At 37.8% G+C, this 57671-nt stretch carries 44 protein-coding genes and 5 tRNA genes (1 of these 49 running past the window's edge); 9 read left to right on the top strand and 40 right to left on the bottom strand.

Going from position 1 to position 57671, the window contains the following annotated elements; genetic code table 11:
• The 15 genes from AB6735_RS00005 to AB6735_RS00075 all read right to left on the bottom strand — a co-directional run.
• The coding region (locus AB6735_RS00005; protein WP_370993751.1) for a sugar phosphate nucleotidyltransferase at positions 1 to 473 on the bottom strand (473 nt) is incomplete at its 3' end.
• A 160-nt stretch (positions 474 to 633) separates the two neighbouring features.
• On the bottom strand, positions 634 to 2043 hold the full coding sequence (locus AB6735_RS00010) for a UDP-glucose 6-dehydrogenase (protein ID WP_370993752.1): 1410 nt from the start codon (positions 2041 to 2043) through the stop codon (positions 634 to 636).
• A gap of 100 nt (positions 2044 to 2143) precedes the next feature.
• Positions 2144 to 3130 (bottom strand): UDP-glucuronic acid decarboxylase family protein, encoded by a 987-nt coding sequence (locus tag AB6735_RS00015; protein WP_370993753.1) that lies wholly within the window; start codon positions 3128 to 3130, stop codon positions 2144 to 2146.
• A gap of 13 nt (positions 3131 to 3143) precedes the next feature.
• Positions 3144 to 4073: a GDP-L-fucose synthase family protein gene (locus AB6735_RS00020; protein ID WP_370993754.1), complete on the bottom strand. Its 930-nt coding sequence runs from the start codon at positions 4071 to 4073 to the stop codon at positions 3144 to 3146.
• A gap of 8 nt (positions 4074 to 4081) precedes the next feature.
• Positions 4082 to 5197: a GDP-mannose 4,6-dehydratase gene (gene gmd / locus AB6735_RS00025; RefSeq protein ID WP_370993755.1), complete on the bottom strand. Its 1116-nt coding sequence runs from the start codon at positions 5195 to 5197 to the stop codon at positions 4082 to 4084.
• Positions 5198 to 5347: 150 nt separating this feature from the next.
• Positions 5348 to 6613: a WcaI family glycosyltransferase gene (locus AB6735_RS00030; protein WP_370993756.1), complete on the bottom strand. Its 1266-nt coding sequence runs from the start codon at positions 6611 to 6613 to the stop codon at positions 5348 to 5350.
• Positions 6614 to 6664: 51 nt separating this feature from the next.
• Positions 6665 to 7234 carry a WcaF family extracellular polysaccharide biosynthesis acetyltransferase gene (locus AB6735_RS00035; RefSeq protein WP_370993757.1) on the bottom strand — a complete coding sequence of 190 codons (570 nt, stop codon included), beginning with the start codon at positions 7232 to 7234 and terminating at the stop codon, positions 6665 to 6667.
• A 58-nt stretch (positions 7235 to 7292) separates the two neighbouring features.
• Positions 7293 to 8498, bottom strand: a complete 1206-nt coding sequence (locus tag AB6735_RS00040; RefSeq protein ID WP_370993758.1) for a glycosyltransferase — start codon at positions 8496 to 8498, stop codon at positions 7293 to 7295.
• A gap of 215 nt (positions 8499 to 8713) precedes the next feature.
• Positions 8714 to 9742 carry a glycosyltransferase family 4 protein gene (locus AB6735_RS00045; RefSeq protein WP_370993759.1) on the bottom strand — a complete coding sequence of 343 codons (1029 nt, stop codon included), beginning with the start codon at positions 9740 to 9742 and terminating at the stop codon, positions 8714 to 8716.
• Positions 9717 to 10676, bottom strand: coding sequence for a GDP-mannose 4,6-dehydratase (locus AB6735_RS00050; RefSeq protein WP_370993760.1), 960 nt, complete (start codon positions 10674 to 10676; stop codon positions 9717 to 9719). The genes AB6735_RS00045 and AB6735_RS00050 overlap by 26 nt, the downstream gene beginning before the upstream one ends.
• Before the next feature lie 49 nt (positions 10677 to 10725).
• Positions 10726 to 12078 carry a hypothetical protein gene (locus AB6735_RS00055; protein WP_370993761.1) on the bottom strand — a complete coding sequence of 451 codons (1353 nt, stop codon included), beginning with the start codon at positions 12076 to 12078 and terminating at the stop codon, positions 10726 to 10728.
• A gap of 24 nt (positions 12079 to 12102) precedes the next feature.
• Positions 12103 to 13350, bottom strand: coding sequence for a glycosyltransferase family 4 protein (locus AB6735_RS00060; protein ID WP_370993762.1), 1248 nt, complete (start codon positions 13348 to 13350; stop codon positions 12103 to 12105).
• Between the two features lie 36 nt (positions 13351 to 13386).
• Positions 13387 to 14487: a glycosyltransferase gene (locus AB6735_RS00065; protein ID WP_370993763.1), complete on the bottom strand. Its 1101-nt coding sequence runs from the start codon at positions 14485 to 14487 to the stop codon at positions 13387 to 13389.
• Positions 14488 to 14702: 215 nt separating this feature from the next.
• Positions 14703 to 17111, bottom strand: coding sequence for a GumC family protein (locus AB6735_RS00070; RefSeq protein ID WP_370993764.1), 2409 nt, complete (start codon positions 17109 to 17111; stop codon positions 14703 to 14705).
• A 24-nt stretch (positions 17112 to 17135) separates the two neighbouring features.
• Positions 17136 to 17918, bottom strand: coding sequence for a polysaccharide biosynthesis/export family protein (locus tag AB6735_RS00075; RefSeq protein WP_370993765.1), 783 nt, complete (start codon positions 17916 to 17918; stop codon positions 17136 to 17138).
• Positions 17919 to 18249: 331 nt separating this feature from the next.
• On the opposite strand from AB6735_RS00075, the gene AB6735_RS00080 reads away from it, so the two are divergent.
• From AB6735_RS00080 to AB6735_RS00115, 8 genes are all read left to right on the top strand, one after another.
• A complete protein-coding gene (locus AB6735_RS00080) occupies positions 18250 to 21651 on the top strand; it encodes a hypothetical protein (protein ID WP_370993766.1) in 3402 nt (1133 codons plus the stop codon).
• A gap of 171 nt (positions 21652 to 21822) precedes the next feature.
• On the top strand, positions 21823 to 22896 hold the full coding sequence (locus AB6735_RS00085; protein WP_370993767.1) for an acyltransferase family protein: 1074 nt from the start codon (positions 21823 to 21825) through the stop codon (positions 22894 to 22896).
• Between the two features lie 296 nt (positions 22897 to 23192).
• Positions 23193 to 24491: a lipopolysaccharide biosynthesis protein gene (locus AB6735_RS00090; protein ID WP_370993768.1), complete on the top strand. Its 1299-nt coding sequence runs from the start codon at positions 23193 to 23195 to the stop codon at positions 24489 to 24491.
• Positions 24481 to 25554, top strand: a complete 1074-nt coding sequence (locus AB6735_RS00095) for an acyltransferase family protein (protein WP_370993769.1) — start codon at positions 24481 to 24483, stop codon at positions 25552 to 25554. Before AB6735_RS00090 ends, AB6735_RS00095 begins: the two co-directional genes overlap by 11 nt.
• A 68-nt stretch (positions 25555 to 25622) precedes the next feature.
• Positions 25623 to 26165, top strand: a complete 543-nt coding sequence (locus AB6735_RS00100; RefSeq protein ID WP_370993770.1) for a DapH/DapD/GlmU-related protein — start codon at positions 25623 to 25625, stop codon at positions 26163 to 26165.
• 55 nt (positions 26166 to 26220) lie between these two features.
• Positions 26221 to 27363, top strand: a complete 1143-nt coding sequence (locus tag AB6735_RS00105) for a hypothetical protein (RefSeq protein ID WP_370993771.1) — start codon at positions 26221 to 26223, stop codon at positions 27361 to 27363.
• 23 nt (positions 27364 to 27386) lie between these two features.
• Positions 27387 to 28322, top strand: a complete 936-nt coding sequence (locus AB6735_RS00110) for an NAD-dependent epimerase/dehydratase family protein (protein WP_370993772.1) — start codon at positions 27387 to 27389, stop codon at positions 28320 to 28322.
• Between the two features lie 6 nt (positions 28323 to 28328).
• Positions 28329 to 28775 carry a DapH/DapD/GlmU-related protein gene (locus AB6735_RS00115; protein ID WP_370993773.1) on the top strand — a complete coding sequence of 149 codons (447 nt, stop codon included), beginning with the start codon at positions 28329 to 28331 and terminating at the stop codon, positions 28773 to 28775.
• A 35-nt stretch (positions 28776 to 28810) separates the two neighbouring features.
• Here AB6735_RS00115 and AB6735_RS00120 read toward each other — a convergent pair whose 3' ends face one another.
• From AB6735_RS00120 to AB6735_RS00235, 24 genes are all read right to left on the bottom strand, one after another.
• The gene (locus AB6735_RS00120; RefSeq protein WP_076374980.1) at positions 28811 to 29122 is read right to left on the bottom strand and encodes a DUF3467 domain-containing protein; all 312 of its coding nucleotides are present in this window, start codon (positions 29120 to 29122) and stop codon (positions 28811 to 28813) included.
• 227 nt (positions 29123 to 29349) lie between these two features.
• Positions 29350 to 33639 (bottom strand): DNA-directed RNA polymerase subunit beta', encoded by a 4290-nt coding sequence (gene rpoC / locus AB6735_RS00125; protein ID WP_370993774.1) that lies wholly within the window; start codon positions 33637 to 33639, stop codon positions 29350 to 29352.
• Between the two features lie 153 nt (positions 33640 to 33792).
• Entirely contained in the window at positions 33793 to 37596 is a 3804-nt protein-coding gene (rpoB, locus tag AB6735_RS00130; protein WP_370993776.1) for a DNA-directed RNA polymerase subunit beta, read from the bottom strand.
• A gap of 205 nt (positions 37597 to 37801) precedes the next feature.
• Positions 37802 to 38185: a 50S ribosomal protein L7/L12 gene (gene rplL / locus AB6735_RS00135; protein WP_090473137.1), complete on the bottom strand. Its 384-nt coding sequence runs from the start codon at positions 38183 to 38185 to the stop codon at positions 37802 to 37804.
• 63 nt (positions 38186 to 38248) lie between these two features.
• Positions 38249 to 38767, bottom strand: coding sequence for a 50S ribosomal protein L10 (gene rplJ, locus AB6735_RS00140; protein WP_370993777.1), 519 nt, complete (start codon positions 38765 to 38767; stop codon positions 38249 to 38251).
• A gap of 2 nt (positions 38768 to 38769) precedes the next feature.
• Positions 38770 to 39468 (bottom strand): 50S ribosomal protein L1, encoded by a 699-nt coding sequence (rplA, locus tag AB6735_RS00145; protein WP_370993778.1) that lies wholly within the window; start codon positions 39466 to 39468, stop codon positions 38770 to 38772.
• 29 nt (positions 39469 to 39497) lie between these two features.
• Positions 39498 to 39938: a 50S ribosomal protein L11 gene (rplK, locus tag AB6735_RS00150; RefSeq protein ID WP_090473140.1), complete on the bottom strand. Its 441-nt coding sequence runs from the start codon at positions 39936 to 39938 to the stop codon at positions 39498 to 39500.
• A 193-nt stretch (positions 39939 to 40131) separates the two neighbouring features.
• Positions 40132 to 40674 (bottom strand): transcription termination/antitermination protein NusG, encoded by a 543-nt coding sequence (gene nusG / locus AB6735_RS00155; RefSeq protein ID WP_076374894.1) that lies wholly within the window; start codon positions 40672 to 40674, stop codon positions 40132 to 40134.
• 16 nt (positions 40675 to 40690) lie between these two features.
• The gene (gene secE / locus AB6735_RS00160; RefSeq protein WP_076374892.1) at positions 40691 to 40885 is read right to left on the bottom strand and encodes a preprotein translocase subunit SecE; all 195 of its coding nucleotides are present in this window, start codon (positions 40883 to 40885) and stop codon (positions 40691 to 40693) included.
• 19 nt (positions 40886 to 40904) lie between these two features.
• Positions 40905 to 40975: transfer RNA gene (locus AB6735_RS00165), tRNA-Trp, on the bottom strand.
• A gap of 78 nt (positions 40976 to 41053) precedes the next feature.
• A complete protein-coding gene (gene tuf, locus AB6735_RS00170) occupies positions 41054 to 42241 on the bottom strand; it encodes an elongation factor Tu (RefSeq protein ID WP_090473141.1) in 1188 nt (395 codons plus the stop codon).
• Between the two features lie 69 nt (positions 42242 to 42310).
• Positions 42311 to 42382, bottom strand: a tRNA-Thr gene (locus AB6735_RS00175).
• A gap of 101 nt (positions 42383 to 42483) precedes the next feature.
• Positions 42484 to 42556, bottom strand: a tRNA-Gly gene (locus tag AB6735_RS00180).
• 78 nt (positions 42557 to 42634) lie between these two features.
• Positions 42635 to 42715 (bottom strand) — tRNA-Tyr (locus AB6735_RS00185).
• A 65-nt stretch (positions 42716 to 42780) separates the two neighbouring features.
• Positions 42781 to 42853, bottom strand: a tRNA-Thr gene (locus AB6735_RS00190).
• A gap of 240 nt (positions 42854 to 43093) precedes the next feature.
• Positions 43094 to 43441, bottom strand: coding sequence for a ribosome hibernation-promoting factor, HPF/YfiA family (gene hpf, locus AB6735_RS00195; protein WP_370993779.1), 348 nt, complete (start codon positions 43439 to 43441; stop codon positions 43094 to 43096).
• A gap of 14 nt (positions 43442 to 43455) precedes the next feature.
• Positions 43456 to 44400 carry a tyrosine-type recombinase/integrase gene (locus AB6735_RS00200; RefSeq protein WP_370993780.1) on the bottom strand — a complete coding sequence of 315 codons (945 nt, stop codon included), beginning with the start codon at positions 44398 to 44400 and terminating at the stop codon, positions 43456 to 43458.
• A 48-nt stretch (positions 44401 to 44448) separates the two neighbouring features.
• Complete coding sequence (rpsU, locus tag AB6735_RS00205; protein ID WP_076374884.1) at positions 44449 to 44640, bottom strand: 30S ribosomal protein S21; 192 nt, start codon at positions 44638 to 44640, stop codon at positions 44449 to 44451.
• 133 nt (positions 44641 to 44773) lie between these two features.
• Positions 44774 to 46264 carry a SusD/RagB family nutrient-binding outer membrane lipoprotein gene (locus AB6735_RS00210; protein ID WP_370993782.1) on the bottom strand — a complete coding sequence of 497 codons (1491 nt, stop codon included), beginning with the start codon at positions 46262 to 46264 and terminating at the stop codon, positions 44774 to 44776.
• Positions 46265 to 46279: 15 nt separating this feature from the next.
• Positions 46280 to 49465, bottom strand: coding sequence for a SusC/RagA family TonB-linked outer membrane protein (locus AB6735_RS00215; RefSeq protein WP_370993783.1), 3186 nt, complete (start codon positions 49463 to 49465; stop codon positions 46280 to 46282).
• A 394-nt stretch (positions 49466 to 49859) separates the two neighbouring features.
• On the bottom strand, positions 49860 to 50051 hold the full coding sequence (locus AB6735_RS00220) for a hypothetical protein (protein WP_370993784.1): 192 nt from the start codon (positions 50049 to 50051) through the stop codon (positions 49860 to 49862).
• 376 nt (positions 50052 to 50427) lie between these two features.
• A complete protein-coding gene (locus AB6735_RS00225; RefSeq protein ID WP_370993785.1) occupies positions 50428 to 51603 on the bottom strand; it encodes an acyl-CoA dehydrogenase in 1176 nt (391 codons plus the stop codon).
• A 595-nt stretch (positions 51604 to 52198) separates the two neighbouring features.
• The gene (locus AB6735_RS00230; RefSeq protein WP_370993786.1) at positions 52199 to 52726 is read right to left on the bottom strand and encodes an adenine phosphoribosyltransferase; all 528 of its coding nucleotides are present in this window, start codon (positions 52724 to 52726) and stop codon (positions 52199 to 52201) included.
• The gene (locus tag AB6735_RS00235) at positions 52723 to 53589 is read right to left on the bottom strand and encodes a helix-hairpin-helix domain-containing protein (protein WP_370993787.1); all 867 of its coding nucleotides are present in this window, start codon (positions 53587 to 53589) and stop codon (positions 52723 to 52725) included. The genes AB6735_RS00230 and AB6735_RS00235 overlap by 4 nt, the downstream gene beginning before the upstream one ends.
• Before the next feature lie 80 nt (positions 53590 to 53669).
• Between AB6735_RS00235 and AB6735_RS00240 the strand changes: the two genes are divergently transcribed.
• Positions 53670 to 55424: a lysophospholipid acyltransferase family protein gene (locus AB6735_RS00240; protein WP_370993788.1), complete on the top strand. Its 1755-nt coding sequence runs from the start codon at positions 53670 to 53672 to the stop codon at positions 55422 to 55424.
• A gap of 590 nt (positions 55425 to 56014) precedes the next feature.
• Here AB6735_RS00240 and AB6735_RS00245 read toward each other — a convergent pair.
• Positions 56015 to 57671: the 3' portion of a carboxypeptidase regulatory-like domain-containing protein gene (locus AB6735_RS00245; RefSeq protein WP_370993789.1), read on the bottom strand. It continues 1655 nt past the right edge of the window; the window shows 1657 of its 3312 coding nt (coding positions 1656-3312); its start codon lies off the right edge, out of view — the gene reads right to left on this strand; it ends in the stop codon at positions 56015 to 56017.

Consider the following 57671-nt stretch of genomic DNA (forward strand, 5'->3'; position numbering starts at 1 on the left):
TAACCATAACCCGTATCCGGGCGCGATGGTTTGATTCCCAGAGTGATCAGACTGTCGGTTGCAACTGCCGCTTGCAACGATTTTTCAATAGCTGTTACAAAGGCGTCCTCGTCCAGGATCTGCTGATCTGAAGGGGCCACTACGATAACCGCTTCCGGGTTCAGGCTTTCGATCTTAAAACAGCCATAAGCTACACAGGGTGCTGTATTGCGCATCACCGGCTCGGTCAGGATCTGGCCATCGGCCATATCCGGCAGCTGCTGTTTTACCAGTTTGGTGTAGTTCTCATTGGTCACTACATAAATGTTTTCTTTGGGGCATACTTTCAGAAAACGTTCGTATGTGTTTTGGATCAGCGTTTTGCCTGTGCCCAGGATATCTATAAATTGTTTGGGATGCGATGACCGGCTTATTGGCCAAAAACGGCTTCCGATGCCGCCTGCCATGATGATCGCATAATTGTTTTTATTCATCGGTGTTAAGGGGGTTAGTAGCATGTGGTATAACGAAATTACTTTATAATTATCATTTAAAGAACATTGTTGCCATTTATCAAGGCTTAAAATATATAATAAAAAAGCAGTTACGAAATTCGCAACTGCCGGGAAATATATTTTTTCAGGCGTAAACAGATCATTTTTCTAAAACATTAGTACCTATTGATCGTACCTGGAATCCTATAGCTCTTAATTTATCAGCATCAAGTAAATTCCTTCCATCAAATACCTTGGCGGGCTTCAACATGCTGTCATAAATTCTTTGCCAGTCATACCCTTTAAACTCATCCCACTCGGTTAAAACAGCAATAGCATGTGAACCTTTGCAAGCCTCATAGGGATCTTCGAATACGCTAACCCCTTTTTTATTTTCTTCTTGCTCACGGGTGCGCAGGTAATCCAGATCGGCATACACTTGCTCTTCCGGCACCTTTGGATCATAAACAGCAATATCAGCCTGTTCATGTAATAAATGATCGGCTACATAAATAGCTGCTGATTCACGGGTATCGTTTGTATCCTTTTTAAACGCCCAGCCTAAAAATGTTATTTTTTTCCCGTTAACTGTGTTATATAGGTTCTTGATGATCTGGTTTGCAAACCGTCTTTTCTGGTGATCATTCATAATAATTACCTGTTCCCAATAATCAGCTACTTCCTGCAAACCATAACTACGGGCGATATACACCAGGTTTAAAATATCTTTTTGGAAACAAGAACCACCAAACCCTACTGAAGCTTTTAAAAACTTAGGGCCAATTCTGCTGTCTGTTCCAATTGCTCTTGCAACCTCATTAATATCTGCTTCTGTTTGCTCACAAATTTCGGTAAGTGAGTTTATGGATGATACACGTTGTGCCAAAAATGCGTTAGCTGTTAGTTTTGACAATTCCGATGACCATACATTTGTAGTTAATATACGTTCTCTTGGTATCCAATTCGCATATACGTCAACTAATGCCTGTACAGCAATTTTGCCTTCAGGGGTGCTGTCACCGCCTATTAATACACGATCAGGAGCATCCAGATCTTCTATTGCCGTTCCTTCGGCCAAAAACTCAGGATTTGACAATATTTGAAACTGAACATCATTTCCTGTATGTGTAAGAATATCCTTTATAGCACTTGCTGTTCTGACAGGTAAGGTAGATTTTTCAACAATAATCTTGTTATCCTTGGCAACACTTGCAATTTGTCTTGCACAAAGCTCAATCCACTTCAAATCAGCAGCCTGCCCTTTACCTGCACCATAAGTTTTGGTTGGTGTATTAACAGATATAAATATCATTTGAGCTTCGTCTATGGCTTTGTCCACCTCGGTAGAAAAAAACAAATTACGTCCTCTTGCCTCAGCTACTACCTCGCTCAAACCAGGTTCATAAACAGGGATATTTTTTGTATCCTCATCATTCCAGGCTGCAATACGTGCCACATTCAAATCAACTACGGTAACTTGAATATGCGGGCATTTTTTAGCAATTACCGCCATGGTTGGGCCACCTACGTATCCTGCTCCAATACAGCAAATCTTCGTAATATTTTTCATGTAATTTAATTGTCAATGTTAAATGTAATACCCAGGTTCATACCCAGCTCCATTCGCTATATTACGACTGGTTTATAGTTTTTCTATAGTATAGTGTGTATTAACGTTTATTATAGTACGCAAAATCCTTGTGGTTTATTTCTTTTTCGGGCAGGGATTTAAAATAATCCAGGGTGATCTTTAAGCCCTCGCTCCGGGATACTTTGGGCTCCCAACCTAAAATAGCTTTGGCCTTGGTGATATCCGGCCGGCGTTGTTTAGGGTCATCAACCGGTAAGGGCAGGCTGATGAGCTTTTGATCTGTACCAGTCAGCTTGATGATCTCTTCACCAAATTGTTCAATAGTGATCTCATCCGGGTTACCGATGTTTACCGGTTGTGCGTAATCACTGTGCAGCAGGCGGTAAATGCCTTCAACCAGGTCGTCTACATAACAAAATGATCGGGTTTGTGAACCATCGCCAAACATGGTTAATGATTCGCCTCTTAGCGCCTGACCAATAAATGCGGGTAATACACGCCCGTCATTTAAGCGCATTCTGGGGCCATAGGTATTAAAGATCCGCACGATGCGGGTCTCCAGGCCATGAAAAGTATGATAAGCCATGGTAATGGCCTCCTGGAAACGTTTGGCCTCGTCATAAACACCTCTTGGACCTACCGGGTTTACATTACCCCAGTATTCTTCAGGCTGGGGGTTTACGTTCGGATCGCCATAAACTTCAGAGGTCGAAGCGATCAGCATCCGGGAACCTTTGGCCAGTGCCAGTCCCAGCAAGTTATGTGTACCCAATGAACCTACCTTTAAGGTCTGGATCGGGATCTTTAAATAATCAATAGGACTTGCCGGCGAAGCAAAGTGCAGTATGTAATGCAGCTCGCCGGGAACATGTACAAATTTGGATACATCATGATTATAAAACTCAAAATTCTCCAGTTTAAACAAGTGCTCAATATTACGCAGATCGCCGGTGATCAGGTTATCCATGCCAATTACATGGTAGTCTTCTTTGATGAACCTGTCGCACAGGTGCGAACCCAGAAAGCCGGCTGCTCCGGTTATTAATATCCGTTTACGAGTTGACATATTTATCCCAGACTTATTTATATTTAGAAAGAAAATCCTGATAAGCTAACTTGATACCCTCTTCTAACTCAACAGTATGTTTCCAGCCTTTACTATGCAGCTTAGATACGTCCATTAATTTTCTTGGGGTTCCATCCGGTTTCGAGGCATCAAATTTAATCTCACCTTCATAACCAATTATTTTTTTTATGAGTATGGCCAAATCCTTGATTGACAAGTCTTTACCCGTACCTATATTCACCAAACCGGCCTCGTCATAATTCTGCATCAGGTAATAACAAGCTTCAGCCAGGTCATCAGCAAATAAAAATTCGCGCATTGGTGAACCTGTACCCCAGATGGTAACATCAGATGATCCCTGTACTTTCGCCTCGTGAAAACGACGGATAAGCGCAGGCAATACATGTGAATTTTGTGGATGATAATTATCATTATAACCGTACAAGTTAGTAGGCATTACCGAGATAAAATTACACCCGTACTGATCACGGTAAGCATCGCACATTTTTATACCTGCAATCTTGGCTATGGCATAAGGTTCGTTGGTCTGTTCAAGCAATCCTGTTAGCAGATAATCTTCTTTTAAAGGCTGCGGAGCCAATTTAGGATAAATGCAACTTGAACCCAGGAACATTAGTTTTTTCACCTCATTAACATAGGATGAATGAATAACATTGTTCTGGATCTGCAAATTTTCATACAGAAAATCTGCCCGGTATGTATTATTAGCAATAATGCCACCTACTTTAGCTGCAGCCAAAAATACATAATCAGGTTTTTCAGTGTCAAAAAACTCCGTAACTGTCCGCTGATCACGAAGATCCAGCTCGGATGAATTACGGGTTATTATATTATCAAACCCTTCTTTGTGTAATTTTCGATATATAGCAGACCCCACCATGCCTTTATGGCCTGCTATATATATCCTGGAATTTTTATCCATTATATCGTTTATTCAAACTGGTTTCTAATAGCGTAGCCTGAATCCTTTAACAATTTCTCTCTTCTAAAAAGATCAACATCAGATGCTACCATTTCTTTTACAAGGCGTTGCAGATCATACTTAGGCTCCCAACCAAGTTTGGTTTTTGATTTTGTAGGATCGCCTATTAAAAGATCGACTTCGGTTGGGCGGAAATACTTTTCATCAACAGCAACTACTTCTTTACCAATTTCAATTTGGAAATCAGGATTTGCACAGCTTACTACATAACCCTTTTCTTTTGCACCTTCACCTTTAAATTCAACAACTATTCCAACCTCTGCAAAAGCCAGTCGAACAAACTCGCGCACTCTTGTGGTTACACCAGTAGCAATAACATAATCTTCAGGTGTTTCTTGTTGCAGGATCAGATACATCGCTTCAACATAATCTTTAGCATGTCCCCAATCTCGTTGTGCATCAAGGTTACCTAAAAATAATTTATCCTGTAAACCCATTGCAATCTTAGCTGTTGCTCTGGTTATTTTACGGGTTACAAATGTTTCACCACGCAAAGGGCTCTCATGGTTAAATAAAATACCATTACAAGCATAAATGCCATAAGCTTCCCTATAGTTAACTGTTATCCAGTAAGCGTACATTTTAGCAACCGCATATGGTGAGCGGGGATAAAAAGGTGTAGTTTCTGACTGTGGAACAGCCTGAACCAAACCATATAACTCAGACGTAGAAGCCTGGTAAATTTTTGTTTTTTTCTCTAACCCTAAAATACGGATAGCCTCTAATAATCGTAATGTTCCGATACCATCAGCATTAGCTGTATACTCCGGGGTATCAAAACTTACCTTCACATGAGACATTGCACCAAGGTTATAGATCTCATCTGGTTGAACTTGCTGAATGATACGTATTAAATTGGTGCTATCACTTAAATCACCATAATGTAGCATTAACCTTTGATCATCATCATGGGGGTCCTGATACAAGTGATCAATCCTATCAGTATTAAACAAAGAACTACGGCGTTTAATACCATGCACTTCGTATCCTTTAGCTAATAACAGCTCTGTTAAGTAAGCACCGTCCTGTCCGGTAATACCTGTAATGAGGGCAATTTTTTTCATAGTTTATATAGTAATGACTTAAAATACTTAAATATCAACACCAAAAAAGCCTGGTCTTTTTGACTATTTACATAATTATCAATAAAAACCCTGCAATATAGTATTAAAATCGCTATTTAATTAATATTTTCACAAAAATAAAGGATATTGTTAAACAATGTTATTGATAAAGTTTCCCATAACATTATCTATATTAAGAAACCTTAAAGCATAATCTCTGGCGTTTTTCCTTTTTAATTCCATATCTGCATTCATTTGAACTTCCTTAATGGCTTTTGCAAGCAGTTCTTCATTTTCAGGTTCAACAATATACCCTACATCATATTTATTGACAACATTATATAATGATGTGCCTTTAGAAGAGGTAACCATACAAATCCCGCCTACTGCCAAAATGGTTGTTAACTTAGATGGCATCACCAGGTCACTTGCTTCTGCTTTTTGTAAAATAAGGTGCAGATCGGCCATATTTAAAAACTCATTAAACACATCTTTTTCCTGAACTGGCAAAAACTGAACATTTTCAAGTTTTCGTTCATTGGCTGTTTTGATAAGCTTCTCTTTATAGGGGCCAGAACCACAAATTATAAATTTAACATTTTTTACATCAAGCAAAATTTCGGCAACTTTCAATATGTTATCAAGCCCTTGCTTTTCACCTATTGCACCAGAGTACAAACAAACTATATCATTTGTTTGATATCCCCACTTATTTTTTAATAAATGACGGGATGGAAGCGGAAAAAAGAGAGTTGTATCCACCCAATTTGGAAAAAACAAAACATCCTTATCAACTTTAGCTTTTATCTTACTGATCATTCCTTCGGAAATACTACTTACATAATCGGCTTTAGTCAGGATATTTTTTTCTATCTTAAATATATAATCAAACAGCTTTTTGCTTGATAGCATATTTAAATCCTGTGCCGCTTCAATCTGGAGATCCTGAATATGGTACAGTAATTTACCTCCATTAAATTTTCTGAGCATTAAACCCAGATAAGCTAAATGAAAAGGTGGTGCGATAGTAATGATCAGATCATATTTTTTTCGTGTAATAACAAGCTGAAGAACTTTCCACAACATAGATGACCAGAATGAAAAATCCTGTATTATTCTTTTTTTTCCGGTTGGATCTGCAGGCACGTATGACGGACAGCGAAATATTGTTAGCAAATTACCGCTTTGCGGATACTTGATTACCTCTTTCTTATACCAGCGGTTTTTATAAGGCGGTTGTACTTTCCAATAAGGATAATAAGGATATGTAGTGATAACAGTGCATTTACAGCCGTTTTTAGCTAACCAATCGATCATCTCACCATTGTACTTACCAATACCTGTAGGCTCCGGTGAAAAATTATGACTGATTAGGAGTATACTTTTATTACCTAAATGTTTATCTGAAGTAATCAACCTTAAAATTTTTAGTTAAATTAGATATTAATTGACGATTTTAAGAAAAAGTTAAACCCACCGATGTTTATAAAATTGGGGACCTGCACCCTTGTAAATGCTATTTGAATTTAAACTACTGGTAACTATCGAACCCGCCGCAGTAACAGTATCAATCCCAATAATTACTCCCGGACCAACAAAGCAACAAGCGCCAACCCATGAGCCATCCTCAAGTGTTATAGGACCGTTCCTGTATGGCATTGCCGGATTACGAAAATCATGATTACCACCACATAAAAACGCCCGCTGGGATACACAAACATTATTCCCTATCTTAATAGTATCAAGATTCAAAATAAAAACCTCCTCACCTATCCAAACATCATTTCCAACTTGTAACTTCCAAGGCATATGAATATTTACCCTTGGTTTAATAACTACATTGGAACCCATTTTGGCTCCATATAATTTCAGAAAAAAAACTTTTAATTTACTGGGAAAAGGGAAGGCAGTAAGAAAGAATAACATCTTTATGAGGTACCAAGTTATTTCGGTAAATTTACTCGCGCCTCTATTTAAACCAATCTTGGGATCAAAATCATTTAATCGTACTTTTGAAATTTGAAAAGATTCATTCATAGTGCACTACCGTTATTTCTATCGTAAATAGCTAAATACATTTATATAATTCGGCTATTTATTCAGGTATCGTTTTATAATTACCTTTTCTTTGCAGAGAAAGTATAGTGATTAGTTTATTTGCTGCAGTAAGTATTGTAAAATGGTTATGATAGGTTTTTAACGCATCACGCCCCATATTCATCTGCTCCTCATTTGTCATATTCAACCATTCTCTTAACATACTTAATGTTCCAGCCATGGTATCATCCTTAATTATTCCCCCTTTATCAGACTCAATTTCACGCCAAATATTTACTTGATTTGATATTAATACCGGTTTACCACAGGCAAGCGCTTCAGCCACTGCAATGCCGAAATTTTCCTGATGACTTGGTAATACAAATGCCTGACAATTGTAAAATGCCCCCCATTTTGCATCTCCTTCCAGCATTCCCGGAAAAAAAACGGATGCTTTCACTTCAGGAAAAGACTCAAGTTGTTTCTGTAAACTTTTTCCATATTGTGTATCCAAACCAGGACCAGCTATAACCAATTTTGGTATTTCTTTATTATTAGCCTTGAATTCTGTATATAATTGTTTATAGGCTTCTATCAAAAGGTCAACACCTTTTTTTTGGTGAATGCGGCTCAAAAAAAGCAAATATGGCGCTTCTCCTAATCCCGGGCATTTGGCTGAAAAAGCTGATGACATCTCCTGGTTATATACTGGTGGTGATGCTACGCCATAGCCAACATTGTATTCCTTTTTCGGCTTATACCGGCTAAAGGTTTCGCGTGCCAGTAACAATTCAGTTTCGCATGTAAACAATAGTCCGTCTGCCTTATTAACTACATTACGCTCTACCAGTTTCCAATAAACCCAATTTCGGATCGCTTTTAAACGGCGCTCCTTTGCCCGTTGAAAATAAGGATCAAGCATACCATTCGGCATTACAAAAAGCTGTATCATTTTTTCTGGCGAGCGTTTTTTTAGCTTATTGAAAACTTTAATGGCGGCGTAGCTGTGATATGTCCATAAACCATTAACAATTACCATATCAAACCTGCCCATATTTGCTTCCAGCCATGGCTTCATGTTTTTACTATAATGCCAGGGTCCCAATCCGGGGCCTACTGCATGTATTTTGAGCTGCTCCTTATTATCTAAATATGGCGAATACGGCGAATCTAAACATACTGCCTCTCTTGTTACACCCATATCCATCATAGCTAAATTCAGATTTCTGATTCCTTGAGAAGGCCCACCATTTATCGGGTTCATGCTATTTATAATATGAAGTATATTCATTTTTTATTATATTGTGTCTTTTGGGCAATTCTTATCTATTTTTAGATAACAGTGGTTTTTAAAGCCTCAATTATAGTTAACGCTTTTTTTTAAGCCTCCCGTACTAACTTGCTTTGCCTGGTTAACCTGTTGTTGCAGGTTACTAAAAATTGTTTTTATCCCTGCTACTCAGGAACTTCTTCAAAGGGTCAGTTTCCTGCATAAATTTCCTGATATAATTGAAAATACATATCAGCAATTCTATCTCCATTATACTTTAATCTATTTGTTCTGCCGTTATTAATTAGGTTTTCTCTGAATGTTTCATCATTGATCACTTTAAGTATACCGGAACGAATGTCTTCAATATCATATGGATCTACAAGACAAGCAGCATTATCTGCAACCTCGGGCATAGAAGATATTCTGCTGGTAACTACCACCCTTTCAACTGTATTGGCCTCTACTATAGGCATACCAAAACCTTCAAAGATTGAAACAAAAGCCAATATATCACACTCCTTATACTTTTCAAGCATCCTTTCATTTGATATATTATATTCATAACTGTAATCAATATCATTTTCCTTTAGGGCAGATAAATATTCATCAGATAATTTTCCAACGATGGTTAAATGGCAGTTTATACCCCGAATCGCCTCAATTAGCCTTACCAGGTTTTTATTATAACCTGTTCCTATATGCAATATAATGGGTTTTTCTTTGTTGAATACTTTTGGATAGGGTTGATAGAGGGAACTTACGGCTACCGGAATTACCCGTATAATAGAAGGGTCGACACCTGTATAACTAATGATTTCGTTTTTAGTTACTTCTGAAATAGCAGTTACAATTTTTGCTTTAGATACCGGTGCTTTCAGATATAGCCATTGGATTATTTTTTTAACTAATCCTTTTTTTCTTATCATCATTCCACAATCTAAAATAGTCAAAACTACTCGTTTTTTCCTCATCAACAAATCAAGGAAATGAATTTCACCTGTCACGTGATTTATATCATCACCTTGTCTCAGACCCGCTTCTATGGTATTTACAAATTTACTATAGTAACCATCATTATAACATTTAGATACATAAACGGTAGCGTCAATCTTATCCTTTAATCTTTTCCTGATATCTTCAAAAATAAATTCAAGGCTAAAACTAAATCCTTTACGCGGCCTTCGTTGAAAAAAATTAACCTTTATTTTTTTATTTAGTATTTCTGAGTTCTTCATCGATTAAAATTTTTAATACATCATAAAATTCCAGATCATAATTCCATCCCAATGTTTGTTTTGCCTTAGTATTATCACCATAAATATCAGGTATCTCGGTTGGCCTGAATAAATCCATATTGATAACCAGACAACTTAACGGAATATTTAAGTATTCAAACACATATTCAATTATTGACCGAAGTGAAACAGATTGATTTGAACAAATTAAATAATCATCCGGAACATCTTGCTGAAGCATTAAATACATAGCCTCAACATATTTTGGAGCCCAGCCAAAATCACGTTTGATATCAATATTGCCAACTTCTAAAGTACTTGCTTGCTTATTCTTAATGCGAATAGCTTGTAAAATTATTTTTTTTATAAAAAAGTTATCACTACGAAGAAAAGACTCGTGGTTAAATAGAAACCCACTGCAACTAAATATCCCATAAGATTCTCTGTAATTTTTGGTTATCCAGTGGGCTGCTGCTTTTGATATGCTATATGGGCTTATGGGGTTAATAATGGTGGTTTCTTTTATGGGTAATATGGCGTTTCCAAAAACTTCGCTGCTTGATGCTTGATAAAATTTACAATTAAGATCAAGCATTCTTATGCTTTCCAATAAGTTGAGAACAGAAACTACATTAAATTGAATAGTTCCAATAGGTTGTTTGAAAGAAAGAGAGACGGAGCTTTGAGCAGCTAAATTATAAACTTCATCAGGCTTATATTCTTTGATAGTTGCAATTACCTGAGAAAGATCTGTAAGATCGCACTCAACAATTTTCACCTTATCTTTTATTCCCAGATATGAAAGGCCTTTAATGTTTCCATTAGAATAACTTCTAACCAAACCAATTATTTCATAATCCTTCTTTATTAATAAATCGGCTAAATATGCACCATCTTGCCCTGTAATTCCTGTTATTAATGCAATTTTTGACATAAAAGTTATAAAAACAGTATTAATGTTCCATTATTTCAATAGCATTGTGTTATTCACTGTTAAATGAAGCCATCACAAGTCCTCCAATTAGCATTGCAAAACCTAATGCTGTTGGCTGCCCCCATTGGCCATTTGCTAATATCACTAAACCAAAACTTAAAAGCATCCAGGGTAATAAATCACCTTTTTTCAAAAAGGCAAAACTTTTTCTTAAAAGCTTAACACATAATCTTAAACGAATAAAAATTATTGTTAAACCCATAACTGCCCCCATTTCACCCATTAACCTGCCCCACTCTTCCTCTGCAATCAAAAACACCTCCCTATCTCCAACTAAAAGCTGAGCACCCACATTGGTACCCTTACCTATTCCCTGACCAAAAGGAGGCCCTTCAACGCCTGAGGTTATAGCTCTGATCATCCCACCGAAAAACCTGTCTCCTATTGTTCCTTCAATAACCCCGCCTTCACCGGCACTGGCATTCTCAAATCTTACACTTAACGCTTGTATAGCAGTTTGGATGAAACTAAGCTGACTTAATAATGCAAATAAAATAATTATAGCAAAACCAATCATGACAATTTTACCTGCAAAACTGGGCTTATTAATAGTATACAAACCTACGAATGCTATACTGATAGCTATTTCGGCAATTAAAGTTCGGCTTATTGAAAGCGGCATAGCTGTAATTAAAGCTACAGTAGCGGCAATAAGTAATACCCTGTTAATACTATTAGGATTAATCCAAAAATAAAGAACATAAGCGGCCACTAATCCAAAAAACAATCCTATACCATTAGTAAAAGAGAAAGTACCTGAAGGCCTGAAGAAGCCTAAAGCACCGCTAAATCCCGAACCTCCTGAATCGTTACCAATTCCTCTATTAACCAATGAACTTTGAGGGCTGTAAAACTGCAGTGCTATCAGAATTACCATTGGAATAGAAATCCATAAAGTTGCTTTCCCTATCTTTAGTACATCTTCACGATTAAAAACAGAGCCAATAACAAACATAAACGGGAAATAGACAACAAAAATCCTGGCTCCATAAACTGCCACTATCAAGTTCCCATGCCCTATTGATAATGCAAAAATCGTTGCCAATATGCCAATAAAAACAACCATACCTACCATATGGTTATTAAATCTAATCCCTTTTTTCCAGGCCGTATAAATTAAAAATATCGCAATAGGATCTCTAATTATCAATAATGGCGCAGACCAAAAAGGTAATACCCATTTCCGTAATGCACCTTCAAATATTAACAGAAAAAAATAGACCCAAATTCCATTTTTTAAAAGTTTTAAAGGGTCATTTTTAACAATTTTCTTTTCGTACTTAATATTACTGTTTATTGAAGATTGAACCAAATGCGTATCTTGTAAATTTAATTCTGCCATCTTTATTATTTTGATATCGATAGTTTAACATTTACTGATAAAATCAACAATAGTAGATGCGTAATTTTCCCAAGTATAATTGGCCGAATGTTTTCGGGCTTTTTCCCCCATCTGTGGAATCTCGTTACGGTTTTCCAAAAACCAGTTTAATCGGTCGGCTATAGCTTCTGGTGAACGGATTGGCACCAAAAATCCAGTTTCGCCTTCTATAATTAAATCGGACCCGCCGGTATTTGGCGTAATAATAAGCGGAAGACCTTGACTCATTGCTTCCTGCATTACTAAGGCCCTCCCCTCTGCTATGGATGGAAGACAAAATACATCACATGAACGCATTAATTCCAAAACCTGATCATGCGGCCTCCCGGCTTCATATGTAAAATCAGAAAATTGTTTTTTATAAAATTCAAGCGGCGCAAGCAATGAACCCATTACAACCAGCTCAATCGCCGGGCTATTAATCAGTTCAATTGCTTTAAATAAATCTCCAAGTCCTTTTCTCTGCGTCATTGAACCGACAAAGAGCACGCGTAAAGGTTTGTTTGTTTTTGATGTATTCTTGACAGGCAAGTTACCAGTTAATATTTTAGGTGAACCGAAAGGAGCCATAATAAGTTGTTTATTGCCGACTAATTTTTCAGGAAGTGAGTCAATTACAAACTTACTTGGGCATACAACCACATCAGCGAGTTCAAGTTCCTGAACTTTTCTATTAAGTTTTTCTTCTGAATCCTTCATCCCCCCACCCAAAGCAGGAATCCATTCAGGCAAACGATCAGCCTCTTCCATTATTAACTTCCTGTTCGTTTCCCAATAAACTATGGGTAAATCATATACGCACTTAATACCTAAATTTTTTGCTGCTTTAAATGTATTCAACGCACCATCATCATACGCATATACTGTATCAACGTTTTTGTTCCTATGAATTTTCATCAGATGTTGTGCAGCTGCATAATCAAAACTCTGATAAACAGCGTCAACACTTGCCCAACCTTTTTCGTGTCGGGTTAATAGATTCAACCCGGTTTTCGTAAAGATCATCCGACACGTTTCTCTAAACGAATGTGTCCATAATAGTTCGGGAGGAACATCAAAATATCTTCTTAATAATTCTTTTCTCACACCTTCGGGCATAAGTTTAAGAAAAAATGCATTCGGATCAATAGCAATTGCAGTACCAAATTCCGAAAGCAACTCATCGTTTACCAGTTTAACAAGTAACGCTCGTACAAAATTATTCCCTGAAGGATGAGTAATAAATACTTTCATAGATCGTCTCTAACTGATTAATTAAACGGTATTAAGTTATTGTTTATGAAAAAAATTCTTCGGGTCAGAGAGACATTTTCGCCAATTAGCTGCCATAATATTATATGAATAATTCTGTTCATAATAACTTCTTTGTCTCTCAGGATCAAACTCGCCCATTTTGATTTTTTTAACTAAATTTTTTAAACCTTCAGCAATGGCATTAATTGAAGGTTTTACTAATATAGTATCCGGGTTGTTAATGCAGCAATCTTTAATTGCGCCAACATCAGTAGCTAAAAATGGAACTCCATACGCCATTGCTTCAATTAATATCAAAGGTAAACCCTCCATCTCTGTTGAAGTAAGTACTAATGCATCATATGATGATATTAGATTAGCGGTTTCAGCACCATCAGGATATAATCCCTTAAATCTTACCTGATTGTTCAGTCCCAACTCAGTAGTTAGGTTTTTTAAAAGAGTTTCTTCAGTTCCTCCTCCCCAAATATCAAGAATTACATTTTCACGAATTAAAGCTGATGCAAAAGCCTGTAGCAATAGTGGCAGCCCCTTATTTCCTGCTAAACGTCCAAAATACGATATTTTGTAGACACCATCGTCAAATTTGGACTTCTTATGCAAAACACCTTCAACAGGTAATTCAGGAAAACAAGGAAGCCAATTTAGGCCGGAATTATTCGCCTTACCGGGAAGCAATGTATCCAGCATGGAGGGTGATTGAACCGCAATTCCATCAAACGCACTTACACTTCTTTTAAAAAGAGGATCTGAAAAAGTTCTTTCTGCCAAAAAATCCTGACCTATTTTAAAACAATTATTACTTAAAAACCGGGCAATTAAATTAGGTGAATTTGATAATCCTACACTAATAAACATATCCGGATTTAACAATCTGGCAGTAATGCATGCGTAGGATAATTGATTTACTTTTTTTAAACGTTTAAAATTTGTTGAAGTACGATGAGCTATTTTACAAAGAACCAATTCTTTATCGAATAGCTCATCGACGCCATTATCTGTTATTGCTATAATTTTAATTTCATGCTTTTCATTCAAACAAAAATCAACTAATTTTCGAAAAGCGGTTTGTGCCCCCCCCAATCCATCAACATGCCCCATTAATATCATTTTCATACAGAACCAAATTTATTCAATTTTTAATAAGGAGCGTTCCAAAATTCCTTTCATATCCTATAACATGAATTGGGAATTATTGATTAAAAGCTATTTGAACTTATTACAAATGGCATTGAAAATTATAAACTTGAGGTTTTTATTAAAAACTCTTCAAGAATGAAATTTTGATCACTATTCGGAATGCTTAAATGGAAGTCAATTGTTACCAACAACTACTCGTTCTTATTCCTTGTCCTTTTGAAAAGTCTTCCAAAGAAATTTGGCTGCATATTATTATCTTCTTCTGTATACCCATAGCCGTAACCGTAGCCGTAACCTTGTTGTCCATAACCATACCCTTGCCCATAACCATAGGTAACTCCGCGGGGCTTCAATCCATTAAATATCAAATTCATATTGGTCAAATCCCCACTCACATAAAGGTTATTAATCATTTTCAAATAAGCCTTAGGGGTATAACCATGTCTAATAATATACAAACATGTATTGGCATAATGACTAAGAAGCTTAGCATCTGTAACTAATCCAATAGGAGGCGAATCAATAATAATATAATCAAAATGCTTCTTTAGATATTCCATTAAAATATCAAGTTTACCATTCATAATCAATTCTGTAGGATTTGGAGGAATAGCGCCCGAAGAGATTATAAATAGTTGAGGGATTTCATTTACTTCCTGAACTATTTCATCTACACCTGCCAAATCAGCCATATATTCAGAAAGCCCCTTTTTTAAGGGAATATTTAACATTTGAATAATTTTTGGCTTTCTTAGGTCAAACTCCAACAAGACTACTTTTTTGTCTGCTAATGTCAATGTAACTGCTAAGTTAATTGCTATAAAGCTTTTCCCTTCTCCAGAAAATGAGGATGTAAGCAAAATGACCTTTTTATCTTTATTGATCCCTAAATAATTTAGGGATGTACGAATAGATCTAAACTGCTCAGCAATAACAGTTCTTTTACCATCTTTTATTGCAAATGTTTCTCCAGTCGGGTTGTGCACTATTTCTCCTAAAATCGGAGCATTGGTTTGGTTCTCAATATCAGTACGGAATAGTACAGATCTATTGTATTGTTCTTTAGTTAATACAATTACAGCACCTACAAATACACCTATAAACAGTCCTAATAAATAAATGTTCACTTTAATAGGGCTAACCGGGAAATTGCTGCTTTCTGCCTCATCTATCAAACGACTTTCAGCAACTGCCGATGCTACTGAAAGAGTAGTTTCCTCTTGCTTTTGTAAAAGAAATGTATAAATTGTATTTTCAATAATTTGTTTCCTGTTTATTGCAAGTAATTCCCGTTCACGGTACGGCACGGCTTTTAATACCTCACTATTTCTGTTGCCTTGTGCTTCCAAACTTTTCTCGGTCACTAATAAACTTTTGCGAAGGCTGCTAAGATTTTCCAATATGCTTGGCTTTATCCTGTCTATATCACTTTGCAAAGCTTTAACCGCAGGAGAGTTTTCTCCTGAAATACCACGTGTTTTATCTAAATCCAATTCAGCTTCATAAAGCTTTTGAAGTAATTCTAATAGCAAAGGATCTGACACCGATAGTGTAGCCGGTACGGTGCCAGGCCTGTCTCCCTTTTTTATAACATATTTTTCTATTTGGTCAAGTACTGATAATTGAATTTGAGTTTCTGCTAACTTTTGATCGGTTGATTGAACACTCCCTAAATATAATTTTCCTTGTTCAGAAAGGTCAACGATGCCTTCTTTTGATTTGTAACTCTGAATTTGATCTTCAACTTTTGATAAATCAGAATTAACAATCGCTAAGCGATTCCTTATAAACGAAAGTGTATTTGCAGCAGTTGTATTTTTATCATCAATACCTGCTTTGTTATAAACTCTGATTAAATTATTAAGAATATTCTCTGCTCGTTTTGCGCTTTGATCCGTAACAGTTAAATTTATAACTGATGAATTCTTGGATTTAGCCTCCACAATCAATCGCTTATCAATATCCTTAGCCAAACTATTAACCGGAGTTAACCGTAAATACAGACTCTCATTTCCTTTCTTTTCTTTTTCGGAAAGGGGTTGAATACTTTTATTTTTGTTTATACGAAAAATGCCATAAGGGGTATTAACAGGTACTTCCAGGGGATATTTTTTCCCCGCAAGCAAAACTGCATTTTCTGCCGGTAAATACTTGAATGGTATGATCCGGTTCTCAATAAGTTCAGGGTTTAGTGAAATAAAAATAACCGGGCTATAGGGATAAGCCAAAATATCCCTTACATTTCCTTTAATATACACCTGCGCATAAAGGCCCATATCTGTTACCACTTTTCGCATTAATGTATGCGATTTGAGTACTTCAAATTCATTCTCTAAATTCTTTTCAGAATTAGAAGAAAGACCCAAAAGCTCTAATGCGTCAGTTTTGTCTGTTGGTTTATCTTCTTTAAGTACAATTGATGCATTAGCTTTATAAATTGGCGTTTCATATCTTAGATAAAACCAACAAACTATTAAAGAAATTAAAATTGTTAATACAAAGATTGGCCAATATGGAAGATACTTAAAGGCAATAATGCTAAATATATTTTTTGAATCATCAATCCCCAACGCTCCAGAAGAATTTTCGGTAGTTTTCATTAAGTAAATTATTTTTATGATTAATTACTTGCGTAACAGGATGATTGTTAACGATAGAGCACTTATTATTATAGGTAAAAATTGTACTGTCCGATCCTTGGTTGCCGCCTTAGCCTTTTCAGGATCTACGTAAATGATATCATTATTTTTGAGGTAGTAAATATCATTATTAAAAAATTGACCGTTGCTTAAATTAAATCTTTTAAATACTCTTTTACCATCAATTTCACGAATAAGTAATACTCTATCCCGCCTTGCATAAAGAGTCAAATCACCAGCCAAACCTAATGCTTCCGGTAAGGTAATTAATTCATTTGGTACAGGTATTACGCCAGGATGATTTACTTCACCCAGTACTGTAATTTTATAATTGATAATGCGTATGGTTACAATAGGATCTACCGCTAACTTTTTTTCAGTTAATTCATTTACTATTTTATTTGATAATTCAGATTTAGTAAGCCCCACAGCCTTTATTGAACCCAACAAAGGTAATTTAATAACTCCCGATTCATCTACCAGATACCCATTGAGTAATCCGGCAGCATTTGCTGTTGAATTTGAACTTGAACTTGAAATGCCATTAAACAATAATGTTGTCTGAGGATCGGGGCTGCTAACGGTGATTTGCAAAATATCATTTTTATTAATTGTACTTGTTGAATTTGTAGGGGTAACAACCCCTGTGCTATCTTTTAGAACATTAGTAAAATATGAAATTTTGTTGCTGCTTCCGCATGAATTAAAAAAAAGTAAGCAAGAGAGTAATCCTATTATTATAGGGGTAAGTTTAATGTTTTTTTCCATAGATGAGAGTAAGACACGGCATTTTCTAATTTATTATGCACTAAAAAAACTGTTTTTTCAAAGTGACAAATGTAAAATTTTTAATTTAATTCTAAAATTTAAAGTGGATACGAATTAAAATCCCCCCTCCCGAGCTTGTTAGACTACTAAATTTGCACTTTTATTTTTATGAGTTTTTTTATAACAATATGTTCTTTAAATTGTTTGCTTCACACAAGGCTTTCTTTGTAAAAAACGTTATAACAATATCTTTTTTAAATTGTTTGCTTTGCACAGAGCTTTTTTTGCAAAAAAAACGCAGGTATGTAGTTATAACTTTAATTTCTAAATCATGAATAAATGTTCAATCTGTTTCTTTATTTTTTGTATATGCTATGGAATCTCTATTGATGTACAAGCTATCCCTCGTAGGTTTCCGGATAAAAGGATATCTAATAATTCAACAACTGAATTATTGGAATCATTCTTCAATCGTGAGCATACACAAATAACTGACAGTATTTCGAAGGGCTCAATTCCAATTTCTTTTTCTATAAAAAAGGCTGGGTATGTTACCTTAGTAATTGAGCAGCCAAATGGGTTTAGGGTAAGGAATTTAGTTTCTGAACAATGGTTCCCTGCCGGTAAAAATATAGTATGGTGGGATGGGATGAGTGATTTGGCACGTGATGCCGATGCTGCAAACCATGGTTTATATCAAATTCCCCAACAACCGGTAAGTGCTGGCGCCTACACTGTCAGGGGTTTAGTTAGAGATAAGATTACAACTCATTATGAGTTTTCGGTTTATACAACCGGTACTCCTCCATGGAATACCGCAGACCATACAGGAGCCTGGCTGGCTAATCATACTCCTCCAATGGCAACGGTTTTTCTACCATCAAACCAATCTCCTACCGGACAACCGGCGGTTTATCTCGGCTGCTTTGTTACAGAAGGTGGCCCGGACGGGTTGGCATGGGTTGATTTAGAAGGGCACAAACGCGGGGGCAAAAGATGGCTTGGTGGTAACTGGACAGCTGCACCTTATTTGGCGAGAGACGCTGGTTCACGAGCAATTGCAGGTGATAATGCATATGCAGCTTCCGTATGGAATTCTTCCGGGGCTAAAGGCGATGGAGAATTACGTGTTTCTGCCATTACAACCACGAAAGACATGCCTGTAATTGTTTATCCCATAGGTAATATGGGTGTAGATCCACATGATTTGGATGGAATTATTGCTCAAATCGGAGGCATGGCCGTAAACAACGGTTTAGCTGTTGTGAGTTTAAGTAAAAAAAATCAATTGATTTTTATAGACATAAAATCAAAAAAGGTTTTAGGGTTTTACAATATAAAATCGCCTCAGGGATTAGCATTTGATGCAAAAGGTGGATTATTGGTTTTGTCTGAAACAAACCTTTTGCGTTTTGACATGCTAAACCCTGGCCAGCTTTCTGCGCCTAAAACTCTTATTACATCTCATTTAATAGCTCCATTCGGAATAACTACTGACAATCAAGGCCAGATTTATATAAGTGATAAGGGCAATAGCTGCCAAATAAAAGTATTTACTCCTGATGGAAAATTAATAAGAGCAATTGGAAAGCCCGGGGCGCCTCAAGCAGGGCCTTACGATCCTTTACATATGAATAACCCTGCAGGAATCACTATTGATTCGAAGCAACACTTATGGGTAACAGAACAGGATTTTTTTCCAAAGAGAGTGAGTGTATGGACTTTAGATGGTAAATTAGTTAACGCATTTTATGGGCCTGCTAAATACGGCGGCGGCGGAACACTCGATCAAAACGATAAAACGCTCTTTTATTATTCAGAAGCTCAGGGAGCAATGAAATTTAAATTGGATTGGAATAGTGGCACTTATCAGCTTAAGCAGATTTATTACAGACCTTCAAGCACAGATATTAAACTCCCTGTAAATTTGGGTTCGGGCCCAGAAAAGCCTCTCTATTTTAACAATCGCAGATATTTTACAAATTGCTATACTAACAGCCCTACAAATGGTATGTCAACTGCCTTTCTATTTATTGAACGGAATGGTATTGCTCAGGTAGTTGCCGGAATGGGGCTGGCAAATGATTGGGATATTTTAAAAGGGGATAAATTTAAATCGCACTGGCCTCCTGGTGTGGATCTTAATAATAGCAGTCCCAATAATCAAACTTTTTTTATTTGGTCTGACCTTAATGAAGATGGTATGGTACAGCCTGATGAAGTTGCCTTTCAAAAAACAGGTGCAGGAGGGGTTACCGTAATGAGTGATTTATCTTTTTGTATTGCTCATATTGGTGATTCTGCAATGCAATTTTATCCGGTTAGTTTTACAACAAATGGTGTTCCTGTTTATAATATTACCAAAGGAAAAATATTAGTAAAAGGAGTACTTCCACAAGTGTCTACTGGAGGAAACCAGGTTTTAACAGCGCCTAATGCCTGGACAGTTATAACGCTTGGCGTAACTCCTTTTAATGCATTATCTATAAGTGGGGTAAAAGATGGTACCCCCAAATGGAGCTATCCGGATTTATGGCCCGGACTTCATGCTTCGCATCAATCACCGACTCCCGATCGTCCTGGAGAATTAATTGGCACTACAAGACTTTTGGGTGATTTTATAAAGATAAAAAACTCAACTATTGGTCGTATATGGGCTATAAACGGCAATGAGGGCAATGTGTATCTGTTTACTGATGATGGTTTGTTTATAACTACCTTATTTAAGGATGTACGTTCTGGAAAACCGTGGAATATGACATCAGCACCGCGCAATATGAATCTTGATGCCCTCTCCTTAAGTGATGAGAACTTTTATCCAACTATGACACAGACTTCTGATGGCCTGGTGTATTTAGTAGATGGTAATCGTAGTAGTATAATACGATTGGACGGTTTGCAAAGTATACAGCCTATCCCTGCAATTCCTTTATCCGTTACAAATAAAAATATAACACAATATAATACCTTCATGGTAAAAACCGAGGAAGCAAGGCAACAGTTGAAACAAAAAAATAATATTTTGTTAATACCGATTAAAGATCGTCCTCCGGTTGTGGACGGCAAATTGGATGATTGGAATGGGGCTAATTGGGTTGATATAGACAAAAGAGGCGTAAAAGCTAACTTTAACTCTAACTCTAAAGCTTATAATGTTACCGCTGCTTTGGCTGTAAGTGGTGATCGTCTATATGCTGCTTATCGTACTAATGATAATAATTTACTTCGTAATTCTGGAGAAATGCCTGTTGCTCCCTTCAAAACAGGCGGGGCTTTAGACCTAATGATAGGTGCTGATGGCACAGCTGACCCAAACCGGCAGAATCCTGTTGCAGGAGATTGTCGTATAATTATTACCCTAATTAAAAACAAACCGTTAGCACTTTTATATAGAGCAGTTGTACCCGGGACAAAAACCGAGTCCAAAATTCCATTTTCTTCGCCTACAAGTACGGTTACTTTTGATCGTATTGACGACATATCTTCTCAAATTCAATTTGCTGGAACAAATGGTAATTTTGAAATCTCTATTCCAATTTCCATAATAGGATTAAAGCCCAAAGCCGGATTGACTATAAAGGGTGATATCGGTATTTTAAGAGGTAATGGAGGTGAAACTACCTCAAGGGTTTATTGGAATAATAAAGCCACTGGGATAGTGGCCGATGTGCCGTCTGAAGCGATGCTTACTCCAAAATTATGGGGGGGATTTCAGTTTAAAAATAACCCATAAATTCAAATTTAATAATATTGGGTTTTATGCATTATTAATAGGATTTCCTTTAATAATAAGATGAATTTTTGCTATAACAAGGTTGACATGCTATGCAAAGTTTTTTGAAAGAAATTTAAAAGCTCTATAGTTAAATGAAAGTTTTTCTTATCATTGGCTCAAATTTGAAAAATGAATAGAATTAAAAGTATTGACGGATTAAGAGCTATTTCTATAATTATGGTACTATTGGGTCATGGTGGAGAAACAATGCCATCTGTTATAACCCATAATTTTTTTTTTCAGTTTGCAGCAAATAGTACATTGGGGGTCAGGATTTTCTTCGTTATAAGTGGTTATCTTATTACTAAGTTATTAATTATAGAAAAAGAAAAGACTGGTAAAAACAGCCTGAAACACTTTTATATTAGGCGAATTTTTAGAATTTTCCCAATTTTCTATATATACATTCTGGTGATTATTCTTTTAAAAGTATTCTTTATCCCGGATATTTTTAAATCTTATAACAGCGTAGTAATTGCTGGACTTTATTTATGGAACTATCAACCATTTTTTCATCCTGCTTTAGACTTAAAGGGTGGGTGGTTTTTTGGACATTTCTGGACATTGGCAATGGAAGAGCAATTTTATTTATTGTGGCCAATTACCTTTATATTAATAACAAATAAACAAAGATTAAAGAAATTAATACTAATTGTTATAATTCTAATGCCAATACTTAGAATTATTATATATTTCTTGTTCCCTTTTTTAAGAGGACAAATCCGTTTGATGCTACCAACCGGAGGGGATACAATTTTAATAGGATGCCTCGGGGCATTAATTGAAAGCAGTCCAAACTTTAAAGAGAAATATTATAAATACATTCAAAACAGATTACTGGTTACACTGGCAATTTTATTTGTAGCCGTTTTATCGCCTATTTTGTATAACAGGTTTAAAGGGGGGTATGATTTATCAGTAGGTATAAGCATTAATAATGTATTTATATTATTAATACTGTTTTGGAGCATTTATAGTTCAACACTTTTTTCAAGGATACTTAATAATAAAATTTTAGTACAAATTGGGGTGCTATCCTATTCATTATACATTTGGCAGCAACTATTTTTAACTGATCTCAATAACTTTTGGGTTAATAAATTTCCACAAAATCTGGCAATTGTATTTATCGTTGGTTTTCTGTCATATTACATTATAGAAAAACCTATCTTAAAATTAAAAAATAGGTTTAAAGACATTTAATTTCTTTTCAAAGTTGTTACATTTTATTAAACATCCATTAAGCTTTAGTTAAGTATATGATTGATAATATGTATAAACAATCTTGTTAAAATAAGTTAAGTAAAACGATCATTTTACGGCAAAACTTTGAACAAATTATTCAGACAGTGATGTTCATTATTATGCTAAATGTCTAATTAAAACGAGTTACAAATATTTTATGCATAAAGGCGTACACTCATTAAATATTAGGCTGTTCAGGATGAAGAAAAAGAAAATTTATATTTGCACCGTTAAATAAAGCCCCAATAATTAAAATGAGTTTTTCTATAAAGAATAATCCAAAATATGCAAAAGTTTTACATTGGGGTAAACTCATTACAATTACCGGCTCCGCACAGCTCATTATACAGGCCATCGCATTTATCTGCGGGATTACAATTATAAGACTGCTCCCCATAAGAGAGTACGCATTTTATACCTTAGCAAATACCACACTGGGCACAATGACTATGTTAAGTGACGGAGGCATTACCTATGGTGTTATGGCCGAAGGAGGTAAAGTATGGCAGGATAAAATTAAATTAGGAATTGTTTTAAATACAGGATTAAATTTAAGAAGGAAGTTTGCAACAATTTGTATACTTCTGGGCATGCCCTTGTTGCTAATACTGCTTATACAACATGGAGCCAGTTTGCTGATGAGTTTATTAATAATTGCATCTCTTGTTCCTGCATTTTTAGTAACCTTATCTGGTTCATTGTTAGAAATTGTTCCAAAATTGCACCAAAATATTGTTGCCTTGCAAAAAATCCAGGTTTTAAATAACATTGGAAGAATCATTTCATTATATCTTACCATATTTTTATTTCCATTTGCAGGTGTCGCTATTTTTGCTGCAGGTGTACCACAGGTATGGGCGAATATAAAACTCAGACGCCTGACAAAACAAAATGCATATGCGGCAAACAATGAAACAGACCCCATAGTTAAGAAACGTATTTTAAACATTGTAAAGAGGATACTTCCCGATGCTGCTTATTATTCAGTTTCCGGACAAATATCTATATGGTTGATATCATTTTTCGGAACAACCTCATCGATTGCAGAAATTGGCGCATTGGGCAGGTTGGCAACTGTTTTAACCATACTTACCGTATTATTTTCAACATTGGTGTCACCTCGTTTTGCAAGGCTGCCATATGATACCAGTGTACTACTCAAACGATTTGTTCCTATACTTTTTAGTTTGTTCGCTATCAGCATAGTTATTGTTTTAACAACATTTTTATTATCGCATCAAATTTTGTGGGTTTTGGGTAAAAATTACCACGGGCTAAAAAAAGAACTTGTTTTAATGATGATTAGCAGTTGCCTAACCTTTATTTCATCCGTTACTTTTAGCGTTTATTCAACCAAAGGGTGGGCATTAAACCCCTTAATAACTATACCAATAAGTGTAAGCTCGATTATATTGGGAATTTTTTTGATAAATATTCATTCCTTAGCCGGGATACTTGAACTTAACATTTTCACGGCTATCACCACCACAATTATTCACATAATCTATAGCTTTTATAAAATACTGAATATAAAAATTGTAAATGAGCATTAAAAAACATTTGCCGGGGCTTGATGGCATCAGAGCGCTTGCCGCAATAATTGTTTTAATAGGACATGTTGATCAGAATATAAAACTATTTGGCTCAAACTTGGATTCCTTTATAAAGCATTATGAAATTCAAGGTTTAGCTGTTACTATATTTTTTGTACTCAGTGGGTTTTTGATCACTTTTTTACTATTAAACGAAAAAGAGACAAGTGGCAAGATCAATTTTTCTAACTTTTACATGAGGAGGATTTTAAAAATTTGGCCATTATATTTTTTGATCATTTTTATATCTTTTATAATTGCTTATATAAAACCCAATATATTCTGGAAATCAAATACCAATTATTATTTCTATTACTTACTTTTCATAGGAAACATTGCCTATGTTACAGGCAAAACAATAAAACCAATTATTACATTTTGGTCAATTAGTGTCGAAGAGCAATTCTATCTTTTTTGGCCGTTTTTAATTAAAAATAAAAATGTATTCAGAGCTTTAATTGTGTTTGTTATATTTTTCGTAATAACTAAAATTTTTCTTTGGAGAATTGATAAGCAATATGCATACTGGTTAACAGAAACCAGGTTTTCATGTATGGCGATAGGTGCAATTGGCGCTTATTTATATCACTCCGAACATCGTGCTTTACGAATTATTTACAATCCATATTTACAACTATTTTCATGGTTGCTGCTGTCACTTAATATATTATCGAATATCTTTTACAAGCCGATAAATATTGGATCAATTTTCCAGCATGAATTTTATTCTATATTTTTCCTGATCATAATAATGAATGTTGCAACTAATAAAAAAACCATATTTACTATTGACAATAGTTTTTTTAATTTGATTGGTAAATTATCGTATGGAATATATTGCTGGCATATGATAATTATCCTGCTAATGGCTAAGTTATTCTCAGAATTTTCAATGAAAAATGCCATTGAAAAAGAGTTCATAATACATATATCCGTTATTGCATCAACTTTTATTATTAGCTATATCTCGTACTTTTATTTTGAAAAAAACATCTTGAAATTAAAGCAAAAATTTCCTGGTTAAGATATTTAACCTTAAATTTTCAATAACACTCTATAATACTCATCAACAAAAAATATCTGAAATTTGAAATGAAAAAAATCAAATTAATTATCTCAGAATTTAGGCTTTACACTGCAAACTATATTATTTCTGGCTTTCCGAGTCACAATTTCAGATTGTTTTTTTATAAAAAAATAATGCGCTTTGAAATAGGTAAAAATACTTTCATTTTTATGAAATGTACATTTGATAGTACCTTGAATCTTAAAATTGGAAGTAATGCTGTTGTGGGCGCCAGATGTCGGCTGGATACACGAGGAATGATAGAGATTGGATCAAATGTTAGTATTTCACAGGATGTTATTATTCTTACAGCAGATCATGAGATGAATTCTATTGACTTTAGTGGACGGGTAAGACATGTGACTATCGAAGATTATGCATGGATTGGAACAAGAGCAATGATTTTGCCTGGCGTTACAGTCGGAAAAGGAGCAGTAATTGCAGCAGGTTCGGTGGTATCTAAAAACGTTGAGGCCTTCTCTGTCGTAGGAGGAATACCTGCAAAAAAAATCGGGGAGCGCTCTGCTAACCTTCAGTATGATTTGCATTATAAAAGATTATTTCAATGAATATTGTAAATAAAATGGACATTTTGATTTAAGCCCATGAAAAGACATTAATAAAATGAAAATTATTTTTATAAGCAGTTCACTTGAACCAGGACGGGATGGCGCAGGTGACCAAATAAGAACATTGGCTGCTGAAATGATTAAAAAAGGACACGAATGTGCTATACTGGCCCTGTATGATAAACTTACAGAAAAGGAGTTTAACGATTACCAGGAAACATTGGACATTCGCGTTAAAACCTTGCGCTTACCTTCTATATGGGCTACAGATAAAAGGTTTGATAGAGCCAAAATCTGGATCGACGAATTTAACCCTGATTGGATCAGTCTACATTACGTATGTTTCGGTTTTAACAAGTACGGCCTACCTATGGAAATGATAACATCTTTTCGTAAAATTATCGGTGATGCGAAATTAAATATCATGTTCTGGGAACTCTGGTGCGGAATGAATAATTCAGCAAAAAATTACAAAGAAAAAATCCTGGGTTTCTTGCAAAAAATCCATTTAAAAGTAATGGTCATGGCGCTTAAACCTGATAGCATCTTTGCGAGTACTGATTATTACATAAGGCATTTAAAAAAAATAGGAATAGCATCATCATTGGTACCGGTTATAGGCAATATTCCTACCGGCTATTTTGGATCAGAAAAAGAGTGGAATGAGGTAACAAATAATTTGGGGCTAATCCACTTAAAAAATAAAGATGAGTGGTTAATAGTAGGTTTTTTTGGTTCTTTTTATCCATGCAAAGGATTAAAAGAATTGATTGAGGATACAACTAAAGCGGCAAAGCAACTTAATAAAACTTTATGTATTATTACTATTGGTAAAAGCAGACAGAATAGTACCGAAGAAATGATTAAAGAAATGCCGGATATTAAATACATCAAAACCGGTGTTTTAGAACCTGAAATGGTAAATCGTGTTATGCAACTTGTGGATATGGGAATTGTAACAAGCAGCGCTAATGGAATAACCAAAAGTAGCTCGGCCATATCCTGGATGGAAAGAGGAATTCCTATTTTAATTTCTAAAAAAGATAAAACTTATTTGCAAGAACAAATGGAGCCTGAAGGCATATTCCAAATTAATAGTGATAAGGATATAATTAAAGTTCATGCTTTATCTATTCCGGTTAAAAACCCTATTGATGAGGTTTTAAAGCATTATAGTTCTTTAGAATACGTTAATTAATACAGTCCTAATATCATCATACTATGAAAAATAAAACAATATTAATAACCGGCGCTTCGGGTTTTTTAGGCACTTGGCTTGCTGATGAGGTTTTTGAAGCTGGCTATGAATTAATAGGAATTGATTTAAGAGCTCCATCGAGGCCTGAAATCTGGTCTAATTTTGTAACAGCCTCAACAGATAATGTAGATTGGGAAAATCTGCTGCATGGAAAAGATATATATGGTGTGTGCCATTTGGCCGGAGGAGCCTCTGTTGCTCTATCAGTAAATGATCCGTATAGTGATTTTTCAAACCTATTACCCGGAACCGCACGCTTGGCTTTATACTTGTCAAAAATGCATAGCCAGGCAAAATTTATCCTGTTTTCAAGTGCTGCCGTATATGGGAATGCCTCGGCTCTACCAATTGTAGAAGAAACCATTGCAGTTCCTATTTCACCATATGGGATACATAAATATATAGCCGAATTATTGCTTGAAAATTACTCGAGAATTTATGGATTAAGTGTTACAGTTCTTAGAATATTTTCAGTTTATGGCCCGGGACTACGAAAACAATTAATATGGGATGTAGGCAACAGGGCAATTGCTGCAGACAAACAGGGTAAAGAAGCTATAACATTATTTGGAACCGGAGATGAAACAAGAGATTTTATTTATGTTAAAGATTTATGTGAATCTGTAGTTAATTTGTTAAATAATCAAACAGATAATAAATTTCAACTATGTAATATGGCTTCGGGCATCGAAAGCAGTGTATCTGAAATAGCTAATGGCCTAATCAAACATTTAGATCTGAATGTTAAAATTAATTTTGATGGTAATATTCCAAAAGGCGACCCCCTAAATGTTAGGGCCGACATTAATCGTTTAAAAAGTACAGGAGCAAAAATAAACTATAGCCTGGACATGGGATTAGAGCAAGTTGCCAAATGGATAAAAACAATTAATGGTTAGTTTGAAATGATCAAATTTATATCAAAAGTATTTTTCAAATATGCTGATCTTCAGTTTTTAAGAAGAAAGCTATTACTTACAATTGTAATAAAAGGCCCGGCAGATCGCGTACATATTGGTAGTATGGTTGATCTTCAAGATGTTATTTTAAATACAAATTCCGGCCATATTTATATTGGTGATCATTCCTTTTTTGGACAGGGATGTATGGTATTAACAGGAACACATGACCCCATGTTAACTAATCGGGCCCGTCAGCAAGATCATCCAAAAGAAGGCAGAGATATTAAAATTGGCAAGGGCGTATGGGTATCAAGTGGTGCCATTATATGCGGCAATGTTACTATTGGAGATAACGTTGTTATTGCAGCCGGGGCTGTGGTAACCAAAGATTGTTTAGATGAAGGCATATACGGAGGTATTCCTGCAAAAAAACTTCGGGCGTTAAAATAAGTAAGTAACCAATTAACTATCTCCTTAAAGGGGATCTATGCCTGCCCCATTGTTCCGCCAAAATTCATTGGAAATCCGGAAGGTTCTTGCTGAACTTTAATACGTCCATTAATCGATTCAAATTTTTCCAGATTGTCTTCCAATGCGGTTAACAAACGTTTAGCATGTTCCGGTGTTAAAATAACCCGTGACTTTACTTTTGCTTTGGGTATTCCGGGCATTACTCTGATAAAATCAAGTACAAATTCTGAACTCGAGTGAGTAATTATTGCCAGGTTTGAATAAATCCCTTCTGCTATTTCTTCAGAAAGTTCAATATTCAGTTGATTTTCATTTTGTTCTTCCATTTTACTAAAATAATAAAGCTATTCATTTGTCAAAAAACTTCCCAATAATAACAAATATTGTTCAGCCTTCTTGTATGAATGCGTCATTGTAAGCGATGAAACTCTAAAACCACTTTATTTTATGTTTTGTTTTATTTTTTTTAAAATTCTATTACCCGTCATTTTGGGGCTACAAAACAAAAAAGCCTCCCGGCTTACGGGAGGCTTTGCTAATATTGAGAAGATAATTAAGCTTCTATTTCTTCGGCTTTTGACGCCATTAAGCGATCAAATTCTTCCTGTGAACCTACACGGATATTTTCATACTCACGTAAGCCTGTACCAGAAGGAATCAGGTGACCAACAATAACGTTTTCTTTCAAGCCAAGCATCAAATCTTTTTTACCTGCTATAGCGGCTTCATTCAGAACCTTGGTAGTTTCCTGGAATGATGCAGCTGAGATAAATGATTTGGTACCTAACGAAGCCCTGGTAATACCTTGCAGTATCGGACTTGAAGTTGCAGGAATAGCATCACGAACTTCCACCAACCGCAGATCCCTACGTTTCAGAACAGAGTTCTCATCACGCAGCCTTCTTAATGAAACTATCTGACCGGCTTTTAATGTAGTTGAATCACCTGGCTCAACAACAACCTTTTTGTCAAATATCTCATCATTCTCGGTCATGAAATCCCAGCTGTCAACAGCTTCACGTTCCAGGAAGCGGGTATCACCGGCGTCTTCGATCTGTACTTTCTGCATCATCTGGTGAACGATAACTTCAAAGTGTTTATCGTTGATCTTCACACCCTGTAAACGGTAAACCTCTTGTATACCATTTACCAGGTATTCCTGTACTGCAGCCGGGCCTTTAATAGCCAGGATATCAGCAGGTGATATAGAACCATCTGACAATGGCATACCAGCCTTCACAAAGTCGTTGTCCTGTACAAGGATGTGTTTTGACAATGGAACAAGGTATTTTTTAACCTGACCATCTTTTGATTCGATAGTGATCTCGCGATTACCACGTTTAACGCCACCCAAGGTTACCACACCGTCAATCTCTGTTACTACAGCAGGGTTTGATGGGTTACGTGCTTCAAACAGCTCAGTTACACGTGGTAAACCACCGGTAATGTCACGAGTTTTACCAGTTGAACGAGGGATCTTAGCAATAACCTGTCCTGTTTGTAGTTTTTCGCCTTCTTCAACAGCGATGTGTGCCCCTACCGGAATGTTATATCCTTTGATGATGTTACCTTTTGTATCAGTAATTTGAATAACAGGGTTTTTAGTTTTATCCCTGGTATCGATAATTACTTTTTCGCGGTGACCAGTTTGTTCATCTGATTCTTCGCGGAAAGTGATACCATCCAATACAGCCTCAAACTGGGTTAAACCGGCAAATTCAGATATGATCACCGCGTTATACGGATCCCATGAACAAATACGGTCGCCCCTGGTTATTTTGCTGCCATCTTTTACATACAGGTATGAACCGTATGGGATGTTATTGGTAACAATTACCTTATTGCTGCCTTCTTCAATGATACGGAACTCACCTGAACGACCTAATACCACATCTACTTTACCTTCTTCGGCAGTAGTATATTCAACCGTACGTACGTTTTCAAATTCAATGATACCATCAAATTTAGCATTGATCTGTGATTCTGCAGCAATGTTTGATGCAGTACCACCCACGTGGAAGGTACGTAGTGTTAACTGTGTACCCGGCTCACCGATAGACTGTGCAGCAATTACACCCACAGCCTCGCCTTTTTGAACACGTTTACCGCTGGCCAGGTTACGGCCATAACAAAGTGCACAAACACCGCGTTTGCTTTCGCAGGTTAATACTGAACGTATTTCGATACCTTCTAATGGAGAATTTTCGATTTTTTTACCTACCTCTTCTGTGATATCCTGGCCTGCAGACGCCAATAATTCGTTGGTGATAGGGTCATGCACATCATGCAAGGTAGTACGGCCTAAGATACGGTCATATAGTGGCTCAACAATATCTTCGTTATCTTTTAGTGCAGTTGTGTAGATACCTCTTAAAGTACCGCAATCAACTTCACCTACGATCATATCCTGGGCAACGTCATGCAACCTACGGGTTAAGTAACCAGCATCTGCTGTTTTTAACGCCGTATCCGCCAAACCTTTACGGGCACCGTGAGTAGAGATGAAATACTCCAATACCGACAAACCTTCTTTAAAGTTTGAAAGGATCGGGTTTTCAATGATCTCTCCACCTGAACCTGATTTTTGAGGTTTAGCCATCAAACCACGCATACCGGCAAGCTGACGGATCTGCTCTTTGGAACCACGGGCACCAGAATCAAGCATCATGTATACCGAATTAAAGCCCTGGTTATCGTTACTCAGGATGTCCATTACATTCGCGGTTAAGCGGTTGTTGATACGTGTCCAGATATCGATAATTTGGTTATAACGCTCGTTGTTGGTAATGAAACCCATGTTGTAGTTACCCATTACCTCTTCAACTTGTTTAGAAGCTGTTTCGATCAGTGTAACTTTTTCTGCAGGGATATTGATATCCTTCAGGTTAAATGATAAACCACCCTGGAATGCCATTTTGAAACCTAACTCCTTAATATCATCAAGGAACTGGGCTGCACGGGCCATACCGGTAATTTTAACAACCTCACCAATAATATCACGCAGTGATTTTTTAGTCAGCAATTCGTTGATGTAACCTACTTCAACCGGTACATGCTGATTAAACAACACGCGGCCTACGGTAGTATCAATGATTTTGCTTACTATGCTGCCATCTTTTTCTTTTACTAAACCTTTAACTTTAATAAAGGCATGCAGGTCAATTTTCTTCTCGTTGTAAGCAATAATTACTTCTTCTGCAGAGTAGAAAGTTAAGCCCTGGCCTTTAACCACACGTCCTTCATCTGTTTTACGGCCTTTGGTTATGTAGTACAAACCAAGCACCATGTCCTGTGATGGTACAGTAATAGGTGTACCGTTGGCAGGGTTAAGAATGTTGTGCGATGCAAGCATCAGGATTTGGGCTTCCAAAATTGCCGCGTTACCAAGAGGTACGTGAACGGCCATCTGGTCACCGTCAAAATCCGCGTTGAAGGCTGTACAAGTTAATGGGTGCAATTGGATTGCTTTACCTTCAACCAGTTTTGGCTGGAACGACTGAATACCTAACCTGTGCAGCGTAGGTGCACGGTTTAGTAATACAGGGTGTCCTTTTAATACGTTTTCCAAAATGTCCCAAACTAATGGGTCTTTACGGTCAACTATTTTTTTGGCAGATTTTACTGTTTTAACTACACCACGCTCAATCATTTTGCGAATGATAAATGGTTTAAACAGTTCGGCAGCCATATCTTTTGGTAAACCGCACTCGTGTAATTTAAGGTTTGGACCTACAACAATTACCGAACGGGCAGAGTAATCCACACGTTTACCTAATAAGTTTTGACGGAAACGGCCTTGTTTACCTTTCAGGATGTCTGAAAGTGATTTCAGGGCACGGTTACCTTCGGTTTTTACCGCGTTTACTTTACGTGAGTTATCGAATAACGAGTCAACAGCTTCCTGTAACATACGTTTTTCGTTACGTAATATAACTTCCGGTGCTTTAATCTCGATCAAACGTTTTAAACGGTTGTTACGGATAATTACACGACGGTAAAGGTCATTCAGATCCGAAGTAGCGAAACGACCACCTTCCAGTGGTACTAATGGACGCAACTCAGGCGGGATAACCGGAACGATCTTAACGATCATCCACTCAGGGTTATTCTCGATACGGGTTTTAGCATCACGGAAAGCCTCAACAACCTGTAAACGTTTTAAAGCTTCGTTTTTACGTTGTTGTGAAGTTTCGTTTGCTGCCTGGTGACGCAGGCTGAATGATAACTCATCCAGGTCAAGGCGCTTCAATAACTCTTCAAGAGCTTCGGCACCCATTTTAGCCACAAATTTCTGTGGATCCTTGTCATCAAGGTATTGATTTTCTTTTGGAAGGGTGTCTAACACGTCAAGATATTCCTCTTCTGTCAGGAAATCCATCTTATTAATACCATCAGCTTCTTTGATACCTGGTTGGATAACTACATAACGCTCGTAGTATATGATCAGGTCGAGTCTTTTTGTTGGCAAGCCTAAAAGGTAGCCAATTTTGTTTGGTAATGAACGGAAGTACCAGATATGAGCAACAGGAACTACAAGGTTAATGTGGCCCATGCGCTCGCGGCGTACTTTCTTTTCGGTTACTTCAACACCGCAACGGTCGCACACGATACCTTTGTAACGGATACGTTTGTATTTACCGCAATGGCACTCATAATCTTTAACCGGACCAAAAATACGTTCGCAGAATAAACCATCGCGCTCAGGCTTATAGGTCCTGTAGTTGATGGTTTCTGGTTTTAAAACCTCACCGCTTGAACGTTCAAGGATGGACTCAGGAGAGGCCAGGCTGATCGTAATTGTGGTGAAATTACTTTTGATTTTATTATCCTTTTTGTAAGACATAGTCTCCTTGTTTTTTAATGATTGAATTAGTGAGTTAGTGAATGAGTGAGTTAACCTACTTTGTTAAACCACTCTTTTACTATGTTTGAATTAGTGAGCCAGCGAATTAATGATTTGTTCAATCACTAATTCACTAACTCACTAAATCACTAATTATTCTAACGTGATATCTAAACCTAAACCTCTTAACTCATGAACCAATACGTTGAATGATTCAGGAACAGATGGAGTTGGCAGGTTTTCACCTTTAACAATAGCCTCGTAAGTTTTGGCACGGCCGATAACATCATCCGATTTAACGGTCAATATTTCCTGCAGTATGTTTGATGCACCGAATGCTTCCAATGCCCAAACCTCCATCTCACCAAAACGCTGACCACCAAACTGGGCTTTACCACCCAATGGTTGTTGTGTAATTAAGGAGTATGGCCCGATTGAACGTGCGTGCATCTTGTCATCAACCATGTGACCTAATTTCAGCATGTATATAATACCTACTGTAGTTTGCTGATCAAAACGGTCGCCTGTTAAGCCATTGTATAAATAGGTACGGCCTGATTCTGGTAAGTTTGCCTTTTTAACCCACTCTTCCACTTCTTCATGGCTTGCACCATCAAAAATCGGGGTAGCGAATTTAATACCAAGCTCTTTACCGGCCCAACCTAATACGGTTTCGTAGATCTGACCCAAGTTCATACGTGAAGGTACACCCAGTGGGTTCAACACAATATCAACCGGTGTTCCATCCTCAAGGAAAGGCATATCCTCGTCACGTACAATACGTGCAACGATACCTTTGTTACCGTGACGACCGGCCATTTTATCACCTACTTTAAGCTTACGCTTTTTAGCGATGTAAACTTTAGCCATTTGTACGATACCAGACGGCAACTCATCACCCACACTGATAGCAAATTTATCACGACGGTAAGCTCCTAATTCCTCATTAACTTTAATGTTGTAGTTATGAAGTAAAAGCTTAATCTGATCATTTTTATCATCATCAGTTGTCCATTTAGTTGGATTAATGTTTTCGTAACTAAGTTCAACTAAAATTTTCTGGGTGAATTTTACACCTTTTGGTACTAAAAGCTCTTTGTAAATGTTGTAAACACCTTGTGATGTTTTACCATTCACGATCTCAAATAACTTTTCGATCAAAGTATTTTTAAGTTCTTTTACAGCTCTTTCGTGTTTAGTATCCAGTTTCTCCAACTGTGCTTTTTCTTCGGCCTTAGAGGTCTTTTTAGCACGGCTGAACAATTTGGTATCAATAACCACACCTGCAATAGATGGCGGAGTTTTCAATGACGCATCTTTAACGTCACCTGCTTTATCACCAAATATGGCACGTAACAGTTTTTCTTCCGGTGATGGGTCTGATTCACCTTTTGGAGTGATCTTACCAATCAGGATATCGCCTTCTTTAACCTCGGCACCTACACGGATAATACCGTCTTCGTCAAGGTCTTTGGTAGCTTCTTCTGATACGTTAGGGATATCCGGTGTCAATTCCTCTTCACCACGTTTGGTATCACGTACTTCCAGTTCAAACTCTTCAACGTGAAGTGAAGTGAAAATATCCTGTGAAACCACACGCTCAGATATTACGATCGCATCCTCAAAGTTATATCCCTGCCAAGGCATGAACGCCACTTTTAAGTTACGACCCAACGCAAGCTCACCATTTTGAGTAGCATAACCTTCGCAAAGAACTTCACCTTTTGAAACTCTTTGGCCTTTTTTAACAATCGGCTTCAGGTTCATGGTGGTACTTTGGTTGGTTTTCTTGAATTTGGTTAAACGATAGCTTTTTGAATCGCCATCAAATGAAACCAAACGGTCAAGCTCATCACGGTCATATTTAATACGGATCTCGTTGGCATCAACATACTCCACTACACCATCGCCTTCGGCGTTGATCAGTGTGCGTGAATCTTTTGCCACACGTCCTTCCAATCCGGTTCCAACAATTGGCGCTTCAGGGCGTAACAATGGCACGGCCTGGCGTTGCATGTTCGATCCCATCAATGCACGGTTAGCATCATCATGCTCCAGGAACGGAATCAATGAAGCCGCGATAGAAGTGATCTGGTTTGGAGCGATATCCATCAAATCCAGTCTTTCCGGCTCGATGATAGGGAAGTCACCTTCAAAACGTGCTTTTACTTTTGGCAATGCAAACACACCTTTATCATCATAATGGGCATTAGCCTGACCAATGGTTTTACCATCTTCATCTTCTGCAGATAAATAGATAACCGGTTCGTCAACCTGTACTTTGCCTTCAACCACACGTTTGTATGGTGTTTCGATAAAGCCCAAGTTGTTGATCTTAGCGTGTACGCAAAGCGATGATATCAAACCAATGTTCGGTCCTTCCGGAGTTTCAATGGTACACAACCTACCGTAGTGGGTGTAGTGTACGTCACGAACCTCGAAACCAGCACGCTCACGTGACAGACCACCGGGCCCAAGGGCTGACAGACGACGCTTGTGCGTGATCTCTGCCAGTGGATTGGTTTGGTCCATGAACTGTGATAACTGGTTTGTTCCGAAGAACGAGTTGATCACTGATGATAATGTACGTGCGTTGATCAGGTCGGTTGGCGTAAACACCTCGTTATCACGGATGTTCATACGCTCACGAATAGTACGTGCCATACGTGCCAAACCAACACCAAACTGAGCATATAACTGCTCACCCACTGTACGAACACGACGGTTTGACAAGTGGTCAATATCATCCACCTCAGCTTTAGAGTTGATCAGTTTGATCAGGTACTTCACTATGGCAATAATATCCTGCTTGGTTAATACCTTTGTTTCATCAGAGGTATTCAATTTCAACTTACGGTTGATGCGGTAGCGGCCCACATCACCCAAATCATATCTTTTATCAGAGAAGAATAAACGATCGATGATACCACGGGCTGTTTCTTCATCAGGTGGTTCAGCGTTACGTAACTGACGGTAGATGTGCTCAACCGCTTCTTTCTCCGAGTTCGAAGTATCTTTTTGTAAAGTATTGTATATAATAGTATAATCACCGCTGGTGGCAGCATCTTCCTTGTTCAGGATGATGGTTTTAACACCGGCATCAATGATCATATCAATATGATCGTCTTCCAATACGGTTTCACGCTCAAGGATGATCTCATTACGGTCGATAGAAACCACTTCACCGGTATCCTCATCCACGAAGTCTTCAACCCATTTTTTAAGCACCCTTGCAGCAAGCTTACGGCCAATGAATTTCTTCAGGCCAGATTTGCTTACTTTTACTTCGTCGGCCAGTTCAAATAGCTCTAATATATCTTTATCAGAGTCATAACCAATGGCGCGAAGCAGTGTAGTAACCGGGAATTTCTTTTTACGGTCAATGTAAGCATACATCACGTTGTTAACGTCTGTAGCAAACTCAATCCATGAACCTTTGAAAGGAATAACACGGGCAGAGTATAATTTTGTACCGTTGGTGTGGCGGCTTTGGCCAAAGAACACACCTGGCGAACGGTGTAACTGTGAAACAATTACACGCTCGGCACCATTTATAACAAATGTACCTTTAGGGGTCATGTATGGGATAGTTCCCAGGTACACGTCCTGTACAATAGTTTCAAAATCTTCGTGCTCCTCATCATTACATGAAAGGCGAAGCTTGGCTTTTAAAGGCACACTGTAAGTTAATCCGCGCTCTATACACTCTTGTATATCGTAACGAGGCGGATCAATAAAGTAATCAAGAAACTCTAAAACAAAGATGTTTCTTGAATCCGATATCGGAAAATTTTCAGCAAACACTTTAAACAAACCTTCTTTATAACGGTTGTCTGAGGTGGTTTCCAATTGAAAAAATTCCTGGAAAGATTGTAACTGCACATCCAGGAAATCAGGGTAATCAAGTACCTTTCTGCTGGTTGCAAAGTTTACTCTTTGATTATTGTTGTTTGCCAAGGTATTATAATTTTAGTTTATTAATAAACCTGTATTGAGAAGTGAGATATGAGACGTAAGTATTGAGACTAAAAAATTTCACAGGCTATATCCTGCAAAAAATCTCAAATCCCAAATCTAATATCTCAAGTCTATTGTATATAAACAGCAATAGACCCCGACCAAAATAGGTCGGAGTCTGATGCTATATTTTTATTGGGTTAACTTATTTAACCTCAACTACTGCTCCAGCTTCTTCTAATTGAGTTTTCAAAGATTGAGCTTCTTCTTTAGTTACACCAGTTTTTAATTCTTTTGGTGCGCCGTCAACAAGATCTTTAGCTTCTTTCAAACCTAAGCCGGTTAAGTCTTTTACTAATTTAACAACTGCTAATTTTGAACCACCTGCTTCTTTCAGGATAACGTCAAATGCAGTTTGTTCTGCAGCAGCAGCAGGGGCATCATCGCCACCAGCAGGAGCAGCAGCAACAGCTACAGCTGCAGCAGCAGGCTCAATACCATACTCATCTTTTAAGATCTGAGCTAATTCGTTTACTTCTTTTACTGTTAAGTTTACCAACTGTTCAGCAAACGCTTTTAAATCCGCCATTTTATTTAAATTTTACTTTTAATGCTTTTTGTTTGTTAATATCGAACTTTAATAAGGTGTTCGTTAACCTCTTTCCTGTAATGTTTTTACAAGGCCTGCAATTGTATTTCCGCCTGATTGTAATGCAGAAATAACGTTTTTGGCAGGTGATTGTAGTAATCCTATTATCTCGCCAATCAGTTGTTCTTTTGATTTCAACTTGATCAATGTATCGATCTGGTTGTCGCCAATAAACACTGCTGAGTCAATATATGCTGCTTTTAAAACTGGTTTGTCACCTGCTTTTCTCAATTGTTTGATCAGCTTTGCCGGAGCAGTTGCTGATTTAGAGAAAAGGATTGATGATGAACCTTTTAATACATCATATATCGGGCTAAAGTCGCCGCCTGCAGCTTCCATAGCTTTTTTGATCAAGCTATTTTTTGCTACCTGCATTTTGATGTCGCTGTCGAAACATTTGCGACGAATGTCATTGATCTTTGCAACCGTCAAATCAGAGGTATCGGTGATATAAAAATTACCGTACTCTTTCATTTGCTCAGTAAGGGCAAGAACAAGATCGTATTTTTCTTCTTTATTCATGATTAAATCCCCGCTACTGTTTTGGTTTCAATTGCAATTCCTGGCGACATAGTTGAAGAGATATGGATACTCTTGAAATATGTTCCTTTAGCTGCAGATGGTTTTAATTTTGAGATAGTTTGCAATACTTCTAATGCATTCTCATAAATTTTATCCGCAGAGAAAGATGCTTTTCCTATTGAGGCATGGATGATACCTGTTTTATCAACTTTGAAGTCGATTTTACCACCTTTTACGTCAGTTACCGCTTTTCCAACTTCTGGAGTTACTGTTCCTGATTTAGGGTTAGGCATAAGGTTACGCGGGCCTAATATACGACCCAAACGACCTACTTTAGCCATAACACTTGGCATAGTGATGATAATATCAACATCAGTCCATCCACCTTCAATCTTGGCAATATAATCATCCAAACCTACGTAATCTGCACCTGCGTCTTTTGCTTCTTGTTCCTTGTCAGGAGTACAAAGCACCAGTACACGTACAGTTTTACCGGTTCCATGAGGTAATGTTGCAATACCACGTACCATTTGATTGGCTTTACGCGGGTCAACACCTAAACGAACGTCTATATCAACTGATGAATCAAATTTGGTCAAGGTTAATTCCTTTACTAAAGATGACGCATCCTGTAATGAATACGATTTGTTAGCCTCAATTTTGGAGAGTGCCACTTTCTGATTTTTTGTTAATCTAGCCACTGTCTTAAACTGATTTTAATATAAATTAATTAATTCCAGGGAGCCGTACCTGATACGGTTATTCCCATACTACGGGCAGTACCTGCCACCATTTTCATGGCTGATTCAACTGTGAATGCGTTTAGATCCACCATTTTATCTTTAGCAATAGTTTCAACCTGTTCCCAATTTACATTGGCAACTTTTTTACGGTTGGGCTCTGCTGAACCACTTTTTAATCCTGTTACTTCCAATAATTGGATTGCAACCGGAGGGGTTTTAATGATAAAATCGAAAGACTTATCAACGTAAACAGTAATCAAAACAGGCAACACTTTACCAGGCTTATCCTGGGTACGTGCATTAAACTGCTTGCAAAACTCCATGATATTCACCCCTTTTGCACCTAAAGCAGGTCCAATTGGAGGTGATGGGTTTGCAGCGCCGCCTTTTACCTGCAGCTTTACCATCGCACCGATTTCTTTTGCCATTTTAATTTACTTTAATTATAACTCAATGTTAGTAAGTGGAAGCTAAGTAACATTTAAGATTTTGTGAGCGGTTGATTAGTGAGTGGTGAGTAGTTATCACTCCGCTAATATCAAACACGCTTATTTATATTTTATTATTGTGTATCGTTTATAGTCAACCATTCTCTAATCAACTATTCACTGCTCACCAAACTTATTCTTTCTCTACCTGCATGTAATTCAATTCAAGCGGCGTACGGCGCCCGAATATCTTTACCATTACTTTCAGTTTCTTTTTTTCTTCGTTAACCTCTTCTATCACACCGCTAAAGCCATTGAACGGTCCGTCCATAACTTTCACGTTTTCGCCTATGTAATAAGGTACATTCATTGTTTCGCCTTGCGCACTCATTTCATCAACCTTACCTAAAATACGGTTAACTTCTGCCTGGCGAAGTGGAATAGCGTTTCCGGCTTTATCACCTAAGAAACCTATCACACTGTTTATATTTTTGATGATGTGTTCGGTTTCACCGTCAAGTACAGCTTCCATCAATACATAACCCGGAAAATAATTACGCTCTTTAGCGATCTTTTTTCCGTCGCGCATTTGATAGTACTTTTCGGTAGGTATTAACACCTGCGGTACCAAATGCGTAATGCCCAAACGACTAATTTCGGCATCTATGTATTGTTTAACCTTCTTTTCTTTACCACTGATGGCCCTAACTACATACCATTTCAATTGATCACTCATCGTTGTCTCCTTGATGTTATGTTAGCGAATGATAAAATATACCAAGCAAATAATTAATGATCTGGTCCATACCTACAATAACTAACGCTATAATAATTGCTGCCACAAGTACTAATATAGCACTGCTTTGCAGTTCGCGCCAGGTTGGCCAAGTTACCTTTTGAGTTAACTCGATGTATGATTCTTTAATATATTCAGCTACGCCTGCCATTTTTTATTGTTTGCTTATGCACGGGAACAAGGATTCGAACCCTGATCAAAGGTTTTGGAGACCTCTATTCTACCGTTGAACTATTCCCGTGTATATTTTATAATAAGAAAACATAAGTTTGCTTTTTACAGTCAAACTTATGTTTCCAATTAACCTTTTTTGAAATTCTTATTTTAAGATTTCAGTTACCTGGCCAGCACCTACTGTTCTGCCACCTTCACGGATAGCGAAACGTAAGCCTTTTTCCATAGCGATAGCGTTGATCAATTTTACAGTGATGGTAACGTTATCACCTGGCATAACCATTTCTACACCTTCGGCCAGTGAAATCTCACCAGTTACGTCAGTTGTACGGAAATAGAATTGCGGGCGGTATTTGTTGAAGAATGGAGTGTGACGGCCACCTTCTGCTTTTGATAATACGTAAACTTCTGCTTTGAAGTCAGTGTGTGGAGTTACTGAACCCGGTTTGCAAATAACCATACCACGACGGATATCAGTTTTTTCAATACCACGTAACAATAAACCTACGTTGTCACCAGCTTCACCACGGTCAAGGATCTTGCGGAACATCTCAACACCAGTTACGGTTGATTTCAAGTTCTCAGCACCCATACCTAAGATGTCAACAGCTTCACCTGAGTTGATTACACCACGCTCAATACGACCGGTAGCAACAGTACCACGACCAGTGATTGAGAATACGTCTTCAACCGGCATCAAGAAAGGAAGCTCAGTTAAACGTGGAGGGATAGGGATGTAGTTATCTACAGCATCCATCAACTCCATGATTTTGCCAACCCAGGTAGGATCGCCGTTAAGACCACCTAATGCAGAACCCTGGATAACTGGGATATCATCACCTGGATATTCGTAGAATGATAATAATTCACGAATTTCCATTTCTACTAATTCTAATAATTCCGGATCATCAACCATGTCAACCTTGTTCATAAATACAACAAGTGCAGGTACACCTACCTGACGTGCTAACAGGATGTGTTCGCGGGTTTGTGGCATTGGACCGTCAGTAGCAGCAACAACAATGATTGCACCATCCATCTGAGCAGCACCAGTAACCATGTTTTTCACATAATCCGCGTGACCTGGACAGTCAACGTGTGCATAGTGACGGTTAGCTGTTGAATACTCAACGTGTGCTGTATTGATGGTGATACCACGCTCTTTTTCTTCAGGAGCTGAGTCAATTGAATCAAATGAACGAGCTTCCGATAAACCTGCATCAGCTAATACTTTAGTGATAGCTGCAGTAAGGGTTGTTTTGCCGTGGTCAACGTGACCGATTGTACCGATGTTTAAGTGCGGTTTACTGCGGTCAAACTTTTCTTTTGCCATGATTTATAATTATTTTGTAGGTTAATTTATACTTAAAAATGTATTCTTGTTTTACTCTTTATTTTATTGAGCCAACAATGGGATTTGAACCCATGACCTCTTCCTTACCAAGGAAGTGCTCTACCCCTGAGCTACGTCGGCTTATTTTAATTATCGAATTAATGATTTAGTGAATTATTGAATTTTTAAACTCCTACTAAATCACTAATTCAGCAATTCAATAACTCATTAATTAATTCCCGAGCGGAAGACGAGGTTCGAACTCGCGACCTATAGCTTGGAAGGCTATCGCTCTACCAACTGAGCTACTTCCGCTTTTTTAAACTCCAAAAACTAAACTCTAAACTCTAATTGATTTAGAATTTAGAATTTAGCTTGTTCTGGAATTTCCAGTGGGGGGAGAAGGATTCGAACCTTCGTAGCCGAAGCAACGGATTTACAGTCCGTCCCATTTGACCGCTCTGGTATCCCCCCATTAGTTAATTCCGGATTTAAAATGTCCAAAGTTGAAGCTAAACACTTCAATCCGAAAAAAACTGAGCCTCCTATCGGGATCGAACCAATGACCTACTGATTACAAGTCAGTCGCTCTACCAGCTGAGCTAAGGAGGCTTATATTTATTTAGCTTTTCTTATTTTATAACCTTAAAGAGGTTTCAAAATTGAGAGCGGCAAAACTAATAAGCTTTTTTATATTTTAAAGAACAATCCCAACTTTTTTTTCAGTGCTTAGCACCTCTCTGAAAGGGATTGCAAATCTACAAAAAATTAAACCCGTACAAAATTTTTTATCAAAAAAAATCGACGAGTGAAAAACTCGTCGATTTTTACCTAAAAAAGGGCTTTTTTATACTATAAATCGTCCTCGGCCGCCATCAAGATAGCCTTTTTGGCTGCGGTGTCGGCAATGGTTTTCTTCTGTTTATGCTTTTCTATCTGCTTGCGGAGACTTTCAATGGCCAGATCGGTAGCTTCTTCAAAACTTTTGCATTTCTCTTTTGCAAAAATCTGGTTACCCGGAAGCAACAATTTTATCTCCGTTATTTTATTTGCCTCATCTTCTACATTTTCCAGTTTTAAATAAACTTCCCCGCTAATTATCTGATCATAAAACGTATCCAGCTTATCAGCTTTTTTCTGAATAAAATCTAATAATTTCTTGTCTGCGGTAAAATGAATGGATTGCACTGTAATTTTCATGTTTCCTCCTTGAATTACGCCTTTGGATGGGCTTGTTTGTAAATAGACTTTAATCTTTCAACTGAATTGTGTGTATAAATTTGAGTCGCGCTTAAATTGGCATGGCCCAAAAGTTCCTTTATTGAATTTAAATCGGCTCCGTTATTGAGCAAACTGGTTGCAAACGTATGCCGGAGTACGTGGGGGCTCTTTTTATCTTGGGTTGATATGTTGGAGAGGTATTTATGCACTATTAAATATATTAGTTTCGGATAAGCAGCAGCTCCTTTATTTGTAACGATTAATGTTAGTGAATTGTTATCAAAATTTTGATTTTTCTTTAACTCCTGGTATTTAGCCAGCAAAGTTCGCAGCTCTGTATTTACAGGAATGATGCGCTCTTTGTTCCGTTTACCTAAAACCTTTATTGTGCCCTCATATTCGTTAATATCCTGATCCTTAAGGCCCAGGAGCTCGGCCAAACGCATACCGGTACCAAACAACATTTCAACAACCAGCTTGTCGCGCTGGCCTATAAAATCATCTGTAAATATTTCGTTATCATCCAGCATCTGGGTCAAACGGGTGTCCTCAACAACAACCGGAAGATTCTTGGGTATTTTTTGCGACCGTATTTTGGATGTTGGATTATCCGTAATAATGCCTTCCTGCAGTAAAAATTTAAAATACTTACGCAGCGTGGCCATTTTGCGGTTTACAGAACGGGCTATAATTTTTTGCTCCATAAGCTCCACCATCCAGTTGCGGATGTCATGATAACTGATCTGACTAGGATGGGTAATAGTTGATTCGGGAACGCTATTCGTTTCTCCCGGATTCAAAAAGCGCATGAACTGATCCAGGTCTGATCTATAAGCGGATACGGTATGGGGAGAGTATCGCTTTTCGAACTTAATGTATTGGATAAACCGCTCTAAAAACATAAAAACTATTTGAACATCCAGAGATTGAATGTACAAATAGTTTTAATATAGTGTTAAGAAATTTGAAAAATTCTTTTACAAGAATTAAACAGTTTCCTGATTCATATTTTGCTTGTAGATTGCATGTTTAACAACATGACGACGAGTTACAGATTTTTTCTCGAATGCCTGACGACTGCGAAGCTCTCTCAACACACCTGTTTTCTCAAATTTTTTCTTGAAGCGTTTCAATGCTTTATCTAATGATTCGCCTTCTTTTACGTTGATAATGATCATAATTCCTAAAATACCTCCTTTCAAGGAGGGTCAAAGGTAAGCACAAATATTTGAAAATCAAATAAGATGTATATTTTTATTACTATAAACAACAATGGCTGCTAAGGCAGCCATTGTTGTTTATAGTATATGGTTATTGTTTATCCCAGTACACCCTGGTATTAAGCGCATCCGGGCCCTGACGGGCAACTACAGCGTTGTAGTTAGTCCTATTCAAATCAATCTCTGTTTGAGGATACTGTTGTCTGCGCGGAATATTCTGACCTGGGCTTAATGATCCTGGTACCGGATCAAGCAGCTTAGGTAAGCCTGTTCTGCGATATTCAGCCCATGACTCCCACCCGTCTCCTAAAAATCCAGCAATCCATTTTTGCGTATGTATTTGCTCCATTGCAGTACCAGCAGAAAACTTTATAGAAGCTTGACCTAAATAAGTCTGAGCGTCAGCATCGCTTACACCATTCTGCGTTAAGGATGCTGTTACACCCTGATTATAAAAGTTACCCGCGGCTACATCACCGCCAGGTATCCATCCTAAATGAGCGGCTTCGGCCTCGGTAAATAACACCTGTGCATATGACGTCCATACGGTTGGTGAGCCTTGGTTTGACACCGCCAGACCTATTAATGACACGTTACCAGGATTATCTCTTGTACCGGCGTTATAATTGTCCAGGGCATCACCAAAGGTTCCATAAGGTAAACCTACATAGGTATTGGCTGATGTTGGTGCTACATAAACAGTTAATCGGGGATCGTTAAGCGTAGTAAGTGTATTAACCACCAAACTACTAACAGCGTAATCATAACGATTCCTATAATTAGCAAAATATGGATTTTCGTTTGTTTGAGCGGCCAGATAAGTATATGATGCATTATCGGCATTTGATGCCATTAAACCAGCTGCCACCGCTTTTGCAAATTCGGCGCGACCCGTTGTTGGATCAACTTTTGATAACCTTAATGCCATAATAGCGTGTAAAGAGTTTGCCCAATGTTTCCACTTGGTATTATCTCCGCTAAATAAGATATCATTCGTCAATGTGCCTTTATCATCAAATTGATTTTGGGCATCATCCAATTCCTTCATTAAAGCGGCATATACATCTTTCTGAGCATCAAAAGCCGGGGAGAAATTTGCATCTGCTTTTAATGCCTGCGTATAAGGGATATCACCCCACCTGTCGGTTATTGTCAGGAAGATAAATGCTTTAAGTATCCTTGCCGCTGCTATCTGATTATTGTTCGAACCATATCTTAACGTTGTTGCCTGATCTTTGGTTGTCGCGTTGGTGTTAACATCAATAACCGATTGCAGATCCTTCAACGGCCCGGTATAATATGTTTGGTAATCATATTGCTTTAATGCAAACAATGATTCATTGGTATAAAATGTTTCAGACATGTACTGGGAATATAATTCGCCAGCAAATGAATTGATGTTAGTTGTAGCACCAGCACCATTTACACCGCCTAAAAATTGTATCGCGCTATTTAACAAATAGCCACCTTGCGCGTTTGGCGACTGGTTGGGGTTAACATTAACATCGCCCCCCACTTTACATGAAGCCAGGATAATTACACCGGCCCCGATAATATATTTACTTATAGATATTTTTTTCATGATTTTCTGAGCTTATTAGAATGTTAGCTTAATGTTAAACCCTAAGTTTCTTGTGTTTGGCAATTGACCGCCTTCATAAAAGGACGTTTGTAACTGGGAAGGATCAACGCCTTTAACTTTAGAATAGATCATCCATGGGTTTTGGGTGGTTATACCAAAATAAGCTGTTTGGAAAGGTAATCTGCCCAGCATCTTTTTAGGGAAAGAGTAACCAATGCTTACCTCCCTTAGTTTAACGTAGGAAGCGTCATAAGTCCATTTTTCCCATATCTGGCTATAAACCTGCTCATACAGAGACCGGGTACTAACGTAAGTAGTATTGGGTGTACCATCTTCATGTACTCCCTGAACCAGTGTACCGCCACCAGATGCCACATCGTTACGTACAGGGTTGCCTTTGGCATTATTACCTACCGTTTGTGCCCCCAGGCCCGAACCATTTAAGTTTTGTTCGGTAACTGATACAAATTTACCGCCCTTCTGAAAATCAAGAGAAAAAGCAAGTGTAAAGCCTTTGTAGTTAAAAGAGTTTGTGAAACCACCTGTATAGCTTGGCAACATACTACCTAAATTAACATTATTATTTACAATTGGCATTCCTGTATCGTCAACTATGATATTCCCGTTTTTATCGCGGGTAAAACCAGAACCGATTATTTGGCCATAAGAACTGCCAACTACACCATTTACACCAAAGCTTGGTGACCCAACAAACCCAAAGCTTTTTGCGCCTGCTGCCTGATTACCGCCAGATATTCCATATCCACCTAAGCCATCAGGTGTAACCTGTAAACTATTTACACCTGGATAAATTGATACAACCTTGTTACGGTTAAACGCAATGTTAAAATCGGCATTCCAAATAAAATCTTTTGACTTAACCGGAGTACCGCCAAGACTTATCTCAATACCATGATTTTTAATTTCACCCGCATTAACCACAGCTACAGAGTATCCTGAAGTACCGTTAACCGGCAATGGCAATATCTGATCTTTGGTATTACGAGTATAGTAGTTGAAATCAAACTTAATTCTATCCTTTATAAAATGCAGCTCTGTACCTATTTCATAAGCGGTTGAAAGGGTTGGTTTCAAATTTGGATTTGTCAGTGTGTTAGGTACAGTCTGTATCGGGTCAGTGCCATGAGGAGTTGTACTCAAATCAAAAGTACGGTAAACCTGATATGGCTGAGCATCAGAACCTGTTTTAGCTGCAGACAGCCTTAACTTACCAAAGGTAAACACATCATTTTTGGGCATTAATTCCGAAAAAACGAATGATCCGGAAACACCGCCATACCAATACGAATTATTGTTTACAGGCAACGTTGAAGAAATGTCATTACGTATATTCAGATCCAGGTACAAATAATCCTTATAACCAAATGATGTAAACCCATAATAACTATTTACCCGGCTTAAAGCATTATAACTTAAGGCAGTTGGAGCATCAAGTGAATTGCCAAGCGTATATAACTCCGGAACAGCTAAACCACCGTTAGTATTACCACTTGTATACAGGTAACGATCCTGGCGGGTTTCGGCATACAAACCGGCTTTTAATGACAAATCACCAAAAATATGGTTATATGCTAAATTCGCTACGTAATTATTCTCTTTGTAGGTATACTGACTTTGCGAATAAGAGTCGACGTTTATTGTACCCGAGCCAACACGTGAGTTATCGTCCCTATTCAAAAGGTCTTCCCTTGCAATTACAGATAATGATAAATCCTTAGTGAACTGATAGGACGCGGTAATGTTTCCATACACCCGGTTACTATTAGATTTGGAAGTATTGACATAAGCTTCTGTATATGGATTATCCCAATAGTGCGGAGAAAGATCATCCGGACTGATTATATTCCACGAAGTATAAGTTCCATCGGCTCTTTGATATTTTTTTAGCTGATCAATTTCAAGATCCCTGTGAAACCACTGACTGAATGAACCGGCAGTTTGTGTTCCGTAACCTTCCTGTGGAATATTGTTTGAATTAATTTGCGAAAAATTAAAGTTAGCGCTTACTGTAAGCTTTTTAGTTAATTTCAATTCACCGTTTAAACCAACGTTATTACGCTTTTGATTACTATTAGGTGTTATACCAGTACGGTCAATATTGGTATAAGATACGCGGAAATTATAATTATCTGCTGCCTTGGAAAATGCAGCGTTGGTATTATAAGTAACACCCGTGTTATAAAAATCGCGTACGTTATTAGGCTGGGCCACAAAAGGCTTTAGTTTTCCGTAACCCGGGTTTGTTGGATCCCAGAAATACCAGGGAGCATACAGTGTGCCGTCTAATTTTGGGCCCCAGCTTTCGTCAACACCATAGTTATAGTATTTAACCCCATTAAAATTGGCATTTGAAGCTGGCGAAACTCCGGGCTGATAAGTGTATGTATTCCAATTTAAGCTTGTTCCACCACCGTATTCATTCTGATAAGCGGGTAATTGATATACCTTTTCAAAAGTGGTTGATTGATTAAATGAAACACCAATACCTTTATCCACACCTTTTTTAAGTGTAATAACAACAGCGCCTTCAGATGCACGCTGACCATACAATGCAGTAGCAGCAGGCCCTTTCAAAACTGTTAACGATTCAATATCATCATTATTAACGGCATTTGGATCTGTAACCACCCCATTCACTACATAAATAGGGTTACCGCCTGATAGTGAGTTAACACCACGGATACGAATAGTTGAAGTTCCGAATTTAGCACCCGATCCACCCAGTACCTGTACACCTGCAATTTTACCCGCCAGCGCAGTATTCAAATCAGACTGCTTGGTTACGGTTAAATCATCGCCCTTAACCGCTTGAGCAGCATAACCCAGTGATTTTTGTTGGCGCGAAATACCAAGAGCAGTTACGATTACCTCATTTAACCCTTTGCTTGATGATACCAAAACAACATTTAGTTGGCTTTTTCCACCTACAGGAACATCCTGGGTTGTATAACCAATAAAACTAAATGATAAAATTGCATTAGGGGGAGCATTTAAGGAGAATTTACCATTGACACCGGTTTGGGTCCCGGTTGATGTTCCTTTTACTTTTACGGTTACACCAGGTAAGGGTAACCCATCTTCTTTAGCCGTTACCGTACCAGTAATGGTTTGGCTTTGCGCAAACAGCTGTGTAACAGCCAATAATATACCGCACAAAACAAGGAGTATTCTTTTTTCCATAGAAAAAAATTAGTTAATAGTTAAGCGGGTAAATCTACAGATGGCTATAAGAGAAAACCAAACAAAGTCTGTAACATTTCTTTTACAAACATATTTTTAACCAAAACGTTCTTTTTTTTCTAATTCAATAAAACAAATTATTTTTTTGTTCGTTATATATCAATTACTGATTCATTCAGTTAATAATAAGACAGTTAATTTAGTTAATTAAAAGGGAGAAAATACGCGAGGTATTTTCTCCCTTTATTTTTTTATAACTATCACTAATACAGAAATATAGATCTAGGTCTCGAAAACCAATGGCTCAGTATCATTAATTTAAAACAAGAAAATTAAAACAAGAAAAGGATGGGTAAACCCATCCTTTTCTTGTTTATCGGAGTAATTCCGTTAATTATTTGGCCATTTTTTTTGCTGGGATCAATGGTAATATAATAACAGCTAAAAAGGCAACAACTTCTAATACAACTAACATAACTTTAATTTTTTGATTAATATTTAATTCTTTTCTACACCGGTTGCGGCTAAAAACATGCCATATCTTAAAAGCTATTTTGATCAGAAAATTGAGTGTTTTTGATTTCATTAAAATTTAAAAATCAATCAGAAAAAAGACCGGTTATTCAATTATAAGATCAACTTTCGATAAAAAGCAGTAAAAATTGGTTTTTTAAAACGATAAATCCTGAATCCATTAAAAAATATAAGTATCTGTGCCTGATAAACCTGACAAAATCCAAAAAAACCTTAAAATCAAAAAGTTAAAAAATGGTTTTACAATTTAATAAGGATCAGTAGTAAAGCAATTCTTAATTTTTCACTTTTCTGTCAAAATAAACCCGGAAGTTGAGAAAATTCCTTTTACTTAGTCACTGGAAGGTAAAAATTGTCAATTTGTCAGCAAGCATGACAAATCACAACTTACTGACAAACAGGCGCTTAAAATAACTAATAAATAACTTCTATCCTTTCAATACTTCCCTGCTGATCACGATCTTCTGTATCTCTGATGTTCCCTCCCCGATGGTACACAGCTTAGCGTCGCGATAGTATTTTTCTACCGGAAAATCTTTGATATAACCATATCCGCCAAATATTTGCACAGCCTCGTTAGCCGTACGGACAGCCACCTCAGATGCATAATACTTGGCCATAGCCGATTGCTTGGTTACCGGCAGGTGCCTGGTTTTCAGATCGGCAGCCTGCATCACCAAAAGTTCGGCAGCTTCAATCTCCGTGGCCATATCAGCCAATTTAAAAGATATGCCCTGGAAGTTGCTAATTGACTGGCCAAATTGTTTACGCTCTTTGGAATAAGCCACCGCGGCATCAAATGCGCCCTTTGCAATGCCCAATGATAAAGCTGCTATGGAAATCCGTCCACCATCCAATATGGTCATGGCCTGTTTAAAACCTTCGCCTTCTTTACCCAGCAAGTTTTCTTTTGGCACACGGCAATTATCAAATATCAGTTCAGTAGTTTCCGAGGCGCGCATACCCATTTTGTTTTCCTTTTTGCCATGGGTAAAACCAGGTGTACCTTTTTCAATAACCAGGGCTGATATACCTTTCGAATCACCCTTTTCCCCTGTCCGCACCATTACCACGGCCACGTTGCCCGATTTACCATGGGTAATAAAGTTTTTTGAACCATTTACTATATAATGATTCCCATCCAATGTGGCTGTAGTGGCCATACCCATCGCGTCAGATCCGGTGTTTGCCTCGGTAAGTCCCCAGGCACCCAGCCACTCGGCCGTGGCCAGCTTAGGCAACCATTTATGCTTTTGCTCCTCGTTACCAAAAGCCAGTATATGGCCGGTACACAGAGAGTTATGCGCAGCCAACGACAAACCTATTGAACCACATACCCGGGCAATCTCCGATATTACGGTTACATATTCAGCATACCCGAAGCCTGAGCCGCCATACTGTTCAGGTACAACTACACCCATCATACCCAGTTCGCCCATTTGCTTAAATAATTCAAGCGGAAAATGTTGTGCCTCATCCCATTCCATCACATATGGCCTGATATTTTTTTCGGCAAAATCCCTGGCCATCTCACCCACCATCCGCTGGTTATCGTTAATAGAAAAATCAAACCCTACGAGGCTGTCTGTTAATAAAGAATCCATGTTTTATAATTGGTTATTAGCAAAGTAACGGATTAATTATCAAGATAGTTTTATCCGGATCGGGGTCAAAAAAAAGTACAAACTGGTATCTGGTATAAATTATAGGTTTAGTTCAAATAGGGTTGTTTTTGGAATGAAAAGAAGGGCTGAAATTATTTTTCAGAATTTGACAAATTATTACGTTTGTTGATACATCCCTAAGGGAAAGGGGGCTCATATCGAATAACGAGTTTTGAATTTCCAATATCGAAATCAAAAATCCCCACGGAGTTCACTGCGAAAGTCCCCGGGAGGGCTTAAATTCAGGTAAAATCATGATTTACACTGCAAACCGTTTTTTTGATAAAAAAATAAACTAAATAATTGATTATAAGTAAATTAATTCCGTGTAAACCATAAAAAGTGTAAACCATGTAAACCCAATTTGTAACGAAATGAGGCCTGTTTATGAATGATATAAAAATATGTAGGGGCGTTGCCTGCGGCCAGGCTTTACACTCATACTGCACAAGCCTTAATCACCGGCCGGTATCCGTTTCAATCCTTAACGCAAAGAGCGACTATCTTGCCTCGTAATGGTCAACTCCTTTATACCTTAATATTCAGCCAGCACCACCAGTGTATCACTGATAGGTGTTATCCGTTTGCGGCCCTCCAAAAAGCCAAGCTCTACTACAAAGGAGAAACCGGCTATTTCGCAGCCCATTTCTTTGATCAGTTCGCTTGCGGCAGTTACCGTACCGCCGGTTGCCAGCAAATCATCGTGGATCAGCACGTGCTGCCCGGGTTCAAAGGCATCGGTATGGCATTCAATAATGGCTGTCCCATATTCCAGCTTATACGCTTTCTGTTTAATGGTAAATGGCAGCTTGCCTGCTTTGCGTATCGGTACAAAGGGTACACCCAATTTAGTGGCCAGCGTAAGTCCGAATAAAAACCCACGGCTCTCAATCCCAGCCACCACATCTATCCGCTTACCCTTGAATTGTTCAACAAAGGCATTAACAATATTATTGCACAAAGCAGGATCTTTTAATATCGGGGTTATATCTTTAAAAACAATCCCCGGCTTGGGAAAATCAGGAATATCACGAATGGCAGACTTTATTTGCTGGGTTATCATTTGAAAGTTAAATATGGCTCAATTTTACGCAAAATTCCGTCATCAAGTATGGCAATATTTCTCATATCCTCAATTGATGTATAATCACCATGCTGATTGTGATATTCCAATATAGCATTGGCTTGTTTAAAGCTCAGATACGGGAACCGCCTGAGTTCATTCAAAGAGGCCGCGTTCACGTTCATTTTGGTAATATGTTTGTTATCTACGGTGATGCCGCCTTGTATTTCGGTGTATTTAGCTTCATCAATACCAAACACCTCTTTCAATTGCTCTTTATTGTAAAAACCGCCCACACGTTCCCGATACCTGATAACGCGCATAGCAAACGCAGGTCCTATTCCTCTGATACGGGTTAGTTTTGCTGAGTCGGCGCTGTTTATTTCGATGACTTCGCCTGGCGCGGCTTTTTCGGCATGATGGTAGGTATCCGGGATATTGATATAGGGTTCCAGTCGCTGGTAGTCGGCATCGGTAATGGAATAGATCTTTTTTACATCAGCCTTAGTATAAAACCGCCCGCCTTTTTCTTCATAATTCTTGATCACTTTGATCTGCCGGTCGCTAAGTCCCAGTTTTTGCCAGCCGGCATCGGATAATTCATTCGGGTTGAATGTAAATAATTTGGCATTCGCTATTTTCGATTCATTGGCCCAGGAGTTACCTGTCGAACTTACCTTTTTTCCCTTGCTTAGCAGGGCAACGCCCTTATCAAACTCATTAAAATTTATTATATTATCTTTGCGGAACATTTGATAAACATAAGGCGTTGCTAAAACCAATGCCATTAAAACAATAAGCACTACCATTCCGTTCCATTCTTTTTTGGTTACAGACAGGTAGTTTTTAAAATAGGCCTTCATTTACAGCGTTTATCGATTGTTAAAATAAATAAATTTTCAGGATATTTATAAGTTAATTAAAACACCCCTTTTTATAAAAAATGAAAGTAATAACCACCGAAGAGTTTGCCAAAGCCACCAAACTGGATAAGTTGAAAATGCCGGGCCTGGCCGCTTTATTGATGGAACTCATGAAAATTAACCAGGTTAACGAGCTTTTTGCACAGGCGCAACCTAAGGAGGGTCCGGAGTTTGTTGATGCCATTTTAGAGGGTTGCGGAATTGATATTGAATTTGACGAACGCGAGCTACGAAATATACCTAAGACTGGAGCTTTTGTCGCCATTGCCAATCACCCTTATGGTGGTATTGAGGGCATGGTTCTTTTAAAAATATTATGTATGGTAAGGCCCGATGCTAAATTGATGGCCAACTTCCTGCTCAAGAAGATCCCCAACCTGAGTGATTATTTTATTGCTGTTAATCCCTTTGAAAACGTAGAACACTCTTCCAGCATCAGTGGCTTAAAAAATACGCTGGAGCTTTTGAATAATGGTACCCCTATCGGTATTTTTCCGGCAGGTGAAGTATCCACCTTTAAAGTTGAACAAAAGCAGGTTACCGATCGCCTTTGGCACCCGGTTGTGGGCAAAATAATAGCCAAGGCTAAAGTGCCAGTAGTTCCGATTTATTTTCATGGTAACAATGGCTTACTGTTCAATTTACTTAGTTTGATACATCCGGCTCTTCGTACGGCCAAACTACCATCGGAGTTGTTTAACAAGCATGGCCATACAATTAAACTACGTATAGGCAAGCCTATTAATGTAGAGGATATACCAGATTATAACAACAGCGCCAAACTACTTAACTTTTTACGTGCCCGCACCTATGCCCTCGGCACTGGATTGGAGGAAGAGAAAAAGTTATTCAGCCCACGTAACCTCTTTAAAATAAAGCGCCTGCCAGAAGCTGTGGCCCCTGAAATAGATTCGACCATATTGGAGAAAGAAATAGCCCCATTGCGCGAAAACTATAGGATATGGATCGAAAAGAACTATGAGGTATTTATTGTACCAACTTCAACCATCCCAAATGTTATACGGGAGATAGGCCGCCTCCGTGAGGTCACCTTTAGAGAAGTTGGTGAAGGTACCAACAAAGCCATTGACCTTGACGAATATGACATCTACTATAACCATCTGTTTATCTGGGATTTTGAAGCTAAAATGATCGTAGGCGCCTACCGCATAGGTTTGGGCGATGAGATATTCTACAGTGTAGGCAAAAACGGCTTTTATATCACTGAACTGTTCAAACTTAAAACCCAGTTTACCCCGGTATTGCGCAAGAGCCTTGAACTGGGCCGTTCATGGATCCGTAAGGAGTATCAGACAAAGCCGCTTCCGCTGTTTTTACTGTGGAAAGGTATTTTAAAATTCCTGATCGATAATCCAAGATACCGTTACCTTATCGGGCCGGTAAGTATCAGTAACTCATTTTCCAAGTTCTCAAAGTCACTTATTGTTGATTACATCAACCGTAACCATTTTGACCATGAAATGGCGCAGTATGTAAAACCGCGCAAGAAATTCAAGGTTGATTTTGCCAAAATAGATACCGACCTGCTGATGGCCGGCGAAGATACTTTCAAAGGACTAGACAACCTGATATCGGAAGTGGAAACCCGCAATATGAAAGTTCCGGTACTGCTACGCCAGTACATCGCGCTAAACGCCAAGATCATCAGTTTTAATATCGATCCCAAATTTGCCGATTGCCTGGATGGTTTCCTGGTACTCGACCTGGAAAAGGTACCTCAGGATATTCTGGAAAAACTGGGCAAAAATCTATAGTTAACGATGGGCCAAAACTTTTTAAACCTTAAATTTTAACAATTTTTAGTCAAAAACAGAGTAAACGCGCCTGGTTTTTATGCGTTTTGACAAAGCTTTAATGCTATTTTAACACTTTTTAACAAATTTTTGATGGGTTTTGAAAGCTTTAAAAAGTATTAGTTTATTGCCATTCAAATAACTATATCCCAAACGATCGGTTTTTGGCCGCTCTTGTTCTTTAACCAAACAGCCCGGCTCTCCTTTATTTGGAGGCCGGGCTGTTTACTGATATAAAGATACGAAATATTTGCCTGAATTGGAGTTTTGAGAATTAACTAATTTGCAAAATAACAACCCTCCTGACCCAAGCCTGTGCTATAGCTTACGGGCAATGGCTTACTTGTGACATTTAATAAGCACAAGTCCTCACCCTGCTGGCAGCACACAAGACTTGCGCTAAGGACAGAATTTGTAAAATAATAACCCATAGCCAAATAAATTCTGAAAATCCTTTAATTCTGCCAATTCTGATTCAGACAAAAACAAAACACCCTGCCATTTTACCGGCAGGGTGTTTATTTATTGTTTTAGTTGAGTTTTGTTCGGTGTTACCAGCTGTAACGGATACCAAACTGCATTTGCCAGCGTGATGCAAACAAATCAACAGAGTATGGTAAGCCTGGATCAGCAAATGTATATTTCGGATAAGTTGTCCCAGCATTTTCAAACGATGGGGTTCCACCTTTTGCCGGTGTTAAACCAACGCTTGCTGAAGAGTTGAATGTATTAGCTGAGAAATAATACTGGCCCCATTTTTTGCTCAGTAAGTTGGTCAGGTTGATGATATCATAAGTAAATGTGATCATCTGTTTGTGCTTACCACCAAATTTAAAGTCCTGTGTAAAACGGAAGTCAAGCTGATTATTCCATGGAGTAAACGCAGCGTTACGTTCAGTAAACTGACCACGACGTGAGCTTAAATATTTGTTCTTATCAATAAAGGCATCAAATGCCGCAGCTTGTTGCGCTGCAGTTTGGCCACCTACTATATCATTGAAGAAATTAACTGTTTCACCTCTTTTCGGGATGTAAGCTAAGCTTAACTGCTGGCCTGTTCCGTCAATAGCATTTGGGTAAGTATCAAAAGTATACGGGTTACCGCTTTGCGCGCTAAAGAAGAAGGTAAAATTAGCCGGATAATTATGGTTAGCATCCCAATCATGTTTGAAATTCAAATTTGAAACGATACGGTGACGGATATCAAAGTTTGAATTAGCTAAGCCTGGGTTGTTAGGATTTAAAGCCTGGTTTAACTGCCAGTTTGATTCCATCGAGTTACGGATACCGTTGGTAACATCTTTTGAATGGCCATAGGTATAAGCAACAGAAACATTTAAAGCATTCTTTGGATCAAACTGAGTGAATTTAGCTACCTGTGCTGTTAAGCTATAACGATAGCCCTCACTGGTATTTGATAACAGGTAAGCATTAGTATATAATGGATTTATTTTACCCTTATTAGTAGCGGTGGCAGTGTTATTAAATATAGGCTGCAGGTGCTGGGTATCGTAAGGATAATAAGTTACCTGATCAAGCGTGTTTACCTGTTGAAATTTCAAATCATGAATAACTTTGGTATAAATACCTTCACCGGTAAATTTCCACTGATCATCGGTAGTATAATCAACAGCTAAACTACTTCTCCAAACCTGTGGCATTTTAAAGTTATTATCAATCATATCCACCTGGGTTGCACCAGACGCAGAAGTATTAACAGCAGGCACTTGCTTGTTAACGTAATTTAATTCGCCATTTGGAGCAGTCTGTACCGGATTTGTACCTGCTGTTTGGCCTGATATACCAGAGCTTGGCGCTTTTACGTCATATGCTCCGTAAGTTTTACCATTATTGTAAAAGGCGTAACCAAACCATGCAAACGGAACACGACCGGTAAAGAAGCCGCTACCACCACGTAAAATAACGCTTTGATCGCCAAGCACATCATAGTTAAATGCCACACGCGGATTCCACTCTATATTACCAAGGTAATTTTGTTTGATGTCTTTTGGTTTGGTATAGGTGTAAGTAGTACCGTAGTTAGGATCAACCGGAGCATTTATTGTTTTATCGCTCAGGGGTTGTTTATTCGGCACATCTGCATAATCAGCACGTAAGGCCAAGGTCAGTTTAAAGTTATCTGTCAACTGAATTTCATCCTGTCCGTATAAGCTCAGCAGGTTAACATTAAACTTGGCCGATGGATTA

The sequence above is a fragment of the Mucilaginibacter sp. RCC_168 genome, from assembly GCF_041355315.1.
GTDB lineage: Bacteria > Bacteroidota > Bacteroidia > Sphingobacteriales > Sphingobacteriaceae > Mucilaginibacter.

Coding starts and splice junctions, on each gene's coding strand:
- AB6735_RS00010 (WP_370993752.1), bottom strand. CDS start 2,043: ATGAAAAATATTACGAAGATTTGCTGTATTGGAGCAGGATACGTAGGT.
- AB6735_RS00015 (WP_370993753.1), bottom strand. CDS start 3,130: ATGTCAACTCGTAAACGGATATTAATAACCGGAGCAGCCGGCTTTCTG.
- AB6735_RS00020 (WP_370993754.1), bottom strand. CDS start 4,073: ATGGATAAAAATTCCAGGATATATATAGCAGGCCATAAAGGCATGGTG.
- gmd (WP_370993755.1), bottom strand. CDS start 5,197: ATGAAAAAAATTGCCCTCATTACAGGTATTACCGGACAGGACGGTGCT.
- AB6735_RS00035 (WP_370993757.1), bottom strand. CDS start 7,234: ATGAATGAATCTTTTCAAATTTCAAAAGTACGATTAAATGATTTTGAT.
- AB6735_RS00040 (WP_370993758.1), bottom strand. CDS start 8,498: ATGAACCCGATAAATGGTGGGCCTTCTCAAGGAATCAGAAATCTGAAT.
- AB6735_RS00045 (WP_370993759.1), bottom strand. CDS start 9,742: ATGAAGAACTCAGAAATACTAAATAAAAAAATAAAGGTTAATTTTTTT.
- AB6735_RS00050 (WP_370993760.1), bottom strand. CDS start 10,676: ATGTCAAAAATTGCATTAATAACAGGAATTACAGGGCAAGATGGTGCA.
- AB6735_RS00055 (WP_370993761.1), bottom strand. CDS start 12,078: ATGGCAGAATTAAATTTACAAGATACGCATTTGGTTCAATCTTCAATA.
- AB6735_RS00060 (WP_370993762.1), bottom strand. CDS start 13,350: ATGAAAGTATTTATTACTCATCCTTCAGGGAATAATTTTGTACGAGCG.
- AB6735_RS00065 (WP_370993763.1), bottom strand. CDS start 14,487: ATGAAAATGATATTAATGGGGCATGTTGATGGATTGGGGGGGGCACAA.
- AB6735_RS00070 (WP_370993764.1), bottom strand. CDS start 17,111: ATGAAAACTACCGAAAATTCTTCTGGAGCGTTGGGGATTGATGATTCA.
- AB6735_RS00075 (WP_370993765.1), bottom strand. CDS start 17,918: ATGGAAAAAAACATTAAACTTACCCCTATAATAATAGGATTACTCTCT.
- AB6735_RS00080 (WP_370993766.1), top strand. CDS start 18,250: ATGAATAAATGTTCAATCTGTTTCTTTATTTTTTGTATATGCTATGGA.
- AB6735_RS00085 (WP_370993767.1), top strand. CDS start 21,823: ATGAATAGAATTAAAAGTATTGACGGATTAAGAGCTATTTCTATAATT.
- AB6735_RS00090 (WP_370993768.1), top strand. CDS start 23,193: ATGAGTTTTTCTATAAAGAATAATCCAAAATATGCAAAAGTTTTACAT.
- AB6735_RS00095 (WP_370993769.1), top strand. CDS start 24,481: ATGAGCATTAAAAAACATTTGCCGGGGCTTGATGGCATCAGAGCGCTT.
- AB6735_RS00100 (WP_370993770.1), top strand. CDS start 25,623: ATGAAAAAAATCAAATTAATTATCTCAGAATTTAGGCTTTACACTGCA.
- AB6735_RS00105 (WP_370993771.1), top strand. CDS start 26,221: ATGAAAATTATTTTTATAAGCAGTTCACTTGAACCAGGACGGGATGGC.
- AB6735_RS00110 (WP_370993772.1), top strand. CDS start 27,387: ATGAAAAATAAAACAATATTAATAACCGGCGCTTCGGGTTTTTTAGGC.
- AB6735_RS00115 (WP_370993773.1), top strand. CDS start 28,329: ATGATCAAATTTATATCAAAAGTATTTTTCAAATATGCTGATCTTCAG.
- AB6735_RS00120 (WP_076374980.1), bottom strand. CDS start 29,122: ATGGAAGAACAAAATGAAAATCAACTGAATATTGAACTTTCTGAAGAA.
- rpoC (WP_370993774.1), bottom strand. CDS start 33,639: ATGTCTTACAAAAAGGATAATAAAATCAAAAGTAATTTCACCACAATT.
- rplL (WP_090473137.1), bottom strand. CDS start 38,185: ATGGCGGATTTAAAAGCGTTTGCTGAACAGTTGGTAAACTTAACAGTA.
- rplJ (WP_370993777.1), bottom strand. CDS start 38,767: ATGAATAAAGAAGAAAAATACGATCTTGTTCTTGCCCTTACTGAGCAA.
- rplK (WP_090473140.1), bottom strand. CDS start 39,938: ATGGCAAAAGAAATCGGTGCGATGGTAAAGCTGCAGGTAAAAGGCGGC.
- nusG (WP_076374894.1), bottom strand. CDS start 40,674: ATGAGTGATCAATTGAAATGGTATGTAGTTAGGGCCATCAGTGGTAAA.
- secE (WP_076374892.1), bottom strand. CDS start 40,885: ATGGCAGGCGTAGCTGAATATATTAAAGAATCATACATCGAGTTAACT.
- tuf (WP_090473141.1), bottom strand. CDS start 42,241: ATGGCAAAAGAAAAGTTTGACCGCAGTAAACCGCACTTAAACATCGGT.
- hpf (WP_370993779.1), bottom strand. CDS start 43,441: ATGAAAATTACAGTGCAATCCATTCATTTTACCGCAGACAAGAAATTA.
- rpsU (WP_076374884.1), bottom strand. CDS start 44,640: ATGATCATTATCAACGTAAAAGAAGGCGAATCATTAGATAAAGCATTG.
- AB6735_RS00210 (WP_370993782.1), bottom strand. CDS start 46,264: ATGAAAAAAATATCTATAAGTAAATATATTATCGGGGCCGGTGTAATT.
- AB6735_RS00215 (WP_370993783.1), bottom strand. CDS start 49,465: ATGGAAAAAAGAATACTCCTTGTTTTGTGCGGTATATTATTGGCTGTT.
- AB6735_RS00220 (WP_370993784.1), bottom strand. CDS start 50,051: ATGAAATCAAAAACACTCAATTTTCTGATCAAAATAGCTTTTAAGATA.
- AB6735_RS00225 (WP_370993785.1), bottom strand. CDS start 51,603: ATGGATTCTTTATTAACAGACAGCCTCGTAGGGTTTGATTTTTCTATT.
- AB6735_RS00230 (WP_370993786.1), bottom strand. CDS start 52,726: ATGATAACCCAGCAAATAAAGTCTGCCATTCGTGATATTCCTGATTTT.
- AB6735_RS00235 (WP_370993787.1), bottom strand. CDS start 53,589: ATGAAGGCCTATTTTAAAAACTACCTGTCTGTAACCAAAAAAGAATGG.
- AB6735_RS00240 (WP_370993788.1), top strand. CDS start 53,670: ATGAAAGTAATAACCACCGAAGAGTTTGCCAAAGCCACCAAACTGGAT.